Source organism: Exiguobacterium sp. KKBO11 (genome assembly GCF_001644945.1).
Classification (GTDB): Bacteria; Bacillota; Bacilli; order Exiguobacteriales; family Exiguobacteriaceae; genus Exiguobacterium_A; species Exiguobacterium_A abrahamii.
In genome coordinates, this window is record NZ_LUCU01000059.1 from 1 (window position 1) to 45,245 (window position 45,245).

Here is a 45,245-nt window from a genome sequence, read left to right on the forward strand (position 1 = left end):
GCTTCGCTTCTCGGGATCCTCCAGCCCCTAGACCTGGACTCCTCATCAAGGGACGAAAACTTTGTATTATTCTCTGAAGATCGGAGAATAAAAGTTTCCTCAAGAGCTCCCTTGACACGTCGTAGGCAGCGAGTGTCCGCATACGGTGCCAAACCGGCAAAAATAAGCCTAGTGAGGCCTTTTGAGCGCCCCGAGGAGACAAAGACGGAAAAACCAAGTTCGAAAACATCAAAAACGAAAAGAGGTAAACCAATGAAACCAATTCAAGAGATTACAGTCTTAGGATTCATCAATTATTGTTTGAAAGCAGATTATGACTCACTAAAACAGTACTTATGGTGTACTCAAGAAATATCTGAAAACGAAGAAGATTTTTTAGACAAGATTGAAAATATGCTTAATCTAATTGCTGAAGCAAAGTTAGATGGAACGTTTTTCTTTATCGAAGAAAGTGAAATAAATGACTAATTTTAGTTTAAAAATAGTGTAAAATTATACTTTTGGTGTTATAATAGATATAGGAGGTGAGGGAGGGAAAGCTTGTAACACTAAGAGTTTTACCAAATTCGAAGACATAAAAAACGAAAAGAGGAATGTCATTTATGATGCTAGAGTCAGTCGTAGAAGTAGTTAGAATTGTTCAAGAAACTAAGATTCGAAAAGGACGAATTGCTACTCCAATTAGTAGCCCTAACGACGTCGCAAATTTAGCTTCGTTTTATATCGGTGATGAAGATCGCGAAGTTCTACTAGTAATCGGTTTAAGTACTAAGAATAAAATCAATATGGTTAACAGAGCGCATATGGGATCGCTTAGTTCTTCGATTGTTACGCCCAGAGAGGTTTTCAAACCTCTTATTCTTAATAACTGTGCTTCATTTGTAATCTGTCATAACCATCCGAGCGCCGATTTAAGACCTAGTCACGAAGACATCCAGTTAACTAAACGATTTGCTGAAGTTGGGGAATTGATGGGTATCAAATTGCTCGATCATTTGATTGTAAATAATGAGACAGGATTCCTTTCATTAAAATCTGAAGGATTGTTCTAACAACGACGGTGAGGAGTAAAATCCTCACCGCCCTATTATTGCAAAAGACAAGGAGATGGTCAGCCAATGAGTAAATTAACTGTCGATGAATATATGAAGATGCATAATGTAAAGAATCATCATGTGCTAAACGATATATCTAAATTAGGAAGCCCGTTGATTGAACTAAAAACATACGGTGATTTCTATGATTCATATGGGGAATCAAAAACAAAAACGGAACGCCTCTTTTACTTAACGTGTAAAACGGCTAAAGAAATTATTGAAAATGTTGTTAATACCATGAGGTCTGAATTAGAAGAATGGACTTACGATGAAACCTGGTTAGTATATCGCATTGCGAAAGATCGAAAACTTTTGGTTTCTGAAAAAATGATATAAGGAGACTTTCCGAGGCATTGCCTCGGAAAGCTTTATATTAAAAGACGGGAGGCATGGAGATGAAGACTTGTATTTATTGTGGTGGGAAGGTTGAACGGTTTTCGGGTGAAATATATAAGTGTTCGTTCTGTAAGGTTAACCTTGGTCCGAATAGTCCTTATGGTGAAGTAGGCGAAGATGGTTCTCGACCTCAGATAAATGGTTTTACGACAGGAATTATCTTAAGAGATGAAGATTATTTAGCAGATTTAACTGTTGATGAGCTATTAAATAGAATGACATTAAGCATGATTTACTCTATTTTAAAGGAAATGAGACTAATCCGTTCTGATTCATATCTCCTTTTAAAAAATGCAAAAGACTTTTTAAAAGAGAATATTGAACTCTTAACAGCAAAAGAAATACGTGAGTTTCAAGAGTCGATTGATTCTCAGGGAGAAACCTATGAGTTTTGGACAAGAAAAATGTGGATGGTTGAAAATGTTTGTATAAAGAAGTTTGGGTACTGTCCTGCAGCTATTCAAGAGAGGACTTTAGATCAAATGGAACAGACTACGATTAAGTTATCTAAACGATCTATGAAGATTAATAATACTAAAGCAAGTGTAAGTTACGTTTCACGTGAAACCGCTATTAGTTAAATGTATGAATTGGTATTGTTTTCGAGTTGTTTTTGTTAAAATGAATACATGAGGAATTAAAGCTCTTTTCGCTTTAATTTTTTCGAATTTGGTTAGAGTATTCTTGCGGAAACAAGAATACTCTTTTTTTAATGTAATTAAAATCTAATTTTAGTTTTAATTTAAACTAAAATTAAAATTATTTTTAGTTTAAATTAAACTGAATTAGTGATATAATTTACTTGTAAGCGAATGAAGGCTATTGAATAGTTTAAATAAAACTATTGATAGTTTATTTTTAAACCAAATTCGAAAGGGGTCATTTATATGACATACTCACTAATTACAGGATTGGACACTGGAAACACTAGTACTAAGACTAGCTATATTGATTCGAAATCGGGTGATATTGTATCTTTTCCGATTCCTTCAGTAATTGCTCCAGCTCCTCCAAGTGTGATCGAGTTACATACTGAAGCAAGCAACCATAAGATTAATCCAGAAGAAATGTTGCACGTATATATTGAAACAGACTCGTTGGAACAGCATCAAAGAAAGAGTTACTTCTATGTTGGCCAATATGCTATTGATAAAGCAGACATGCAACAACCACAAATTGATACTGACAAACATAATAGCTCACTTCATAAGATTGTGTCGTTAACGTCATTAGCTGTTGCAGCCTTAAAGGATAGTATTGCAAGTCCTGAGAATGAAATCGAAGTTGAAATCAACTATTCTGGTGGGCTTCCTATTGAGGAACATAAAAAAGTGGGTCAGAAACCGTTAGAAGATCTAAAAGGAAAACATAAAATTCAGTTTTTAGATGGTCCTGCTAAAGGGAAGACAGTAGTATTGAATATCACAGGTGGAAAGCTTCGGGTTGAGGGCGCGACTAGTGGTGTTTCCCTATCATTCGATATTCAATCTAATGAGCTTGTTGCTACGAAAGATCAAAATCTCCTGACTTCACCTGAAGCGAATTATATTGTTGCCGATCTTGGAGCTGGTACGTTAGATGAAGCCCTATATGAAAACAGTCAACTCAATAAAGTGGCATCAAGAAACGTTAACCTTGGTACTAACACATATGTTGATCAGTTACTTGAGAAAGTGCTTGAACTACCTGAATTTGAATCAATCATTGAGGCGTTGAAAGCAAACAATCAGGATGGGAAACCATACCGTACTCGTGAAGAGTTCATGAAACAAGTAATTTATCCAGGTGTAAAGCTAGCTGTTGAAGGAAAAACACCTAAGTTCACAGTATCTTGGGGACGCAAACGTAACATCGATTTTACTAAGCAGACATTAGAAGTGATGGAAGCGTACGCTTCAGATGTAATGAAAGAAGTAGATTCTTACTGGAGTGTTAAAGGTGTCAATGCAGAGCACTTCTATTTAGTTGGTGGTGGCGTTCTCTTTGGTTATGAATTCTTTAAAAATGAAGAAGATATCAAGTTACCGGATGCATCAATAATTTGGGAATCACCTTTCATTACGAGTCGTGCTTACTTGATCGCTAACTATTTTGAACAAAAATTAGCAAGTGCTGTGAATTAACTAGGGGAGTGAATCGATATGGCAAGATCAAAAAATCATAAGCCTGGTCTATCACCAGGAGAAGGTTTAACGTACACACCTAGTAACGATGCGACTTATACAGAAGCATTTAATGATTACTTGAAAAAGCGTAATATTAACCGAAATCAGGCAATTGGAGAGCTTATTACAATAGCTCTCCAAACGCTTAAGGATTCATATGATTTACCGGATCCAACAGCAGTACACTATATGAATAATCAAGTTCCGATTTATCCATCACCGACTTTAATAAATCGTTCAAATGAAAATCGCCCAACGTCATCTAAAAGTATCGACGAAAAACAAGAAAATTCCTCAAAGCCACTAAAACAAGAAGTCGCTACTGATGATGTTCCTTTGGAGCAAGCGATTGAGCATAACGAAAACAAACGAAAAGTACTTTCAGATTTTATTAATACGGTCTCGAATGAAGACGGCCCTAAAAATAATGCTAGCAATAATGAGGTACGGATTAAACATTCTGCACCAGAAAAGGATCCAAACAATTCAACTAAGAAAAATAGTACGGATTTAAATAATCTCGCTTTTATGCTAAAAGGTATGGAATGAACGTTTTAAAGTGCCTTTAAAGACTTTTTAGGGCTCATAGAAGCGTCTGTAGCGCATTTCATGCTGACAGACGCTATCTACCGCTACTGCCTTATTCAAGCCGATAACAACGATCCTGTGCGCTTTTTAGCGCAGGATTCGTATGTTCCTGTCTTTCATTTGACAGGCAGTACGGAGCGTAAGAAAGGAGATCAATACTACATGGGCGTTGTTATTTACGCAGCATCAAGATTCACAAATAAAAAGAATACTGTAGCAAACAAAATCGATTCTAATTTGCTGGAGACGATGTTTAAACAGATCGAAGAAATTAAAAAAAGAGAGCAAAAGAAATCATGAAAAAACGCTAAAGGCGTTTTTTTTTTGTCCAAAACGATAGATCATTTGACGTTATTCAATTTTTATTGTGATTGAACTTTACAAAGTCTAGATAAAAATATGTATGAAATAAGTACTTTTAGCCTATTTATAGTTTTTTAATAGTTTATAAAAAAGTTTTAAATAGTTTAATTAAAAACTATAAATAAATCTAAATGTGATTAATCAATAACAGAATTATTAGAATTTACTTTTTTAGTGTAAAAAACTTAATAAATATCTATTTTAAGCCGATATTTATAGTTTATATTTAGTTTAATTATAGTTTAATTATAAATTTTAAAATGTAGGTAAATCGGAAATTAATTCAAAAAAATGAGATATTAGGGCTTTACAAAACCCTAATTTATCCTTAATCTGATAAAGAAGTCATGGATTATCCATGTAAATCCATCTAAAGTCATCAAAAATTAATATATAATATAATTTTATACTTTATAGGTGGTGGATTTTTAATTTGTATTTATTTGCTTTGATAACTTATGTACTGATTGCATTAACAGTCGGTTATCTATTCGTTAGAGGAACATATTGGATGGTCCAACTCATTTTCGGAAGAGTTCTAGCGATTTTGAGTTCAACAGTTGTCGGGATTTTCTTTTTGATCTCAATCATTGTGTTCATTAGTTTTGTTAACAAGAGTTTAGAAGCACCAGTTAGTTTCAACGAATAAAATTATTAAAAGTTAGGTCGTGGAATTATGGGTAATCAGCGTTGGACTATAGAAGGATGGGCTCAAAAATTTGGAGTATCCTTACCAAATGATCGTGAAATCGGGGAGTTGCCATCAGCAAGAACAGGTGGAGAATCGATTAATCTTGATCAGATTTACTTACAAGAAAACGTAGCAAAATTGGCATTAGATCGTTTTGAAAAGAGCATCAGAAAAAACTAAAACCGCAAAACCAAATCGTCCCTTAGAAACCAAGTGACGATACTTTTTTGGACTAAGTTCGGTCCAAAAAAATAGGCAGGATAAGAGACGTGTGCCACGTCTTGGTACAGATGCCAGGCAAAGCCTGTCACTGAGCCAATCTAGCGTGTGCTAGATTGTGTGCTAAAGATGAACCGATTTATAAAATCGTGTGCTGTCATTCATTTGAACGTTTTGATAGGGCGGTTTGGGAGTGTGACAGATGAAGAAAGGAGGTGATGCAGTGAATAAAAGGGTACACATTTATCTTCCTGAAAATGTGGTGGAAGAGATTGATAACTTATCAGAAGAGTTTGGTATTAATCGATCAAACCTGATTGAAAAAGCGTGTCTACAATACATTGAAAACGAAACGAAAGAGTCAGTAAAAGACTCCATCGTAGCAGATTTAACGAAGGCTCTCGATAATGCACTGGATCCTAAAATTGAACGACTAGCCAAATTATTGTCTAAAGGAGCAATCTTCTCAGGGGTAGCCCAAAATCTTCTAATCGAGTATTTAGACGAGGCTACTACATTTGATGTTCTAAGCTCATACACCAAAGCTCGAGTAAAAGCTGTAGATGATCTAAAAAAACCATTTGAGACAGTGATGGGAGGCGGTCTTAAATGAATTCTCCTTTGATAGTGAAGATGCGCTTTAAAACTCCTACAGCAACGAATCAGAAGTTGAATCGTAATTATGCGACGTACATTGCAACTCGACCAGGAACAGTCATGAATAATACAAAAAGCGTATTAGATGAGTTTTCACCTGAAACGGCTGCAGGACATGTCAAATATGCATCTGAAAGACCTGGATCACATGGGCTTTTTGGAAAAAGCCAGGATGAGATTATTTCACTTACTACTATTCAAAACGAATTATCAAAGCATAAGGGGATTGTTTGGCAGTACATAATTTCATTACGGGGGGATGATGCAGCCAATCTTGGATTCGAAAAAAAAGGAGATTGGGAAAGATTCATGCGTGCTACAACCGATCAAGTCTTTAAGGAGATGGGCATCAACAGTAGCAATGGAAAATGGGTAGCAGCTTACCATGAAGAATTAGGACATCCTCATGTGCATCTAATGATGTGGGAGAAAAACCCTCAAAAAGAAGAAGGAAAACTAGATCGTAAAGAAATGAGAAATGTACGAAATATTTTTCTGAAGCATATTGCTAAAGAGGAACGACAACAGCTAAATATTTTAAAAACAATAAGCAGAGACAACATTGGTGAAGTTGCAAAACAGCTTTTAGATAAGAGTGTTCTAAGTCTTGTCGGAAAAGAGAGCGACATTCCAAATGAAATTAAGCTGGATCCTAAACAACTAAAGACAGTGTATGCAGAGTTTAACCAACTTGCAGAGATGATCCCTACTAAAGGGCGTCTTGCATACGGATATATGCCTGAAGAGGTTAAAGCAGAATTGAATAACTTCTCGAAGTGGATTCTAAACCAACCACAGTTTAAATCTGAAATGGCTAATTATCTTGAAGCCGTTCAAAAATTAGCGAAGTTTCATTTGAAAGACGAACAAAAAATCGAGGACTCTACAAATAATGCTCTCAAGGATTTAGAAAAGAGACTATCAAATCAAATTTTAAAATCGGTTGATCTATACCGGAAATCAAATCGTGTAGAGGTAAAGCAAAAAAACGTCCTAGATTTTGAACAGGCACTTTTGAATTCTAAAGCTCCTGTTAAGTCTTTGGAGAAACAAGTAACTGAAGTTACGAAAAGTCTTTTACTAGATAAGGGCTTGAATAAGAACGAAATGGTTAAGGTGTTTGAAGAATTGAAAGAAAACGCCGGGATGGAAATAACGCTTACGGAGTTTCTAGCCACTAATAAAGTAGAGGTAACCAATGTTGAGTCTAAAGTATGTGACTTAGCAATGTACTCACCTTTTCTGAAAGCTAAATTCAATCTCGATGCACCTTCAACAAACTTAAGTAAGAAATTAAGCATAAACAAAATGGAGTGGGAAATGCTAAAACGATCCTTGAATTTAAAAAGCGAACCACCATTTGAAGTTGTACGGAAATTAGAATTACTAGTTGAAAAGAAGGAACTTACTCATGCACTTTCAAATATGATTTTGTCTGAACATGACATGAGAAATACGGTGTTCAAACAATTAATTATTATGAAAGAGGCTAATATAGATCCGATTAAGCAACTATCCGTATTAAAAAATTGCTTAGAGAAAAATAATATACCGTTTGAATCACAATCTAACTGGATTGAACAACAATTTAGTAAAGTAGCGACTCAAAAGTTCATGGCCGGACAAAATGTCTGGACTAAGCTCACAAATGAATCTGGATTAAACATGAAATATCCATTCTCAAACACATATGAGTTTAGCCCAAACAGGGAGAGCGCAATTAAAGTCCTTCGGGAAGTAGAGATGAAGGTTGATAAGAGTAACCTTGAATCATTATCTCCAAGTCACATCAAGTCGCTTCAAAAGCTCATTGATCTGTCAAAAGTGACGTTAGAAAATCCAGACTTGAAGCAACTCCTGGAACGAAAAGGACAGAAAAACCAAACAATCATCAATTTAAATGCTCTTAACGCTAAATGGGAGCTAAAAAACACTGAGCGTATCACTTTAAACAGAGCAGCTACAGTGCTCATATCAAGTGGGATGGACGAACAACAAGTTACTGCAGCATTGAGTAAGTGGAATATTAATACGCAAAGTCAGATTCCAGAGAAAAATATTGAGGCTGTAGTAAAGGCTGTAAACAGCAGAAATTTAGAAATGGAAAGATACGGAGGGAATGTATCGCTTACTAAACAAGAGTACAGATATATGCTCTCAGATTTAAAGTTAGGTGGTCTAAAGGACGTTTATAACTATCCAAAAGAAAATGTACAGATTAGTGTAATTACGGATTTATGGAAAGGTGCATTTAAAGGGCTTCGAAATGATATCAACCAATCGGAGTACGAAGCTCAAAGAAGACTTCGTAGAAGGTTGATGAAAGAGAAGAAAAACGAGAGGAAGAACTCACGGGAAAGGTAAGGTGATCCATGTTAAAAGCAAAAATATTCGTAGTGCTAGCAATAGCAATAGCAGATGTGATGTTTATTCCATCTCTTTTACGTATTCCTGAGTACATTCAGAGCAACCCTGTTGAAACTATTAAAAAATGGGCTTCTTCAGTTGACCTTGTAGAATCCTGGTTCCTAATGCTTGATTCTGAAGTGACATTGAGATTGTTTATGTACGTTCAAGCACCAGTCTTATTGTTTACACTTTCTTTGTTTTTAATGGGACCTATAAAAATAAAAAACGAAAAATTAAAAGGGTTAGGTGGACCTGAAGCAACTGGTAAAGGACAGTTTGGAACTGCTCGTTTCTCTACGGATAAAGAAATGCAGGAATCTAATGGTACATGGGTCATGACGAATGGAACTCGCCCAAAGTCAGGTGGAGTGGTTCTAGGTATGGATACAAAAACCGAAAGAGCATATTACGTTCATGATGCATCACATACATTACTTTTAGGCTCTACCCGGTCGGGTAAGTCTCGTAAGTCGTTAATGCCTGCAATTTATTTAACAGGTAAAGCTGGCGAGAGCATGGTCATAACGGATCCAAAAGGTGAACTGTTTAACACTACAAGTGGATTTCTGAAAAATGAAGGATACAAGGTAACAAAAATTGATTTAAGGGATCCCGGAAAAAAGAGTAATACATGGAACCCTATACAAACAATTGTAGAAGCTCTTAATGATCCTGAATTGTCTAAACAAGATCAAATGGCTTTAGCTACAGAACGTGCTGGAGATTTAGCTTACATGATTGTTTATCAGAAGGAACGAAAAGGGGATCCGATTTGGCCAAATGGTGAACTGTCAGTAATTAAAGCGCTCATCATGTATGTAGCGGTTGAGGAAACTAACCCAGCAAAACAAAACTTGATTTCTGTATTTAGATTGTTACGGGATTATGGTCAACCGGTCGTCGATCCAGAAACTACTGAAGAATACGTTCCACTTAATAATCTACTAATGGAGCTCAATCATGAGCATCCAGCAAGAGATGCTTTCACAGTTGCAGCTTTAGCACCAACTAGACAACGAGGAAGCTTCTTTAGTGGGGCAGCATCCAACCTGTTATTGTTCTCTGACCCTAACATTGCCTCAATGACAGAGAAGAATGATCACCGTCTCGAAGATATAGGAACAACTAAAACCGTTGTTTTCTTAGTAATCCCGGATGAAACAACTTCAAGACATTTATTAGCCAGTCTATACATCGATCAACTTTATTCAAAATTAGTAAAAGAAGCAAATAACTTTGGCGGAACGTTACCTATTCCAGTGAATTTTTTCTTAGATGAATTCGGGAATATGCCTCAAATCTCAGGATTTGATACCAAAATTACTGTTGCAGCTGGTCGGGGGATGAGATTCACTTTAGCTCTTCAAGATTTAAATCAATTGAAAACAACTTATGGTGATGTTGCAAAAACTATTACAGGAAACTGCTTAGTTTGGATCTTCTTAAGAACAACTGATATAGATACGGCAAAAGCCATTTCCGAAAAAACAGGTAAGTATACTATTTCAACTAATAGCGTCTCTAATAATTACAAAAATTTAGAGCCAAGTGGAACGACGAGTACTAGCCTAACAAGTCGCTCATTACTTCTACCTGATGAAATCGAAAGATGGCCAAGTGGAATGACGCTCATATTAAGATCAGGACAATTTCCTTCTAAATTGACTGCTCCTGATATATCAGAGTGGTCAGCAATGAACGAATTTAATAAGCACAAACCAGTAGTCATTGAAAGGAGGAATGCCGAACCTCTACCTAAAGTAATCAAGGTAGTGGAAAAAGAAATGGAAATCAAAACAGAAAGTGTAAAGAAAGAAAAATCAGCATTAGATCAAATTCGAGAACTAGAAGGAGGAACTGAAGTAGATGAACTTCAAGAAGAACAAGCAAATTAATGTAATGGGGAACAAGATTAAAAAGAATTGGAATGCGTTAGTTACTCTATCACTTGCGATGATGGTTTTAGTCCTTACAAGTCCTTTAGCAGAAGCAGCTGCTAAGAAAGGAAAGCAAACCCCAACTTTATTCTCAAACACGAAAACACTTTTAGGTGATGCAGGTGGATGGATTACAGCAATTGCTGGAGCGGTAGCAGGATTTATCATGATCGGACTAGGTCTTAAATATGCTATGACAGATGATCCAGGTTCACGAAACGAAATCAAAAAACAAATGAAAAATGTATTCATCGGTCTAGCGATCTGTTTATCGGCAGTGTCATTAATTGCGATTATCGTAACGTACTATGTAGCGTAAGATGGGTGGATTCCTTTCAAAAGCAATTAACACGCTATTTGAAGACTGGATTGATGGAGCCATTGATTTTATTTTAGTGTTACTTGCTCAAATAGGTGGATCTGGAATAAAGATTTTAGAGATGGATATTGTCGTAGATGCGATCATATACGCTCAAGGAATAGGAATTACGCTTTTATCTGTTGTTGTAGCAAAAGAGATGTTATTCCGTTACATTCTTCAAGAATCTGGTGATGAGGTTGCTGATCCCGCAAAAATACTCATTCGAGTGGTGAAATCGGTAGCTGTAATCATGAGTGTTCCTTGGATAGTAACTACTATCTACAAGTTTGGAACAACTTTAGCTGTAGATGTAGCGAAACTAGAAGGTGGCGGTTTCGGTAGTCCAGCAGGTAAAGGATCACTGAAGGATATGCTGAAGGCATTCTCAGCATTACAATACTTACCGTTATTTATCTTAGTAATGGTAATCTCAATTGTTATTTTGATGTTTATTATTGTCATTCAAGCATCAATTCGTGCAGCTGAGTTAGCTTTTCTAGCTGTTGCTGGTTGTTTCATGGCGGTATCTCTAATGAATCCCAACAGTGAAATGTACTCCTCATGGTGGAGACAACTGCTAGCGATATCGCTAGCACAAGCTTCACAGCTATTGTTAATAAAAATAGGGTTCGAGTCCTTACAGACCATGTTTAAAGGACCAGAAGAAGCCTTATTAGGATTCTGTTTGTTCTTTGGAGTGTTGATAGTAGCAGTTAAAGTACCGACGATTCTCAAAGAACATATCCACTCTACAGGTACAGGGAAAATGGGATCAAGCAGTGGTCAACAATTCAGCATGATGGCAGTTTCAAGAATGGTCATGAAAAAATGAGGTGAATCATGAATTTCGATTTAGAAAAGATGATGAACCAACAAACTGAAACAAAATACATCATTCCCAAAAACATTAAAGCTAGATTTGAAATTTTCGGTATAGGATTGCGAGAAATCATCGCAATCCTCATTGCCGGGATAGTTGGATTGCTTATCATTTCAACAGTAGATCTAATTATTGATGTAAAAGGTTTGGTAAAGGCATTAGTCGTTTTAGTATTTGGTGGTGTTTCATTCTTACTTATTGTCGAAGATCCAAGAGAAGGTGTATCGGTCATAAAGTTTGTTCAATACTATAAAGACTTTCTAAAAAGACCTAGAAAGTATCTATATTCGAAACTCGATAGAGGTGAATAGACATCTTTACATTTAAAAGAAAAGAAGTAACGACTGAAGAAAAAAATAAGCTTGAAATGAACAGCAATAAGCAAAATGCTCAAAATTGGTTCAATATTTCTGATGTGAATGATCAATTGATTTTAAGAAAAGATCAAAAGGTTATTTCACTTATCAGAGTTGGAACAGTAAACATGTCGCTTTTATCTAAAACCGAAAAAGACATGAGGATTCGCCAACTTTTTGAGGTCATGAATGGGATTGACACAAGGTATAAAATCTTTTCAATCGCAAGACCCGTAGACTTGGACGGTTTCATTGAACAACTGAAGGTAAAACAATCACAAGAAGCAATTGGTATGAAGAAAAGACTATTAAGTAATGCCATGTCACATGCAGCCATTATGGCTTCTGGTGGTGAAGCAGTTGAACAACAATTCTATCTTTTACTCGAAGGAGATATTTCGACGAATCCAGAGTATGAGAAGAATTCATTGATTAGAAGAACAAAGGAGATTGCAGCTAATTTAACTTCAGCTGGATTGGGCGGGCATTTATGTACCAATCAAGAAATCCGAGATCTCCTATTTATTTTTTCGAATCCTCAACAGGCAGCTTATGAGAGAGCGCCACAAGATAACGGACCATATTTTACTAACTATGTGGAGGGTAAGTGAAGATGGCAAAAAAGGTAGAGCAAACATCACCATTGATTGAACAAATTTCTCCGATGGTAATTGAATTTAAGCCCAAAAAAGTAGTATGGGGAGATCGCGTAGCGCGCACTTATGTCATCACACAGTATCCTAACCAGGTTTCGGCTGCATGGTTATCTCGAGTATCGAATATGGAGGGCGTGACAGTATCGATTCAGATTGATCCTACAGATCCTTTTGAACTTGTAAGAGAAATTAGACGGTCTAGTGGTGAATTATCTTCTCGATTAATGGATGTTAAAAATCCGTTTGAGCAACAACGAACAAAAGACCAATTAGAGGATGTTCAACAGCTGTTAAAAGAGATTGATAGAGATCAACAAAGTGTTGTGAATTTAACTACACTTCTTCTAGTAGGGGCAGAAAATGATGAATCCTTAGAAGTACGGTGTAGACGAGTTGAAGCAGAGTTAGCAGCAGGTGGACTTAGAGCACGAACGCCGATTCTTAGACAAGAAGATTGCTTAAAGGGACTTACTCCTTGGGAGATGGTACCGAAAAATATCACTGCAATCGGACAACGAAATATGACCGCCAAAACGGCTGCTGCAAGTTATCCCTTTGTATTTTCTGGATTGAACGACGGTAAAGGGATTTTATTAGGTACGGATACAGCTGGAGGCATTGTATTAACAGACTTTTGGGTTCGGCAGTCTGACCGAACGAACAGCAACGTTACGGTTATCGGAAAGCCTGGTGTAGGTAAGTCAACCTTAGTAAAGAAGATATTAGCTAATGAATGGGCTCAAGGATCTAAAGTAATCGTAATCGATCCTGAAAATGAATATGGAGATCTATGTAAGAATCTTGGTGGCCAGTATATTGATGCTGCAGGAGATCCAAAAGGTCGCATTAATCCTTTGCAAGTCAGAGCAGTACCAGCTGATGATGACGAAGAAAGTGATCCACTGTTTGAAACTGAAGTAGATGATGGGAAAGCTAAACGTGGACCTCTAGCGCAACATTTTCAGGTTCTCCGATCATTCTTCAGAATGTACTTAAAAGACATGACGGTTTTAGAAGAAGTTCTACTAGAAAGAGCTCTGGAAGTTCTTTATAAGAGCAAGGGTATCACTTGGACGACCGAACCTACATCTTTATCAAATGAAGAATGGCCGACTCTAGAAGAGCTATACGAACTAATTTTAGAAGCTTCTAAAACGAATACTGAAAATGGACCGTCCAGCGATGAATCAGAAAAAGAGTGGAAAACTTTAGCGATGCGATTGCGATCAAGTGCAATCGGTGCAGATTCATTTTTGTGGAATGGAGCAACGACAATTAAAGCTGAAAGTGACTTCATTGTTCTCAACATAAATAAACTACTTGAAGCAGATGAACGAACTATGAGAGCTCAGTTTTATAACATCTTAGGATGGGTTTGGGACGAAGTGAGCAGAGATAAAGATGAACGAGTATTTATTGCTGTCGATGAAACATACTTGTTAGCTGATCCAGATCATCCGCAGCCACTTCAATTTTTACGCAACACTTCTAAACGTATTCGTAAACGTGAAGGTGGGTTAATGTCCATTTTTCATAACCTAGTAGATATGTTAGATCCTTCAGTTCAAAGATATGGCCAAGCGTTAATTGATAACCCGGTCTATAAATTCATTATGGGTCAAGGGGATAAGGATATTGAAGCGTTACAAAAGCTCATGTCGCTCTCTGAAAGAGAGGTACAGACACTAGCAGATGGTAGACGTGGGGAAGCTCTATTTGTTGCAGGAAGTAAAAGATTGCATTTAAAAATAGACGTCACTCAAGAAGAACTTGAGTTATTCGGGGCTGGAGGTGGACGTTAAATAAGGGGATGACCAAGATGATGAAGTCAAAGGAACAAGACTATAACTGCTGTATCAAGTTTACGTTAGATCAAAAAGTTGAACTTGAAAGTATCGCTAAAGATTACGGCCTATCAATCACTCAAATCATTAAAGTGATCACTTTAAAAAAATTAAAAGAGTATAAAGAAGCACCTAATCAATTTATCTGATCGAAAGGGGGAGCAATATGTACGGAATAATTTCTAGTCCAGGAAATCATCATTTATTTAAATCTGTAGCTAATGAAGAATTGGTTTTTGAGGCTATAGATCAATTTGGCGATACCGAGTTCCTAAATGCGTGTATAAAAGTCTCGAGAGTGACACTAAATTACGTTTTAGTTGACCTTACTTGTGCTTCTGAAGATGCTCTTGTAAAAGGAATAATCAATATTGTATTAAATAAGCCAACCACTCGAATCATTCTAGCAGGATTTGATCTACAGGTAGGAGATAGAACGCTAGTTTCACTTATAAATTCTGGTGTTTATGATATTGTCTCCCTTCAAGATCCTACTGGTGCAGACTATCAAGAAATATATGAAATGAATCAAGACAAATTAACTGCAGCAATCGAAGAAAGAAAGATTTTAGCTGATGCAATCAGATGGAAAAGTAGTATGGAACGCTCAGAAATGCTTATTGAGAATGAAGAACCAGAAGTCGCAAGCGGTTCTAAAGAAATTAAGGTCAAAGAAAAAATTATAGTCAAAGAAGTAGTGAAAACCAAAGTTATTAACGTAGAAGCAGACAGCTGGTTTGTAGTTAACCTTACTCGAAGAGCTGGAGCAAGTCTGATCACTCAATCTTTAGCGAAATATTTAGCTGATTTGGACTTTGATGTACGAGTGACCGAATCTCCTTTTAACAAGCCTACTTTTCTGTACTCTACAGGTGAACATTACGAATTACCAAGTTCCGTAATTGATTTAGAAAGCGATTCGCCCTACCAACCTTATGAGTATAAAAAAATTAAATGGGATCTAAAAACAACATATAAAGAAATTTCTGATGCAGATGTAGATTTTCTGAAGCTACTTATAAAGGTAAGACAAGGTCTTAATTTAATTGATGTTGGTGATAGCTACTTTGAAAGACCACAGATTTTAAAAGATGCTCGAAAACTCATTGTAGTTTTAGAACCTGATATTAATGGACTTTGGGAGTGTACAGAGCGAAAAAGACAAATAAATACCTTGAGTAAAAAAGGCATGGAAATTATCTACGTCATAAACAAATCCCATGATCTGATTTCTAATGAATTTGCAAGCAACAATGGATTCGAAAATCATGTATTTTTACCAGCTTTGGATCCGGAGATTATTTATAAAAGATCGTTAAAAAGCCAACTTCTTCTAAATTCAACCGATGATATAGATGGTGCATTTATCCAAGGCTTAAATAGCCTTTCTAAGCTAATGAATATTCCTGTATATAAAGATGCAAGAGAACCTAGGAGAAGAAGGAAATTCAAAATACCATTCTTGAAAAACTGATTGACCTTATTACCGAGTATAGGAATTTACTTTAGTTAGTTTAATTGGTATCCTATATATAGGAAGAAAAGCGGATAAAAGCATTCAAATGCCTATATCATAGGGAGGAAATGTTTTATGAAAAAGAGTCTATCAGCAGTAATCGCAGCCACAGTATTTTTATCTGGAGTTCCTAGTGTAAGCATTCTTGAGAATGCTCCAGGACAAGTAACAAAAGTGGAAGCAGCAACATTTAAACAGTTTAAAGGTACGTCTACTGCAGATTTAAATGTACGAAGTGGTCCAAGTACCAAATATAAAAAATTGGGTCTCCTTAAAAAGAAGAGTGTAGTTACGGTAAAAGGAAGTAAGAATGGTTGGTATCAGATCACATACAAAGGTAAAAAGGCATATGTTTCAGCTAAGTACATTAAAAAGAATGCATCAGTAAGTACGTTCAAACAGTTTTCGGTTACTACGACTGATGCTCTAAACGTTCGTCAGTCCAGATCTGCAAAAGCTAAAAAATTAGGACAGCTTGCCAAGGGGAGTAAGGTTACAGTAATCGGTTCAAAATCAGGTTGGTACACAATCAAGTACAAAGGCAAAACTGGTTACATTTCTTCAAAGTACACAAAGAAAGTTTCTACATCTCTTAAAGTTCAATATTACGCTTCAGTAATTCCAGCTAAAGCATATGTACGTACTGGCGCATCAGCTAAGTACAAGATTGTAGGGTCACTAAAGAAAGGAACAAAAGTAGGGGTTTATGGTACTAGCAATGGTTTTTCAAAAATTTTGTTCCAAAAGTCATATCGTTTTGTTAAATCGTCAGATATTAAAAAGGCTGTCATTTCTACAAAGCCTACAGTTCCATCAAAGCCCACAGTCCCTACAACTCCTCCAAAAGATACATCAAATAAACCGAGTAATGTATCAGGATACGAGTTGCAGACAGGTAGCTACGCTCTAGCTTTAAAATTTGATGATGTCGATCAAGTGAAAATCTCAAATTCATTTTCTTATGATACGAAAGTGAGAGAAACAAAAGCTATTGCGGATGCTCTAGGTGCTAAATCAAGCGGATCTGTAATTAATTTAGTAAACACTGTAGATGGGTTTGAATCTTTGGATGATGTTAAAATTGCTTACGATTTTGCATACGGATCAAAAAAATTCAAAATGTATTACTCGAGCGGACGTGATTTACGAATCAAAGAGAGTAAGTACATCATGAAGCTCATGTTGAAACCATATTTACCTAATGGCTATGAATCCGTAATAAATAAATACTTTGATGAACAGTACTACGGTGGGGATGGTTATGGTCCTTATAACGTCGATGGTTACACGGTTACTTTCAACGCTGGAAGTATTCGTTTTGAGAAATAAGCATATCGGAGGGTTCTGAATGAAGCTGAAGAAAGTATCGCTTATTTTATTGACTATGTTCCTGCTTACGAGCACATCTATTGCAGAGGCTAGTACAGTCAGTGTAGGCGATAATGAACAAAATGCAGTCAATATTCAAGATGTTGAATTTATTGAAAGCAATGGGATGAAATCGTTTTTTGATTCATCAATTAGCAGGACTAAAGGGAAAGTTCCTATTCATTCATGGAAAGACTTAGAAGGCAAAATGATCACATCAGATAGTGGAAAAGTAGTCAAACTAATCGATGCGGATCATAACGGGGAAGTAATCGTTACCGAAAGTAAACAGCCTACAGTATTTGCTACTTATCGAACAATCGGAGCAGCTGTTCAAAATACGAATTCTGGTTATTCATCTCTAGCGATTCAGGCATGTGGTGATACAGACTGGCTGTCATACGTAAAAAGTATTGGTGTACCTACAGTCTCTAACAGAATAAGTGGCAAGACATATAACTTAAATCCAAGCCTCTCACGAAAATATAGATTATTGATTTATGGAACACCTAAAGATGTCAATGACAGTAGCTATGGAAATGACTACTCAGGTGGTCAGTGGCGATATCTTGGTTATTCTCGCTATGGCGGACTAATGATTAATGAAGACTATCCTGAATATATCGGTATCAGTAAATTTGATGCCGATCTATTCTTGAAGTCCGAAAATTATGCAACACGAGTTAAGTATGCTTATGCAATGAAAGATGTTTTTTACTCTCCAAGAGGAAGTCTCTATAATGAAGCAGTTAAAACCATGGGTTACTTTTCTTGGTTAGGAAAAAAGCTACTCGATTATAAGACTGGGTCTTGGTGGTTAAAGAACGAAGATGAAGCTAGAATTCGCATTCAAAGTCTTCGGAGAGGGTACGAGGCAGGATTAGCAGTTACTCAGTACAGAGATCCAAATTCAGGTGTGTACTGGTATCAAGCTTATATCGTTAAAGCACTAGACTTCCCTGAATGTCCAGAACCCGATATGAAAGCAAATTCTTTAACAGCTTCGCGTTCATCAAACAATGTCAATTTGACATTTAAAGTTCAAAACGCCTCACCAGATAAACAAATCGTAACCTCCAAAGTAGCGGTACCATGGACTGTAAGATGGAACTTTGATGGTATTGATGCAAAAGGAAAAGCTGTTTCAAAGAGTGGGACGCTCTCAACGTCAACATTGCCAAAGTACGGCAAATCATTTCCATATGGAACAGTGTATAGCAAGTCTTACGGGTTTAATCCCAATATAACCACGACATGGGCGGGCGTGTTTAAGTTTACTGCAGAGTTCAATCCTAATGGAAGTAAGGACATGACGGAGGAGAGTTATGCTAACAATAGTGCTAGCACTAGCTTAAGTTGGAGTCCTAAAAGCGTTCCGCCACCTAAACCAGGTACATGTCAAATTGAAGATATAGATCCTCCAGAATATCGATATGACTATGAATTGGATTTATCGGTTGAACGGCTTGAAACCAAAACTACGGACTCTAATGCAGCAACTACAACACCGATTTCCGTTTATAGAGCAAGCTACGCAGCAAATCGTTTAAAAGCAAAAAATGCAATTAATAAAGACTTATCTTCAAAAAAAGCTACAAAAGCAAGTCAGGAATCAAAAAAAGCACAATATCAATTGGAATTAGTTTCTTTGAATAAGAAATTGGCGGATGCCAAAAAAGGTGAAGAAGTAGAAAGTTGTGTAATTGATGGTAACGGTAAAGAACAATGTACTACTAAAACAGTCGTAAACCCTGCTGAAGTCAATGCAGCACAGGCAGCAGTGAATAATAAACAGACACAAATTAACGATATGGAATGCGATATTGGTCAAACCGATCAATGGATCGACCACTACGAAAAAGAGTTAGATGAGGTAAATGCTGATGAATCTAAGTACAGCAGCACTAAACCAAATTTAACGCTTAAGGTAAATAACGAAGTAAAAGGAGAAACACACGTCTCACTGAAAGAAGGAGAGCGAAAAACAGTCAGCTTATCTTGGACAGTAGAAGATGAAGCAACTGTAGTGGCAGAGATCAATGAAGATGGAACATATGAAGAATATGTTGATGGAGTAGAAGATGTTTATGCAAACAATGTCCGAGAAACCACAATTTTTACCCCTTCTAGAGAAGTTGGAATGTGTGGACCGACTTCTGAGGTAAGTGGACCAGTAGTTACTATAAGCGATTCGGTATTAGGAGAAAGAACGTACACAGAGACGCTTAAAGGATCTATAAACAGTGTCTTCCCTAAAAAGTTAAGAGCTGGATATGGGTTTACGTATACAGTCGATACTCAGTACTTTAATGAATACAAACCTTTATTCAACGGCACAGCTAAGAATGCAGCAGTACAGTATGGATACTCAGCAAGTGGATTAGATACTATGCAGTATCTTGAACGCATTACAGACACTGGTCAATTTGCTAGATTCGTTCCTAAAAACGTATATGTCTCTAAAAAATCAGGGGTAGTTTTTGACAACGATAATCCAGCTCAATCTTCAGAAGAATTGATTGACGGTGGTCGGAAATGGTATTCGGACTTCGAACAAAAGGATGGCAAATATCCATTTGAAGTGAATGTAGGTCGTGGAGGAATCAACGACTTAGGGCTTTGCTTAACAAGCGAAACAGAAATTAAGGGAACGGCAATGGATGATTTTGTACGAAGATCAGTTTCCCCTAGTAAGCCGTTTCCTGGAGGAAACGGTTGGGATTGGATAGGCAAAGTAAGTTTATTGAATGGTCTTGAACAATGGATTGTAGGAGGCAAGCAATGAGTAAAATGGGTTGGTTTGGTATAGCTATTACTCTATTTATTATTTGTTTCGCTTTTCAAATCGATACAACAGTACTTAATGCAAGCATGATTGATAATCGTGATGCTGTTAAGCAAGCTTCTGAAGCATCGATTCAACGTTCCATTAATAAGGGGACATTACGTGTCACTGAAAGCGTGGAAATCGATCCAGTCGCTTTCAGTGACGAATATGAAAAATTCTATAAAGAGAATGTCGATTTTAATTATGACGGAAGTACTAGGAATTTTAGAGTCGTAAAAGTAAATACCTCTCCAGCAATGGTTGCAGTTGAAGGAGAGGTAACAAACAAATCAACTTTCAAAAGAACAACTGAAGAAAAAAATGAGGATATTAGCTTGCTATTTAAAAATGTCGTGATTTATGAATCGAAAAGCAAAGTTAAGATTCCAGGAGGTAACGTAGAGTGAAGAAGATGAAAAAACAAACCAAGCGAAAAGTTATAGCAGCTACTCTTTCTTTAGCAGTTGTAGGGTCTATGTATGCTTACAACGCTTACGCAGTCGAAACGGCCGTTAATCCTACTAAAGTAGCTTTAGTGAGAATGGATATTCAACCACATACAAAAATCACTGAAAAAATGATTTTTGAGAGAGAAGTACCAGCAAACGCAATTCCACCCAATGCGTTCATAACGAAAGAACAAATTGTTGGGAAGTACACAACTGAAGGTTTTGGGATTTCAGAGAACAGCTTCTTCTTAAAAAATAATGTCAAAAGTAAAAATGAACTACCAGATGCGGCAATCCTTTCACTTGAAAAAGGTGAAGTAGCATTTCCTTTACTAGTCGATCTAGAAACAAGCTCAGGAAACTCAATAGTACCAGGAACATTCGTTGATTTATATTTTTTAAATATGGAGGGCTCTCAAGGAGAACTTATGACAGATAAGAACGAACAAAGTGTTCTCTTCGGTGGTCTCTTCCCACAAGTAAGAGTGACGAGCGTTAAAGATGGAGAAACGAACGATGCGTTTCGTGAAGAGCAAGATTCGAACGGAGAAACTAAAGAAGTTAAAAGTGCTGCTAGATTGTATACGCTAGCTGTTACTCCAGCTCAATTACAATATCTTAATCGAGCTAAGAAGTTAGGAACGATCATGCCGGTGGCTTCGCAGAACATTGAAGAAGGAGATAATAAAAAACTTCTCTCATCCTTTAATCAGGTGTCTGATCAAACTGTAATTTTAAAATACATTGAAGATAAATCAAAAAATAAAATTAGTGACCATGTAAAACAGCAGCTTAATTTCGGTAGAGAGTTTAGTTCAGTAAAACAATAAGGAGGATTCTAATGCCAACGATAATTTCTTTTAGAAGTGTAAGCCGTGGAGCTGGAGCATCTACCTTAGCAACTACCTTTGCTAAGGAAACAGCAAAATTAAAAGCGAAAGTGTTGTTCATTGAAGCGAACTTAGTGAGTCCGTCACTCGCAACAAATACAGGGTTTACACATCCTACAAAGAACTTTTTGAATCTAGTCAATCAAGGTAGTAATAGCTACAAAATTACTAACTATATTGTCACTAAAGATGATATGGACAAAAAAACATCTAACCAACTTTGGGGAATGGATTTGTTATCTGTACCAAAGTCTCAAGGGAAGTACGATCAAGTAAAGTTGGAAGATCCTAGCTCCTGGATAGAGAAATTTATGAGTACCCTCAAAGAGCTAGCCTATGATTATGTGGTTATTGATATCCCAACTGAACTAGATGAATTTACGTCCTATCCTATCATTACTGGTTCTGATCAAGTCATAAGTGTAGTCGAAGGCAAACCTAAATCATTAATGGAATTCAGAAACGAAAAAATGTGGCTATTAGAGAATAATTTATCGTTTGAGGAAACGTTGGTTATAAACAAACATGAAAAAGATTACCAAGGAGATATAGCAGAATTTATCAATGAAATGCCTTATCTCCCTATTCCATATGATCCATTTAGAGTTAGAGAAGAGTGGTTGCTTAAAATCGGTAGTGATTTAATCGATTTAAAAATTCAATCATTACAAGCGTCTTTAGGTGTTCAAGGAGTAGGCTATGTAGAAAAACCTAAAAGTCCAATCAGAAATCTTTTAAGCTTCGTTAGATAAAAAGGGGTGAATTGAAATTAGCACTAAGATTGATTTAATAAAAAGTAATAATGAAAAGCACGATAACAAAATCGATTTTTATGCAATGTCTTATGCAGACAAGCAAAGTAAAGCAAAGCTTCTAGGTGAAGCCGAGCAAGACTTAATAGATGAATCAGTAGAAAAACTTAGGAAATATCTAATTGAGACAAATAAAGCGTTGTTAGAGTCATCTTTCTTAGATCGAGAAAAACGTGACAAATTAAGTTCTAAGATATCTGAATACATTCAACGAAACAGTATTGCAATTCCTAATATTGAACAACAAGAATTAGTCAGTACAATTCTAGACGAAATCACAGGCTTTGGGATTCTCCAGCCTCTTATCGATCGAGAAGACATCACAGATATTTTTGTGAATGGAACAAAATCCATTCGTTATATTGGACCCGAAGGAGATACTTTATTCGTCGATCCTCTTACAAAAGAAGTAATTAACTTTTCAAGCGAAAGTGAGATTTTAAGGCTAGCTTATCGGTTGGTTAACGTTACTGAATCTACTTTAACAACTGCAAAACCTTATACAGACACTGCATTACCTAGACTTCGGTTAAACATTATGAAATCAGACATATCGGGAATTGGTACATCCATTTCAATTCGAAAAAGCTCTAGCGAGTTGAAAGCTACACGAGAACGCATGTTAGAAACTAATCAAGCTTCATCCGACGAGTTGGACTTATTTAAAGCAGCCGTTCAAGCAAAGTTGAAAATATTGATTGTAGGAGGCACAGGTACAGGGAAAACCGAGTTTATTAAACATTTAGCTCAGCACATACCTAACAACGAAAGAACGCTTGTAGCTGAAGATGATCCAGAGTTGTTTCTTCACGAACTATACCCTGAGAAGCACTTTTACACTTTCGAATGTCGTATGACTGGCAATCCTGAAACAGATATTCCCTATAGCATCGGTTTGAAATTAGGTCTTCGACAACATCCAAGGAGAATTATTGTAGGGGAAAGTCGTGGAGAAGAAGCGATGCAAATGGTTGAGTTTTTTGAGTCAGGTCATAGTGGCTTTACTTCTATCCACGCTGAAAGTAGCGAAGAAGCTCTTCAGCGTCTAAAGAAGATGTGTCTTCGATCAGGTGTTAATTTAAGTGGAGATGACATTCTACAATCTATCGCTGGTGCATTTGATTTAATCATTGTTATGGAAAAATTAGAAGATAACAATCGATATATAACTCAGGTATCAGAAATAGAAGGGTATGACTATCAAAACAATCGAGTGACATTAAATGATTTATTCTTATTTGATTACAAAAAAGAGAACTTTGTATTCAATGAATTAGGTGGGGTTGAACAATTAAACGGTGTTCACGAATTAAAAAATAAATTGTCACATCGACTCAAGCGAAAATTGTCACGGTCTCTAGCAGAACCAAAGCTCATTGAAAAATTAATATGAAGAGGTGACTCATGAAATTATTGTTCACTGTATTTCTGATCCTTCTTATCTACACTTTTATACGTGTAGTTTTTCAACCAAGAAGTTCTATAACTGAACTGATGATTGATGAGGATAATAAAGTACAAAGTAATGAAAAAGTGGGTAGCTTCAAATATTCAAAATTTAGCTTAAATCCGAAAAAGCTAAAACAAGAGGCTCTCGAGTATGAATGGAACTTGAACACAGGGAAGTGGCTATTAATATCGCTAGCATCAGTAATAGCAATAGCTTTATTCTCATACTTTAGTTTTGGAAAAGAAGAAGTGTTATTACTTTTTGGTCTCTTAGGATTCATCGTTCCTAGAATTCTTTTAAATCAAAAAAAGCGAAAACATCGTGTTATCTTGCTTGATCGATTATTAGTTTTTTTAAATGCTTTTACTTCTACACTCTTGGTCACTCATCAACCAGTAAAAGCATTAAAAGAAATCAAAGAATTGCAACATCATACAGTACAAGAAGAAATCGAAAAAGTGATTATCAATCTTTCTTCTGGAATTGGAGTTAAAAAATCTTTTTCAGGACTAGTAGATAAGTATCCCTTTAAGATGCTCAGTTTTTATGTAGATCAACTTGAAATAGCTATTGCTGATGGAGGAGATGGTACCTATAAAATATTGACCTCTGTAGTTAATGATATAGAGTCTGAAAAAACACTCATCGCTAAATTGAGAACAGAGCTAGTTAAAGAAAAAAGAGCCTTTTATCAAAACGCTTTATTTGTTTTATTGATGCCCTTTGCTTTTAATTTCATGCCTAAAATGGCTGAAGTACTCACTGGAACTCTTCCAGGAAAAATTGTTATCACATTTAATTTCCTAGCTGTTATTGGGATTTATCTCATCGTCAGAAAGCTAGCGAGTTTTAACCCGATGGCTGAACGATAAGGAGGGCATGTCTTGGAACTATTCATAACACTAATCTTGTTTATGCTTGTCACTTTCGCTTTGTATTTTATTTTGACTCCGAATAAAGGAGTAACGGCTTCAGATATCCTTCTGGAAGGGGGTGATCAGTTTCAAGAAAACAAAAACGAATTATCGAAGGCAAAACAAAGTAAGCACAAAAAAAATCTAGATCTGCAAAACAAGCTCCTGATATCTGGAATGAATATGACAGTGAAGAAATTTAGACAGACTAAAATTTTATATGCAGTTTTATTTACTACAGCTTCTTTAGTCTTTATGACCATGACTGGATCATTGTTATTTAAAGTTATGGCATGTGTTTCTCCTTTGTTATACCTCTATCCAGACTATCAATTGAAGCAAAAAATTAAAGCTGCTACTTGGAAACGAAAATTAGAATTACCAGGTTACTTAAAAATTGTTGCAACTTTGCTAAAGAACCATACGCCCTCGAAAGCGATCAAAAAATCAGTTGAGTATGCCGGACCTTACTTGAAACCATTCGTTGATGAGCTAGCAATGGATTTAGAAACTAGACCAGGAGACGATGAGGTTTTAAAAAAGTTCGCACAGAATCTTGATATAACCGAAGCGCATACCTTCGTTATTGCTATTAAACAAGCGTCAGAGGTAAACAAAGAGGGCGCAATTTCAATTTTAGATGACCAAATAGAAGTCATGGATAAATTACGTCACGAAAACTATAACTACTTGATATCGACTAAGCCTTTAGCCTTCGCAAAATGGAACTTCATTGTAGTTATGCTGATTCTACTTTATCCGTTCGTCATCGTATATGTAACGTTCACAGAAACAATGCAATCAATGTAAAACAGAATGGGGAGAAAAAAATGAATTTAATGATTATCTTAACAGTAGTTTTACTAACAGTAGTGCTAGCAAAAGTGTTAGCGCCAAAATGGGCGACATCAGAGGTTTCACAGAACTCTGCAGATAACGGTATGTGGACTGTAGGAGTAATCTTCGTCGGGATCATGGCCGTCGGCTTGATTTACGCAGCACTTCAAACAGCATACACAAATTACGGCACACGATTGAAAGATACTTCAACTAAGGTAGATCCAACCACTTGGGGCAAATGATTTAAAAACATAAAAACAGAATGGAGAGAGAAAAATGAACTTAATGATCATCTTAACAGTAGTCTTACTAACGGTAGTGCTAGCAAAAGCGTTAGCGCCAAAATGGGCGACATCAGAGGTTTCACAGAACTCTGCAGATAACGGTATGTGGACTGTAGGAGTAATCTTCGTCGGGATCATGGCCGTCGGCTTGATTTACGCAGCACTTCAAACAGCATACACAAATTACGGCACACGATTGAAAGATACTTCAACTAAGGTAGATCCAACCACTTGGGGCAAATGATTTAAAAACATAAAAACAGAATGGAGAGAGAAAAATGAACTTAATGATCATCTTAACAGTAGTCTTACTAACGGTAGTGCTAGCAAAAGCATTAGCGCCGAAATGGGCAACATCGGAAGTTTCACAAAACTCTGCAGATAACGGTATGTGGACTGTAGGAGTAATCTTCGTCGGGATCATGGCCGTCGGCTTGATTTATGCAGCACTTCAAACAGCGTACACGAATTACGGCACACGATTGAAAGATACTTCGGTCAAAGTGGATCCATCAACATGGGGTAAATGATTTTTTAGGAGAGCAGAGAGAAGGTATTGTACCTCCTCTCTTGCTTTTAAGAGTAAGAGGAGGGACTATACGTGCAGAATACTGCTGCAACAGCAATTTTCATCACACTTCTACTTGTTCTCACTTTGCTAATTCCAGAGGGGTTAATGATGAGTAATGAAAAGACAAACCTTCAAAATTTAGCAAATGATGCAGTAGAGTTAGCCGAAAGACAAGGTGGTTTCGATTACGAGTATGAAGGTGTAAGACATTCAATAGTTGGTCAAATAGAAAGCCGAATGAAGAGCGAGAACTTAGAAGGTTATAAAATCTCGTATACAAAAGGACCTGTACAACATAATGACCCACTTTCATTCGAAATCGAGGGAACATATCGTTATCAAATCTTCAATTTACTTGGCATTACGAATATGGACTTCCCTTTACATGCTAAAAAGAATGGAGTAAGTGAGGTGTTGTTTAGATGATAAGGTCTCCACTTCAACATATGGATCTAGATAAATTGTTAAGCATTCTCACAATAGATAGATTAATACTTATCGGTGCGATATTGCTTTTCCTTAGTTACATTGCTGCAAATTTGTACACAGATATTAAGTATCGAAGAACATCGAATCTCAAACACGCAGTATCACTTGTAGCAGGGTTGTGTTTTTTCAATTACATGCATGAAGGAAGTTTCATCATTTTAATCGTGATGTTAATTAGCCTGATTTTTGGATTGATTTTAGAAAAAATGAAAAGCTCAAGTCCAGGGGATACCAAAATGTTTGTTGTAATGAGTGTATGGATCGCTTCATTTGCTCCTGAGAATCTTATTCAGCAATCTTTGATGTTTTGTATCGTAACGTATGCCTTTCAATTACTGTTTGCTTGGGTATCTTGGATTAAGAAAAAAGGCTTTAAAAATGCCCTTAGAGAGCAAAAAGAGCAAGTAATTATGTTACTGACACCAGGAGCTCCATTAGGAAAGGAAATCATATTCGAGAATTGGCCAGGTGCTGTTAATATGTGTTTAGGAGCAATCTTAACACTATTAGCAGGAGGACTATTGATATGAAAAAGGTTTGGACTACAGAACACTTAAGAAAAGAAGAACGCAGATGGTTTAAAGCAGTATGGATCTTTGCTATAGGATCAGTCTTATCAATTCTATTAATGATTTCTACATTGTTTTTATCTGAATCACTAACAGTTGTAACGTTCAGAATATCTGACATAGTTTTTTACGCCGTACTAGCTTATGTAACAATTTTTACTCTTTTATATTTGAAAGTTTATAGAAAAGTAGATTTTAAGAAAGAAGGAAAAGATTTAAGAGAACATCTACAAATAAAAAAGCTTTCTTTTACCAAATTGAACGATGGAAGTTATGAAATGCATCACAAGTTGTATTTAAAAAAAGAAATGAAAAAGATGCGTCGAGAGGGTCTTTCTACAGATGAAATAACAAAAAAATGGAAGGAACAACTCGTGGAAGATTTTAAACGACTCGAGTCGTTTATAAAAGAAAAAGAAGCAAAAGGTGAATCAGTAGTTATACACACCTATACACATATCAGAATGTACAAAACTTGGATCAAAATAGCCCGAGATGTAGGATTGTTTTTTGAAGTGATTGAAGACAACAATCAGAAACCAGTAGGATTTAAATGGCGTGAGTGGAAAAAAGGTGTCTATCGTACAAGTGGCAAGAAAGCGAAAAAAGACTCTATTCCAAAAGCAAATGAGTGGAATAAGTATGTCCTGACCTCTAAAGACCAATAAAGACGCATTTTTAACTACCAATTATTGGTTCGTATTGCATCTTTATATCACTTTGTGACATTATGAAGTTAGAAAAGTCTTCTTCTTCATAACCTGTACACGAAGAAAATCTTTAGAAAGAACAGGGATGCTATATGCCATTTAAAACATTTGCGGTACGCAATGAAGTGATCCTACCCATCCATTACCTTAGAGGTTTAAGCAAGTTAAGAGAACAGGAAATGGGATGGAATGAAATTTTTGATAACGGTCTTGGAGTGGTTAAAGAAATCAAGGAACGAAATCATAAAATAATTGCCCCACCAACAACCGGTGTACGAAAAGAGCGAATGGGACATGATTTTAAAGATGGCGTTTTTGATGAAATGAAAGTATATGCAAAGCACTTCGGCTTAAAACAAGCAGAATTGATTGAGCTATTTGCTTGGATATACTTCTCCACTCAATTTACTGAGCAGGAAAAAGAATTTTTCCGACTAAATGAATGGATCTTTTATGTCGAGAGTGATTCTGACACTGAATAGTAAATCTTCACTTCTAATCCTGCAGCTTAATAATAATTAGCTGAGGAGACGACTTTATGATGCTAAAAATTAAACTGGCTTCTTTTGCACTTAAGCATTGGAAGGAGCTAGCGGGCGCAGTAGGTGTAATCTTAGCGATTATTCTTACTGTGCCTTTTCTTGTCTTTACAGGTTTTATGCCTGGAGGAGAGGAGGACAAAGTTAAAGAATATGCGAACGTAGCGAGTGAATTCGGTATAGATTGGCAAGAGCTTATCGCTTTTGATATGGTGCGTTTTGACAATGATTTAGATCAGGGTGATCCAGAAGAAGCAGCATTGTATTTTATAGAGTTGAGTGTAGAAAAGCTAAAGATAGAGAATGTTAAATGTGAAAAGAAAAATAAGAAAGGCGAGTGTATTAAAGGCGGAGGAACGATAGAAAAAGTAGTCTCGAAAAAAAGCTACAAAGGTAAGAAGCAAATTTTGTCTTTCATAAAAAGTAGTGGTAGTAGCACAAAAAACATAGCAGAATCGTTAAGGGAAATTGGGGCAAAATCAAACTATAGAGTGTCTATGTCTTCACACGGGATAGACGAAGCTATGGACCTTGCGAAGTTTACTAAAGTGATGAAAAGAGACGTTAAACGTATTCTTGATAGTGGGATGCTCATGGAGATGTATCCTGATCTTCAATCAGTATCAGGAGGAATTGGTCTTTGTATTGGTGACGTGGCTCCTGGAGGAAGTGCTAAAGGCGTTACAGACAACGTGAAAGGATACAAGTCTCTTATTGAAAAATATGCAAAGAAATATGGCGTAGAACAATACACAGGATGGCTTATGGCTATGATGCAACAAGAAAGTTCAGGAATGGGAACGGATCCAATGCAAGCTTCAGAAGGACCATATAATACGCGATATCCTAAAGGACCTAATGGTATTCAAAATGCTGAATACTCAATCCAGGCAGGTGTACAGGAGTGGAAAGCATCGATACAAAAGGCTGGAGGCGATATGATGATCGCTGTTCAAACCTATAACTTCGGTGGCGCTTTTTTACCCTGGATCAAGTCACATGGAAACAAATATACACTAGAAAAAGCACAAGAGTTTTCTAAGTATTGGTGTTCGTCGCACCCCTCTCAATTAGGATGTGGTGATGGGGTACACGGAACTCCTCAACATGCCATGATGGTGTTGAAGTATTATAACAACCCTGGTAAAGCATCATGCGATTCGATGGGTGGAGATTTCATTGCGGGTAAGGGTGATTTCATTTCTCCTATGCCAAAAGATACCTACACTAAAGGGACCTGGCATCAATTTAGATCGCCAGCTTGGCACGCAGGTGTTGATTTGAACGTTCATTCTTGGGCAGATGAAGGGAAGATTGGAATCTATTCGATTGCTGCAGGCAAAGTAACTAGGGCGGAATACTCATCGTCTTACGGAAATGTTGTGTATATCAAGCACAAGGTGAAAGGTAAAAGCTTTGAGTCGGTATACGCTCATCTAGCTTACACACCGTTAGTTAAAACAGGAATGAGTGTCAAGCAAGGTCAAAAGATCGGAATGGTAGGGAATACGCCTGGAGTTCCATGGTCCACTTTCCCACATTTGCACTTTGAAGTACATTCTCCAGCGTGGACTGTCGATAAAAAGAATGCAATTAATCCAGAACTAGTAGTAAAGGGGCTGTTTTGATGGGGTACAAACGATTTATTTTGATTTTAATCGGTACGTTTATAGTTACGACCACCTTGATCATTACAGCTGCAGTAAAAATTGGTGAAATCAGACATGAAAAACAGGAAGTTGAGACTTCAAAAAGTGAGTCTCAAGAGCCTCTTTCTACATTTTTACATGAACTTCCTGAAGTGAACGTAAAGAGTAGAGCTGAAGAGTTCGGTAAATCGGTCGTAGATGGATATTCTTTGTTTAGCTACTTCTCACCTGAAGCCTTTGGGGTAAAGGGTGCACCTGAAGTAATTGAAGGTCCAAATGGAGAAAGCCCAGAAGAGATGGATCAATTAATTATGGATAAGGTGAAACCTTATGGTTTCGTGAAGGAGTATAAGATAAAACAAATGAAGGATGTTGAGAGTAATACTGAAGCTTTATTTGAATTCACTACGGCTAAAGAAAAAATATATGAGATAAAGCTTTTATATAACGATAAAGGCTTAATAATCACTAAAATAGTTAAGGATTAAGCAATAAACAATCGTGTTTTATAGTTATTTATGATATAATTAAACTATAAAACAAGGGGGAGATATACATGAAAAAACTCCAAAATGCCGATAAAATGCTTGAACTATTACCAGGGTTTTTAGCTTCTTCTGCAGCTGAAGGATTGCCTATCGAAGAAGATCTAGTAAAGAAAATCAAAGAGATGTTGTCATTAGGGTTAGATCCTACTGAAGAAATTGATGCTTACTATGATGAAAAATTAAAAGAACTATCTTCTAACACGTAAGGGGAGGGAACAAATTGACTACAGATCCTTATTCTCAAGATGGTGTATTGAAGAATAAATTTGGTGAGAAAGATCCAAAAAAATTGGAGATTTTAGAGAAGAGATCTACGATTCGTGGCTGGATTAAATTACAAAACGAATTGATAGCTACTCCGAATTTAAAGCTAGATACTGCTTTAATAAAAAAGATTCATAAAAACTTATTTGAGGATGTCTATGATTGGGCCGGTCAATATAGAACGGTAAACATCGTTAAAGGAAAAACGATGTTTGCAAATGCTCTGTATGTACCAGCTGCACTAGAAGATTTAGTTACAAAGTTAAATAGGGACATTACCTCGAAGTCCATTACATCTAATAATGTAAGTGAAAAGTTAGCTTATTATTATGGTGAACTGAATATGATCCATCCATTCCGAGAAGGGAACGGACGTACACAGAAAATATTTATTGAAAAAGTAGCAGATAAGCTTGGTTATACTCTCCAGTTGGAGAAGATAGATTCTAAAAAATTACTCGAGGTAACGATTGAGTCGGTAAATGGCACTGGACGCCCTTTAAAAAAAGCCTTTGAAGAGGTAATTGTAACCAAGCACTTTAAAAGTCAATCTGAGCAACCACATATAAATAGTAAAAGTGTTACTTCAATAAATGTAAGCAAAAACAACTATGATTTAGAGAGATGAACTAAACAAGGGCTGAGTCAGAACTTCTTACGAAGTAAATGACTCAGCCCTATTTTTATTGAAAAAATAAACTATTGTTTTTAGTTATCTGAAAAAGGTTATTATAAGAACATACATTCTTATTTTGGAGGGGTGCGAAGTGTATAAAGATCGAGGCAATTTAAAATGGATCCCGTTTCTTATGCCGGAGCATAAAGCATTGTTGTACGAATATTACAAAGAGAAGCAAAAGATTCCAATGCCAGAATTGGATGAACAGATGTTATCAATTTATGATGAATTTTTAACAGAAGCCCTCTTTAAAGGAAGTCAGGTCAAAGCTTATTATTTCGAAAGCAAGGATGGTGAAATAAAAACATTTAAGGGTTATGTGCAAAAAATAGACGAGTATAAAAAAAGAATAGAATTAGTATCTATCAAAGGAGAAAAGAAATTAATTCCATTTGGTTCAATTACGAATCTTGAATAAAAATTAGCGTGAAGGGTTTAAAGTTTATTGAATATGTAAACAATCATAGTAGAAAGACTTAATAAAATATATGATTTAAAACCTATACAATAATAGGTTAAACTAAAAATAGGACCTAGTGGTGGTCACTAGATCCTATAAGAGAAATTGCTAGATTGTTCGACGCTTTTAAGAAAATTTCCTTGAAAGACTTTGTTTTAATAACCTTTGCTGTTGGAGCAGCAAAGGTTATTTTTTGATTTGCTTTTTCTTATCGCTTTTGTACTTCGTATTAGTTTTTTTCGAAGAAATGCGTTTAGAAACAATGGTATAGATTGTAGGGCAAATGACAATACTCCAAAAAGAAGTAAGCATTACTTCAATTGTGTTCAATTGATGATACACCGTCGTTTCTCGCCTTTATTAACAACCTGCATACTAGCTTCTCCTATTAATAATATATCCACTAGTTAGATGTAATAATCACGTTCATTTCATATTTCATGATACTAAATAACTTATGATGTAATCATTTGAGTTAATGCAGGAATAAAAGGAGAGAGAATTGTCATGTGATTAGCGGCACTTGTTATAAATTTTTGGTATGACTGAGTGAAAGCAGAAGTATTTTGCGTGCTTTCCATATTGTTTACTAATAATCTCAACTCACGCAACTCATCTTGATTATCAACATTTTCGCTAAGAATTTTTTTTATTTCATCGAATACTTCATGATTTGAGGCGTTTACTACATTGATTGACTGATCTGTCGAATGATTATTAACTCGAGTATTGGCGCCATTAAGGTTATACACGATTGATTGAGCAGGTCGTTGTAGTGCTTCTCTTTCTTCATATTCAGCCCTTGTTAAGAAGAAGCATTTTTTTTGAAAAACTTCTCCATCAACAATATCAGAAGTAATATCCCGAATAAAAAATACATTTTTCGTTACTTTACCTTCTAACCAATCTCCTATTTGAATATCTACTTCCGGTACAAAACCGATGAATTTTAGATTACTTCCCTTTTCTGTATTCTTCAATCCTCTAACAATACCTAAATTTTTTTTATTCCGTGTCAGCTCATAGTCTTCTCCATAAGAGCCTAAAAATGATTTGATATTTAACATTATGTAGTGTCCTCCTCCAATCGATTAAGTATGTACCCTGTAATTATAGTTTAAAATTACCAATAAATGAATTATATAAAACGGTCGTTTAATATAAAAAACTAACACGCCGATAAATTTAGTATAATAAGCAGGAAAGTGTTATATTTTCTCGTATATTAATCAATATCTATTTATCAATGGGATTTAACGTTTTATATAAAAAAACCCCTCGCTACGAGATCATTGTTTGCTCGAGCAAACAAAAAACAGGAGGTGCCTTGATGGCGAACATCGGATATGTCAGAGTATCGACCATCGAACAAAATTTAGAACTGCAGCTTGATGCAGTTAAAGCAGCTGGTTGTGAAAAGATTTTTGAAGAAAAGAAGAGCTCAGTAAAAGATCGCCCAGAGTTTGAAGCTTGTATAAATTATTTACGTCCTGGAGATACTTTAGTCGTTTGGAAATTAGATCGCTTAGGTCGTCAAACTAAAAAGTTACTCGAGTTATCAGAATGGTTAGAAGAAAACGGTATAGGACTAAAGATAATTACTTTGGGTGTTGATACCAATACACCAGCTGGTAAGCTGTATTTCACGATTATGGCAGGTCTTGCAGAAATGGAGAGGGAATTAACCATTGAGCGAACTAAAGCAGGATTAGCTGCAGCAAGAAGTAGAGGGAGAGTCGGTGGTAGAAAGCCGATTGAGCAATCAGTCATTGATAAGGCTAACATGATGTTTGAAGCTGGAATGACTGTAAAAGATATTTGTGATGTCTTGCCACTGAAACCCCCTACGTTCTATAAGTACCGCCAAAAAAAAGCTGAGGAAGTATGAGGTGTAATGATGCCTGGAGAAGTAATTGCAGTCATAAGTAACAAGGGCGGGGTATTAAAAACTTCCATGACAACAAACCTTGCCGGTCAACTTTCATTAATTGATAAGAAAGTCTTAATTGTTGATATGGACATACAATCAGATGTAGCCGTAACATTTGGTCAAAATCCGGACCTGTTAGAAGAAGATGTGGAATTTTCTTTATATGATGCACTCATTAAAGGTGCAGATCCTAAAAAAGCATTAGTCAGTGTTGATAAGAATATCGATCTTTTAGTTACGAATGATGATATGCTCTCGTTTGAGTTCGATGTATTGTTGGATGCAAGACAATTTCCTACACAAAAGCGATTTTCATTACTTAAAGAAGTGATTGAAAAAATTAAGATGGATTATGATTATGTATTAATTGATACACCAACAAGTTTTGGGCTAATACAAGGGAATATTTTAGTGGCGTGCCAGGATATGATTATTCCATTCCAACCCGAAAAATATGCTATGCGATCACTACAGAAAACCTTGAAGATAGTAAACGATTTTAAGAGTCAAATGAATCCTGAGTTGCGTGTGCGAGCAATCGTCCCTACATTGGTCAATCAACGAACACTCTTACATAGAGGGATTATGGAACTTTTACAAGATTATGCGATGAACTCGAAGATAAAGGTGACTAGAACGTTTATACCGACAACCATTGAATTTGCTTCAAGTGTTGGTTTTGATCAGCGGCCTCTGTCATTAGCAGCTCCTACTTCTAAAGGTGCTAAAATTTATAATGAATTGTTAAAAGAATTAAAGCTTGGATAAGGAGACTATAAAATGAGTAATAAAGAAAGAAAGCTAATGGGTTTTGATGAAGTTGCTAAGGATCCATTTGATAACGCTAGCAATAACAATAGTGAAAATGTGAATAATAGCGCTCTTAAAGAAATTTTGAACGCTAAGAGGAGTAATACTGTGTATACAGGTTTTTATATAGAAGAAGATTTATCGAAAGTTTTAAATAGTCTTCAGCAAAAAGGGCAACGAGGAGTGAAATCTGCTACTGTGAATCTTGCATTAAGAGAACTATTTAAAAAAGAGGGATATCTATGAGTTATGAAGGACTGTTTGGAAAGGAATTATACTCTGAAAGGACATTTCCTACAAATTATGATGTTTTGAAGTATGATAAAATACCAAAAAAGTTAAGAGTTCAAATTTTTCAACAGATGCTTACGATTCATATGGATGGAGATCTACAATTAAAAGAGGACGAGTATACTAAGGAAGATATTTTTTACAATATAATGCTCGTTTTAAAACAAAGACGAGGAGTCCTCTCATATAAAGATTTACTTCCTGATAAAGCTCGTAATGAATTAGAGTACAGAAATCATGTTAAGATAACTGCTCCTTATCTGGTAGGTGAGGAATTAGAATTTTATACTCTTCTAATTTTTGCTGATTCTAGCGACTACTTATTGATTTTAGATCTAATAGAATTATTATCTTATTGGATGAACGATATACTTTTAGATTGGTCTTCAGAAATGGTCGATGGCATGATTAATGAGTTATTCCGTATTAATGGGGTGGGTTATGAATTAATAAATAATATGATTATTCATAAGGGGAATGAAATCATTCATAAAGATGTTGTTCGTCCAACTCTCTATTTTTTATCAGATCCAACCTATTCTGGTGCTAACAGTGAAATGCTACAAGCTTTTAAAGATTTTAAACAAAATAATTTTAAAGGTGCTATTCACAATGCAAATAATGCTTTTGAAAGTACAATGAAAATAATTATTGAAAAAAATAAGTGGCAGTTAGTTACTCCCAACCCTCGTCAATCAGTACCTACATTACCAAAAGCAACAGCATCTGTATTAATCCACACTATAGATAAGAACGTAGCTCTTGAAAGTTTCGAATTATCAACTCTTAAAGGGTTAAAAGATACATTGCAAGCATTAGCAACTCTCAGAAATAGTCATACAGGTCATGGGCAGGGATCAGAGATAAAAGAGACCTATATAAGACACTGTGAGTTCGCTTTGCATACTGCAGCAACAAATATACTGTTTTTGATCAGAACATATGGATAAAAGGAAGAAAGGCTTATATCCTTTCTTCCTTTTTATTTTAAAACAAAGCTAGCACTAATGCTATTGCTAATAGTAAAGGATTTTATTTTTTGTTGTTTATTTTGTAGGTATTTGTGATATAATTAATCATAGTAAGAGGGGTGATTGTATGAAACGCTATAATTTTTATGTATCAAAATCTGTTAATAGAGCTTTCCAGGCGAAGAAGTTTGGACGACAAGGTAGTAAGCAACTTCGAGAAGTGTTGGATAAAGGATTAGATAAAGCTGAACTAATCAAATACATTCGTGACAATAAAATGAGTGACAAAAACGACGTAGAAAAAGAAATTAAGTTGTTAACTTTAACTGAATTTCAGAGTAAAGAAATTGATGATCTTTGTGACAGCTTAAAACAGATGGGTTTGAATGCTAATAGATCTACAATCATCGAATATCTTCTTACCGTCTTAGAACCTAAAGGGCAAAAAGAATTAAAAAAACGTATGTATTATGTACCGAAAGACATATTGGAGTTACTGGATGTTGCCATAAAAAAACAAACTACAACGGTAAATTCTAATGGAACCTTTGTACGGAGAAAAGACGAGATCATACGGTTTATAGATGAAGGTCTTTATAAGCCGTTAGAGAGCTTAAGAGAATACGAGCTATACAACCGTTGGTCAGATGAAAAGCATCAATTACAGCTTGTTTTAGACTTAGATACCGATGAATATATTGGCGAACAATCCATTCGATTGTTTGGGAATGATGAATCAAAGAATCGGATTAAAATTTTATGTGATGTATTTAGGCAGTACGTTAAATACACCGAAGAAGACACTATGAGTAAAATTAGAGAGGTGAAATTACTAATGCATAAAGCAATTGAACGCTCTGTTGATCTTGTAGGATGGAATGAATCAAAAGAAATTGTTAATGAAGTTATGGAAGTATATGAATTAGAAGGGGGTCAAACTATGTATCCGACTGGCAAAGAAGAATTAGTTTATCCAGGGCATGAATCAGAAGTAGAGTACACAACTAAAAAAACTAGCGAAAAATAACCTTGTCCTATATAGCTTTTCCGAGTATTGTTAATGTAATGCGAATAATTATGGAATATTTTTTACAAAGAAAATTAAAAATGAAATGCTTGATAATATATAAAAACTAAAATCGAATAAAGGAAAAGGACCTGAATCATAGATTCAAGTCCTCAGAGAACATGCATACCCACTCAATTGTCTTTGGCCGGACGGGAGATGAATTTGCTGTTCTAATTAACATACTTATGACCTCATATTAGCATGCTTAAACATGTCTGACAAGGTTATAAGTATAAAAAGCGTGACCTCCAATATACGGGTGTGCATGTTCTCTGTTGCTTTTACTAAAAATCAACGGGAGCAGCATACCCTTTTTGTGTGCTCTTCTTACTAGTTGGAGGAGAAGTCTGATGAACTCGAGTCTTTCTAAAAGTCCTGTAAGACAGCATTCGTATTTAGAACAAAAAGTTTTAGAAACTATTTTTGGTCGTGGAATTGGATTATATGATAACTATGCCAATAATGTACCGAGATCAATCAAACAAAAGTGTGATTTTGAGTTGAAGACTCAGGGAAGTATCCGGGTTGCTTACAGTAAAGAAAGTATTTCTGACCTCTCTTTAGGAGGTCAAGATATTGCCCGAAGTATCCAGGGTATTTTGCATTACCATAACAATAGTCATACTGGAGTAACCCATTTCACTCCAAATACATATTATAAGGCCGTAAAGCCATCTGACATTGCCGATGAAAACTTAAGACGAGTTAGAACATATGGTTTCGATATCGATCAAAAAACTTCAGTACAACAGATCCTGTTTGCTTTCGAAGTAGCAGGAATCCCATGTAAGCCGACATTGATTTTAAAAACTCCAAAGGGAGTGCAATTTTTTGTTGTGTTCGCAGATAATGAAGCGTGGTACGGTTCAGCTGCTGCTATTCAATATGCAAAAGCTATTGGAGAAGCATTACGTTCTTCTTTGTATGAACAAGGCTTACAAATTGATTTGAACAACTCACTTTTTGGATGGTCTCGCTTTCCAAGAGAAGAAACAATTATGTACTTTGAAAAGGAAAACGTTTGGTCTAAAAGTGAAGCTACTGAATGGTTTCAAGAATTAGGTCTAAAGCGGGGTAATAGTTTAGTCAATGGATCATGGTTAACTAGCAAGGCAGGACGTGCTCTTTGGAATATGGACGAAAAAGGAACTCGAAACATGGTAGCTTTTGAGCTAAGTGTCATGGCTAAAAGAGACGGATATGAGCTTGAAGATACTCTTATGATGCTGAAAGAGCGAAATGTAGTAGCTACCTATCCTATGGGCAACAGACGACTTGAGAAAGCCGTAAAAAGTGCATATAAGAAAGATTACTTTGTAAGACCAGATGTAGTTGAAATGATTTGTGGTGTTCGTCCAAAGTTACGTGGTTACTATAAGCACAAAAAGTCTAAAGAAGAACGTGCCTATGAAAAAATAGAAGAGCTTGTAGAACGCACTATTGATCACCTTGAAAAAAGGTTGCCCGTTGGGGAGGGGGGCAGTCTGTCCATTAGTGCCTCACAACTTGCAGAAGAAATGAATCATGAAAAAGCACAAGTCAAAAGTTTGACTCGTGCTTTTAAGAAAGTTTCAAAATCTAAATTCATTATTCGTAAAAAAAGAGATTTAAAAGGTAATGTAATGAAAGGTAGATACGCTGGATTCGTTATTTATCGGACCCAGGACTTCATGCTGGAGATCTCCAAACAGAAGCAGAAGATTCAATTACCTGGAGATACATATAATGCATTATGTGCATTGGAAAAGACAAAAAAATACGCCTCAAAATTAATGTGTCAATTGCCAAAACACTTAGGTACCGTATCCGGCTCTCCACTTCTAGCTCTTATTTATAATACAGGTCTATTACCAGGTCCTGGTTTATGGTGGCTTACCGAGTGATCTTTCTTCAGGGTATGGTATTTGAAATATATTAACTCTCAACAAAGGATTTAAATTTAAAATTTAATCTCTTGGAATACTCCAGCGTATATTTTGCCAACCAAAATTAGACCATTTGCGCTCAATTTAGTTTTTTCAAATTGTATGTCTCCTATCATTTGTTGGCTATCTTCCATCATACCTAGTGATAGAAGTACTGGAATAAGGTGGGCTTTTAGCATTTCGTCTAATGAATTACTGTTAACATAGGTAACCCCTCTGCTTAATAACATATGATATTCCATTAGTAACTCTAATAAAGTTGGATATCTAGTTTTAAATCCAAATTCTTTTGCCTGGTTATCACCTATATCTACAGATCGGCTGGTTAAAGCGTACAAAATTTCTTCATACGTAAATGAACCTAATTTTGTTTGTCTTGACTCTGTTGAAGGGCGTGAAGTTACTTTAATCATGATTTCGTTTTTAGATTCTATTTTTTCTAGTTCTCGTTGCAGTCTTTTGATTTCTTGTAACAAGTGGTGCTTTTCTGCTCTAACCCATCCGTTTAGGCCTAAATGATCTTCAGCAGCTATGAGGCTTTCCACTACTCGTATTTTAAATTGTTGTTCATTATCGATATTAAGAACAGTATGTTTTGAAAGAACTAATCTTTTAAAATTGTAAAATTCATTCTTATATTTAGTTTCATGAATGTCTGGAATAGATATAAAACCAGATCTATCTTTTTGATTTAACATTTGATCAGATAGTTGAAATACAAAAATCGGCTTATTTAATTTACTAGCTATAAGATATTCGAAATCTATTTGACTCCTATTTGAAAATATTTGAGGTCCATACTTTCCACCAATGATTAATATAAAAATATCGGATTCTTCAATAGTTTCTGTTATGAGAGTCGAGTGCTGAATAGTAGGCGAAAAATCTTGTAAGAATTTAATATCTGTTGGGATATGTTTTGCGTCTAAAATAACCTGCTTTACAAATTCGTGTTCCTCGCTCAAATCGTGATAAGTAGATGATATATATACTTGCATCTTTTTCTCCAAAGTAAAGCTCCTCCTTATTACTAGTATGTATATAGTATCATTAATATCTTTAGGGCTCATAGAAGGTCCTGTAGCGCATATACATGCGACAGGACCTAACTACCGCTGACAGCCTACTCCGGCCGATAACGACGTTTCCTAAGCGCCCCTGGGCGCTAGGATCCGTACGTTCCTGTCCATCGTTTAACGGCTGCCACGGAGCGTAGGTCAAATTCAAAAGCATTATGCTAGCACTAGCGTTAACGCTAGCATTAAAAGAGGAAGTCCGGCCAACGCCGGACGAGAGCATTTTTCCGATTTGCCCCTCGGAGCGTACACTTCACTGACCAGGGCTGGAGATGGAGGACCCGAGCCTCTGCTTCGCTTCTCGGGATCCTCCAGCCCCTAGACCTGGACTCCTCATCAAGGGACGAAAACTTTGTATTATTCTCTGAAGATCGGAGAATAAAAGTTTCCTCAAGAGCTCCCTTGACACGTCGTAGGCAGCGAGTGTCCGCATACGGTGTCAAATCGGCAAAAATAAGCCTAGTGAGGCTTTTAGCGCCCCGAGGAGACAAAGACGGAAAAAACCAAGTTCGAAAACATCAAAAACGAAAAGAGGAAAAGCATGAACCCTAAAAAGCTATCAAAAGATTTACAAAATGAAATCGAAGAAATCTACAACATGACGTTTACTTACGAAAATTTATCTCAGATTCATGTTCGAGAAGTAGACAGAAGTAAGGAGTGTGGAAGTATAAAACTAATGTACTTTAACCTCAAAAATGAGACAGTTTCTACACTAGACTATCAGTACGACGAAGAAGAAGAGACATTTGAAAGAAGACTAATAGTAAGTTATTTAGAAGGAGATTGGTCCACCTTGATAGATCAAAAGTTAAAGGGGATAGATCCTGAAGACCTTTTAGATGACCTTAAGTCTGTATTTGATTTAATGACACTTACCCCATACTAAAACCACTTAACTAATTGGAGGAAAACAAAATGATGCATGCTACTGTTATTGTAGGAATGAATACTAAAAAAAATAGTAAATCGATTCAAAGAAAGCAATATTTCACACTACCACACCAAAAAGAAATGTTTTTCAATGCCCTGGAAAGCTATGATATTAACGATCAGATGGATCCGGTAAATTTAGAAATAAAAATAGAAGATGTGATGATTGAAAAGTGGTCCAATGTGACTGTAGACTATCGCGAATTAGAAAAGCTAAGTAAAGATGTGTACTGCTCTTCTTCGCTAAATGAAATCACTGAACATTTTGAGATGTTTCTAGAAGGCATTTAAATTTTAAAAATGTTAATGCTAGCGATAGCAATAATGCTAGCATTAACCTAAAACTTAAGGAGGGCATTATATGAGTGATTCAATTAATTTTAAGGTTTTTGTGGGGTTAGATATAGATATTAAAATGAGCAAGCTTCAAAGTCATATTCATCCAAAATCAAATAAACTTCAGATTTTGCAAGGGCTCCAGGAGATTATTAAGAAAGAGTTAGCAGCTGAAGTAAACTGTAATGTAAACACTCCAGGTCCAACTATAATGCGTTTCTATGATACTCATAATGAATTAGAGCATTTCACTGATATTCTAGAATCGCCTAGCTCGACAATAGGCAATTTAAATAATGTAAATCCTGAATTATATCCGGTTCTAAAGCACTTATCAGAGTGTGACGCCATGATAGAAATTGAAGATCCAGAGGATCCATATATGGTGACATTAAGTGAACAGGAGAATGAACATGAATAATACAACTTTGATGCACATCATAAACAAATTATGTACAGAAACGAATAATAGTAGAGAACGTCGGATAAGCGTTTCCGTACAATTAGGTGTCCTTAGAAAGGCATTTGGTTTAAAGAACGATGATCACTTAAAAACTAAAAGTGATCATCGTCTTCAACCAGTTTTGACTCAAGAGGAAATTAAAAATGAGGCACTTTGGTATAGTGAAATTTTTCAGCTGCAGCAGAAAAATGATCAACACGAAAAGTTAAGGGAAACGTTTATAGGTCTTTTAGCAACAATTGATGCAATTGAGATCTTCGATAAGGATTTAGCACTTAATATTAAAAGTGAATTAAACACAATTCTCCGTACTGGAGCAACAGTCAAGTAAGCCAAAAGAAGAAAGGAGAAAGTAGCTTTTGCTACATTTCTCTTTTTCTTCGAAAGGAAGTAATACTACGTATTACTATTGAATTGATTTTTCGCACGCATCGAGCGTGCGTTTTATTTTAGGCTATTCGTTTTTCTGAATGATGTTTTATAAACAAAAGCATAGGCCCCCTGTTCTTGTCACGTTAGTTCACTATGATTTTGTGGCAAGGGTGAAAAATAAACCCTTCATTCCATGATTTATAAGAACCAGGAAACTCCTCGACCTCATGCGTCGTCAAAAATTCTGATAGCTACGCTAGATTTTTGACTCCTCTGATCCCCGGAGTCTCACTGAACCTAATAAATATTCCAATCAGTTACGCTAAAGCGTATTTTTTTTTGCACTTTTCCTTGCCAAAAAATCATAACGTTCACTCAACAGACTTCGAACAGGGGAGATGGTCCTCGAATTTACAAAAGGAGTGAATCATATGTATTCGTCGTTTGAACATCTAAGAAGTGAAATTTCGCAAAAGCTCATCTATGAATATGGAGGAACTGGTTATCATGTCGATAGAAAAGGCAAAAAAATCTCAGTGAATTTTTTAGGTAATGATTATCTGTTTCATGTGACAGATTTTATTCTTGAATCAGATAGTAAGGTGAATGTCATTGATGACATTTTTAATTGGGAGTTGGAGCGAGTAACAACACATCAATATGAATCGGTATCAATTGATAATGTTCAAGAACTCCTTATTAATATTTGGACAAAAGAGAAGAAAGGAAGAACTGATTTACTAGCTTAATTGCTAGTAAATCAGTTCTAAGGAGAACCTATAATGAAACTACTAGAAATAAGATATGACGACGGAAAAGAAGAAGTAATTGAGTTACGAAATGAAGAAGATTTTCTTGAGTTTGTAACTCAACTTTGTTGGGAGAAGTTTCAATGGACACCTTTATTAGAAATTTGCGAAGGTATTATTTTTGTTCATTCCGAAACTTGGGAAGATGATTTTTTCTCTCAAGAGGGTGTTCAAGAATGGCTACAAAATAATATCGATATTGAAAATGATTCTGATGAAGTATTTTTTTTGAAAATAAAAAAACTGTTGAAAATTAGAATTTTTTAATTAAATATAATGCCTCTGTAGAATACATTATTCCAAAGAGGCATTATATTTAAAGATTAGATAATAGATAATATGACACGCCCGTTCTCATTTAAACGATAAATAAAAGAGTTTGTATCTATAGTTGATTCTACAATTTGATCTACTAAATTGAACTCTTGTAGAAACGGAACAACATTAGGAATCAAGAAATTTACCAACTTGTTGCTTGATCTGTCACTACTATTAATTCCTTTGAATAAAGCTTCATGAACAAATGGATTCTTAAGTAGTTTGTACATAGTAGTAGTCTCGGTTTGGAAACCAAATGAACCTAATTCTCTTACGGAAAATCTAATTATTTTAGCTTCTTTTGCTATCATTGGGCTTTTGTTGGTAACACTACCAACAACCTGTATTTGTTTTAAAGATGTATTTTCCGCTTTTAAACTTGTTAACTCATTTTCTAAAGAAATGATTTGATTTTCTAACTCTAAGTTCTCTAAGTTGTTAGAAGGAATTGATTCACTTCTAACCCATCCACCAATTTGAGGGTCGCTTTCAAAATTTTTTAAAGAACCCATAACAGCAGCATCAATTTGATAAATACTATCTAAATACTTAATAACACTACCAGTTTTAGTTTGTTCTACAAATGTAGCATGTTTTTCTGGATTATCGACTTCACGAAAATCTTTCATTGGACGATTGGATTGAGAATATTTATCTCTAATCATTTTGTCAGTTAAAATCAATGTGAAAATCGGCATTTGTTTCTCTAAAGCATATTCATATTCCAAATGAGTGTAGCTTTTTTGAGTAGCCGGATCTAAAGAACCGTAGCGTCCTCCTAGAATAAGCATAAAAACGTCTGACTCATCAATCCACTGTCTAATTACATTCATCTGGTCTTGATTATTTGCTTTAAAAAGCTCCATTCCAGCAGGTATATGGTTTGAATCTAAAACAGCCGTTACCGCTTGTTGTCGTTCTTCAATCAAATCTGTATAAGTAGATGATATAAACACTTGAAATTTCTTTTTCAACTAGTCTTCCTCCTAAATGTTCATACTTTAAATAGTAACATTTATTGACTGCAAATATTTAATCATTTGGGCTCATAGAAGGTCCTGTAGCGCATATACATGCTGACAGGACCTAACTACCGCTGACAGCCTACGTCGGTCGATAACGACGTTTCCTAAGCGCCCCTGGGCGCTAGGATCCGTACGTTCCTGTCCATCGTTTAACGGCTGCCACGGAGCGTAGGTCAAATTCAAAAGTATTATGCTAGCACTAGCGTTAATGCTAGCATTAAAAAGGAAGTCCGGCCAACGCCGGACGAGAGCATTTTTCCGATTTGCACCTCGGAGCGTACACTTCACTGACCAGGGCTGGAGATGTAGGACCCGAGCCTCCGCTTCGCTTCTCGGGATCCTCCAGCCCCTAGACCTGGACTCCTCATCAAGGGACGAAAACTTTGTATTATTCTCTGAAGATCGGAGAATAAAAGTTTCCTCAAGAGCTCCCTTGACACGTCGTAGGCAGCGAGTGTCCGCATACGGTG

General features: G+C 36.0%; 53 protein-coding genes. 50 read left to right on the forward strand and 3 right to left on the reverse strand.

The genetic code is table 11. From position 1 onward, the window contains the following. From AYO36_RS17090 to AYO36_RS16260, 38 genes are all read left to right on the forward strand, one after another. On the forward strand, positions 1-468 hold a 468-nt coding region (locus AYO36_RS17090), incomplete at its 5' end, for a hypothetical protein (RefSeq protein WP_231884736.1). A gap of 134 nt (positions 469-602) precedes the next feature. After that, positions 603-1,052 carry a JAB domain-containing protein gene (locus tag AYO36_RS16090; RefSeq protein WP_064300989.1) on the forward strand — a complete coding sequence of 150 codons (450 nt, stop codon included), beginning with the start codon at positions 603-605 and terminating at the stop codon, positions 1,050-1,052. A 66-nt stretch (positions 1,053-1,118) separates the two neighbouring features. Next, complete coding sequence (locus AYO36_RS16095; RefSeq protein ID WP_064300990.1) at positions 1,119-1,433, forward strand: hypothetical protein; 315 nt, start codon at positions 1,119-1,121, stop codon at positions 1,431-1,433. 59 nt (positions 1,434-1,492) lie between these two features. Continuing rightward, positions 1,493-2,074 (forward strand): hypothetical protein, encoded by a 582-nt coding sequence (locus AYO36_RS16100; RefSeq protein ID WP_064300991.1) that lies wholly within the window; start codon positions 1,493-1,495, stop codon positions 2,072-2,074. Between the two features lie 306 nt (positions 2,075-2,380). After that, positions 2,381-3,616 (forward strand): ParM/StbA family protein, encoded by a 1,236-nt coding sequence (locus AYO36_RS16105; protein ID WP_064300992.1) that lies wholly within the window; start codon positions 2,381-2,383, stop codon positions 3,614-3,616. Positions 3,617-3,634: 18 nt separating this feature from the next. Continuing rightward, positions 3,635-4,207 carry a hypothetical protein gene (locus AYO36_RS16110; protein ID WP_064300993.1) on the forward strand — a complete coding sequence of 191 codons (573 nt, stop codon included), beginning with the start codon at positions 3,635-3,637 and terminating at the stop codon, positions 4,205-4,207. 60 nt (positions 4,208-4,267) lie between these two features. Next, positions 4,268-4,546, forward strand: a complete 279-nt coding sequence (locus AYO36_RS16855) for a hypothetical protein (protein ID WP_156501876.1) — start codon at positions 4,268-4,270, stop codon at positions 4,544-4,546. 739 nt (positions 4,547-5,285) lie between these two features. Continuing rightward, positions 5,286-5,480, forward strand: a complete 195-nt coding sequence (locus AYO36_RS16115) for a hypothetical protein (RefSeq protein ID WP_064300994.1) — start codon at positions 5,286-5,288, stop codon at positions 5,478-5,480. A gap of 241 nt (positions 5,481-5,721) precedes the next feature. Then, positions 5,722-6,132, forward strand: coding sequence for a ribbon-helix-helix domain-containing protein (locus AYO36_RS16120; RefSeq protein ID WP_064300995.1), 411 nt, complete (start codon positions 5,722-5,724; stop codon positions 6,130-6,132). Next, positions 6,129-8,540: a MobP3 family relaxase gene (mobP3, locus tag AYO36_RS16125; RefSeq protein WP_064300996.1), complete on the forward strand. Its 2,412-nt coding sequence runs from the start codon at positions 6,129-6,131 to the stop codon at positions 8,538-8,540. Before AYO36_RS16120 ends, mobP3 begins: the two co-directional genes overlap by 4 nt. An 8-nt stretch (positions 8,541-8,548) precedes the next feature. Beyond that, a complete protein-coding gene (locus tag AYO36_RS16130; protein WP_064300997.1) occupies positions 8,549-10,480 on the forward strand; it encodes a VirD4-like conjugal transfer protein, CD1115 family in 1,932 nt (643 codons plus the stop codon). Then, positions 10,452-10,841: a pilin gene (locus tag AYO36_RS16135; RefSeq protein ID WP_064300998.1), complete on the forward strand. Its 390-nt coding sequence runs from the start codon at positions 10,452-10,454 to the stop codon at positions 10,839-10,841. The genes AYO36_RS16130 and AYO36_RS16135 overlap by 29 nt, the downstream gene beginning before the upstream one ends. Position 10,842: 1 nt before the next feature. Beyond that, on the forward strand, positions 10,843-11,715 hold the full coding sequence (locus AYO36_RS16140; protein WP_064300999.1) for a conjugal transfer protein TrbL family protein: 873 nt from the start codon (positions 10,843-10,845) through the stop codon (positions 11,713-11,715). An 8-nt stretch (positions 11,716-11,723) separates the two neighbouring features. Continuing rightward, positions 11,724-12,074 (forward strand): hypothetical protein, encoded by a 351-nt coding sequence (locus AYO36_RS16145; protein WP_064301000.1) that lies wholly within the window; start codon positions 11,724-11,726, stop codon positions 12,072-12,074. A gap of 56 nt (positions 12,075-12,130) precedes the next feature. Beyond that, positions 12,131-12,730: a hypothetical protein gene (locus AYO36_RS16150; RefSeq protein WP_064301001.1), complete on the forward strand. Its 600-nt coding sequence runs from the start codon at positions 12,131-12,133 to the stop codon at positions 12,728-12,730. A gap of 2 nt (positions 12,731-12,732) precedes the next feature. Next, entirely contained in the window at positions 12,733-14,577 is a 1,845-nt protein-coding gene (locus AYO36_RS16155) for a VirB4 family type IV secretion system protein (RefSeq protein WP_064301002.1), read from the forward strand. 17 nt (positions 14,578-14,594) lie between these two features. After that, positions 14,595-14,768, forward strand: coding sequence for a hypothetical protein (locus tag AYO36_RS16860; protein ID WP_156501877.1), 174 nt, complete (start codon positions 14,595-14,597; stop codon positions 14,766-14,768). A 17-nt stretch (positions 14,769-14,785) separates the two neighbouring features. Beyond that, on the forward strand, positions 14,786-16,093 hold the full coding sequence (locus AYO36_RS16160; protein ID WP_064301003.1) for a hypothetical protein: 1,308 nt from the start codon (positions 14,786-14,788) through the stop codon (positions 16,091-16,093). A 117-nt stretch (positions 16,094-16,210) separates the two neighbouring features. Further along, complete coding sequence (locus tag AYO36_RS16165; RefSeq protein WP_064301004.1) at positions 16,211-17,464, forward strand: SH3 domain-containing protein; 1,254 nt, start codon at positions 16,211-16,213, stop codon at positions 17,462-17,464. Positions 17,465-17,483: 19 nt separating this feature from the next. Further along, a complete protein-coding gene (locus AYO36_RS16170) occupies positions 17,484-20,288 on the forward strand; it encodes a hypothetical protein (protein WP_064301005.1) in 2,805 nt (934 codons plus the stop codon). Then, positions 20,285-20,737 carry a hypothetical protein gene (locus tag AYO36_RS16175; protein ID WP_064301006.1) on the forward strand — a complete coding sequence of 151 codons (453 nt, stop codon included), beginning with the start codon at positions 20,285-20,287 and terminating at the stop codon, positions 20,735-20,737. Before AYO36_RS16170 ends, AYO36_RS16175 begins: the two co-directional genes overlap by 4 nt. Before the next feature lie 5 nt (positions 20,738-20,742). Further along, a complete protein-coding gene (gene cpaB, locus AYO36_RS16180) occupies positions 20,743-21,609 on the forward strand; it encodes a Flp pilus assembly protein CpaB (protein ID WP_064301036.1) in 867 nt (288 codons plus the stop codon). Positions 21,610-21,620: 11 nt separating this feature from the next. After that, positions 21,621-22,421: an AAA family ATPase gene (locus tag AYO36_RS16185; protein ID WP_064301007.1), complete on the forward strand. Its 801-nt coding sequence runs from the start codon at positions 21,621-21,623 to the stop codon at positions 22,419-22,421. 85 nt (positions 22,422-22,506) lie between these two features. After that, complete coding sequence (locus AYO36_RS16190) at positions 22,507-23,874, forward strand: TadA family conjugal transfer-associated ATPase (RefSeq protein WP_064301008.1); 1,368 nt, start codon at positions 22,507-22,509, stop codon at positions 23,872-23,874. 11 nt (positions 23,875-23,885) lie between these two features. Further along, on the forward strand, positions 23,886-24,803 hold the full coding sequence (locus AYO36_RS16195; protein ID WP_064301009.1) for a type II secretion system F family protein: 918 nt from the start codon (positions 23,886-23,888) through the stop codon (positions 24,801-24,803). 12 nt (positions 24,804-24,815) lie between these two features. Beyond that, positions 24,816-25,655 carry a hypothetical protein gene (locus AYO36_RS16200; RefSeq protein WP_064301010.1) on the forward strand — a complete coding sequence of 280 codons (840 nt, stop codon included), beginning with the start codon at positions 24,816-24,818 and terminating at the stop codon, positions 25,653-25,655. Positions 25,656-25,675: 20 nt separating this feature from the next. Next, on the forward strand, positions 25,676-25,927 hold the full coding sequence (locus AYO36_RS16205) for a hypothetical protein (RefSeq protein WP_064301011.1): 252 nt from the start codon (positions 25,676-25,678) through the stop codon (positions 25,925-25,927). A gap of 34 nt (positions 25,928-25,961) precedes the next feature. Continuing rightward, positions 25,962-26,213: a hypothetical protein gene (locus AYO36_RS16210; protein WP_064301012.1), complete on the forward strand. Its 252-nt coding sequence runs from the start codon at positions 25,962-25,964 to the stop codon at positions 26,211-26,213. Positions 26,214-26,247: 34 nt separating this feature from the next. Continuing rightward, positions 26,248-26,499, forward strand: a complete 252-nt coding sequence (locus tag AYO36_RS16215) for a hypothetical protein (RefSeq protein WP_064301013.1) — start codon at positions 26,248-26,250, stop codon at positions 26,497-26,499. Between the two features lie 71 nt (positions 26,500-26,570). Next, complete coding sequence (locus tag AYO36_RS16220; RefSeq protein ID WP_064301014.1) at positions 26,571-26,966, forward strand: DUF4320 family protein; 396 nt, start codon at positions 26,571-26,573, stop codon at positions 26,964-26,966. A 20-nt stretch (positions 26,967-26,986) separates the two neighbouring features. Continuing rightward, entirely contained in the window at positions 26,987-27,559 is a 573-nt protein-coding gene (locus AYO36_RS16225) for a hypothetical protein (protein WP_156501878.1), read from the forward strand. Next, on the forward strand, positions 27,556-28,266 hold the full coding sequence (locus tag AYO36_RS16230) for a hypothetical protein (protein WP_064301016.1): 711 nt from the start codon (positions 27,556-27,558) through the stop codon (positions 28,264-28,266). Before AYO36_RS16225 ends, AYO36_RS16230 begins: the two co-directional genes overlap by 4 nt. A 134-nt stretch (positions 28,267-28,400) precedes the next feature. Next, entirely contained in the window at positions 28,401-28,790 is a 390-nt protein-coding gene (locus AYO36_RS16235) for a hypothetical protein (protein WP_064301017.1), read from the forward strand. Between the two features lie 56 nt (positions 28,791-28,846). Beyond that, positions 28,847-30,475, forward strand: coding sequence for a lysozyme family protein (locus AYO36_RS16240; protein WP_064301018.1), 1,629 nt, complete (start codon positions 28,847-28,849; stop codon positions 30,473-30,475). After that, a complete protein-coding gene (locus tag AYO36_RS16245) occupies positions 30,475-30,984 on the forward strand; it encodes a hypothetical protein (RefSeq protein ID WP_064301019.1) in 510 nt (169 codons plus the stop codon). Before AYO36_RS16240 ends, AYO36_RS16245 begins: the two co-directional genes overlap by 1 nt. Positions 30,985-31,052: 68 nt before the next feature. Then, entirely contained in the window at positions 31,053-31,250 is a 198-nt protein-coding gene (locus AYO36_RS16250; RefSeq protein ID WP_064301020.1) for a hypothetical protein, read from the forward strand. Positions 31,251-31,264: 14 nt separating this feature from the next. After that, a complete protein-coding gene (locus AYO36_RS16255; protein WP_064301021.1) occupies positions 31,265-31,936 on the forward strand; it encodes a Fic/DOC family protein in 672 nt (223 codons plus the stop codon). Positions 31,937-32,075: 139 nt separating this feature from the next. After that, entirely contained in the window at positions 32,076-32,405 is a 330-nt protein-coding gene (locus AYO36_RS16260) for a YolD-like family protein (RefSeq protein ID WP_082874269.1), read from the forward strand. 497 nt (positions 32,406-32,902) lie between these two features. On the opposite strand, the gene AYO36_RS16265 is transcribed toward AYO36_RS16260, so the two are convergent. After that, positions 32,903-33,514 (reverse strand): hypothetical protein, encoded by a 612-nt coding sequence (locus tag AYO36_RS16265; protein WP_064301022.1) that lies wholly within the window; start codon positions 33,512-33,514, stop codon positions 32,903-32,905. A 263-nt stretch (positions 33,515-33,777) separates the two neighbouring features. Here AYO36_RS16265 and AYO36_RS16270 point away from each other — a divergent pair, with 263 nt between their 5' ends. The 6 genes from AYO36_RS16270 to AYO36_RS16295 all read left to right on the forward strand — a co-directional run bounded on the left by AYO36_RS16270 (position 33,778) and on the right by AYO36_RS16295 (position 39,401). Then, positions 33,778-34,335 (forward strand): recombinase family protein, encoded by a 558-nt coding sequence (locus AYO36_RS16270; protein WP_064301023.1) that lies wholly within the window; start codon positions 33,778-33,780, stop codon positions 34,333-34,335. A gap of 9 nt (positions 34,336-34,344) precedes the next feature. Next, positions 34,345-35,145: a ParA family protein gene (locus AYO36_RS16275; RefSeq protein ID WP_064301038.1), complete on the forward strand. Its 801-nt coding sequence runs from the start codon at positions 34,345-34,347 to the stop codon at positions 35,143-35,145. A gap of 12 nt (positions 35,146-35,157) precedes the next feature. After that, complete coding sequence (locus AYO36_RS16280; RefSeq protein ID WP_064301024.1) at positions 35,158-35,433, forward strand: hypothetical protein; 276 nt, start codon at positions 35,158-35,160, stop codon at positions 35,431-35,433. After that, positions 35,430-36,428: an abortive infection family protein gene (locus tag AYO36_RS16285; RefSeq protein ID WP_064301025.1), complete on the forward strand. Its 999-nt coding sequence runs from the start codon at positions 35,430-35,432 to the stop codon at positions 36,426-36,428. The genes AYO36_RS16280 and AYO36_RS16285 overlap by 4 nt, the downstream gene beginning before the upstream one ends. 148 nt (positions 36,429-36,576) lie before the next feature. Then, on the forward strand, positions 36,577-37,476 hold the full coding sequence (locus AYO36_RS16290) for a hypothetical protein (RefSeq protein ID WP_064301026.1): 900 nt from the start codon (positions 36,577-36,579) through the stop codon (positions 37,474-37,476). 392 nt (positions 37,477-37,868) lie between these two features. Beyond that, positions 37,869-39,401: a primase C-terminal domain-containing protein gene (locus tag AYO36_RS16295; RefSeq protein WP_064301027.1), complete on the forward strand. Its 1,533-nt coding sequence runs from the start codon at positions 37,869-37,871 to the stop codon at positions 39,399-39,401. Positions 39,402-39,457: 56 nt separating this feature from the next. Here AYO36_RS16295 and AYO36_RS16300 read toward each other — a convergent pair whose 3' ends face one another. Beyond that, entirely contained in the window at positions 39,458-40,453 is a 996-nt protein-coding gene (locus AYO36_RS16300) for a DUF4062 domain-containing protein (RefSeq protein WP_064301028.1), read from the reverse strand. Positions 40,454-41,060: 607 nt separating this feature from the next. Here AYO36_RS16300 and AYO36_RS16305 point away from each other — a divergent pair. The 6 genes from AYO36_RS16305 (at position 41,061) to AYO36_RS16330 (ending at position 43,699) form a co-directional block, all read left to right on the forward strand. Beyond that, positions 41,061-41,408: a hypothetical protein gene (locus AYO36_RS16305; RefSeq protein WP_064301029.1), complete on the forward strand. Its 348-nt coding sequence runs from the start codon at positions 41,061-41,063 to the stop codon at positions 41,406-41,408. A 29-nt stretch (positions 41,409-41,437) separates the two neighbouring features. Beyond that, positions 41,438-41,743, forward strand: coding sequence for a hypothetical protein (locus AYO36_RS16310; protein ID WP_064301030.1), 306 nt, complete (start codon positions 41,438-41,440; stop codon positions 41,741-41,743). 70 nt (positions 41,744-41,813) lie between these two features. Next, positions 41,814-42,209 (forward strand): hypothetical protein, encoded by a 396-nt coding sequence (locus tag AYO36_RS16315; protein WP_064301031.1) that lies wholly within the window; start codon positions 41,814-41,816, stop codon positions 42,207-42,209. Continuing rightward, on the forward strand, positions 42,202-42,582 hold the full coding sequence (locus tag AYO36_RS16320; protein WP_064301032.1) for a hypothetical protein: 381 nt from the start codon (positions 42,202-42,204) through the stop codon (positions 42,580-42,582). Before AYO36_RS16315 ends, AYO36_RS16320 begins: the two co-directional genes overlap by 8 nt. A 472-nt stretch (positions 42,583-43,054) precedes the next feature. Further along, positions 43,055-43,372, forward strand: a complete 318-nt coding sequence (locus AYO36_RS16325; protein WP_064301033.1) for a hypothetical protein — start codon at positions 43,055-43,057, stop codon at positions 43,370-43,372. A gap of 33 nt (positions 43,373-43,405) precedes the next feature. Next, positions 43,406-43,699: a hypothetical protein gene (locus tag AYO36_RS16330; protein ID WP_064301034.1), complete on the forward strand. Its 294-nt coding sequence runs from the start codon at positions 43,406-43,408 to the stop codon at positions 43,697-43,699. Between the two features lie 56 nt (positions 43,700-43,755). Here the strand turns inward: AYO36_RS16330 and AYO36_RS16335 are convergent, their stop codons facing one another. Next, positions 43,756-44,724 (reverse strand): DUF4062 domain-containing protein, encoded by a 969-nt coding sequence (locus AYO36_RS16335; RefSeq protein ID WP_064301035.1) that lies wholly within the window; start codon positions 44,722-44,724, stop codon positions 43,756-43,758. Between the last annotated feature and the right edge of the window lie 521 nt (positions 44,725-45,245).

Bases quoted from the DNA above. Each gene is read 5' to 3' on its own strand.
- AYO36_RS16090 (WP_064300989.1), top strand. From the start codon at position 603: ATGATGCTAGAGTCAGTCGTAGAAGTAGTTAGAATTGTTCAAGAAACT.
- AYO36_RS16095 (WP_064300990.1), top strand. From the start codon at position 1,119: ATGAGTAAATTAACTGTCGATGAATATATGAAGATGCATAATGTAAAG.
- AYO36_RS16100 (WP_064300991.1), top strand. From the start codon at position 1,493: ATGAAGACTTGTATTTATTGTGGTGGGAAGGTTGAACGGTTTTCGGGT.
- AYO36_RS16105 (WP_064300992.1), top strand. From the start codon at position 2,381: ATGACATACTCACTAATTACAGGATTGGACACTGGAAACACTAGTACT.
- AYO36_RS16110 (WP_064300993.1), top strand. From the start codon at position 3,635: ATGGCAAGATCAAAAAATCATAAGCCTGGTCTATCACCAGGAGAAGGT.
- AYO36_RS16855 (WP_156501876.1), top strand. From the start codon at position 4,268: ATGCTGACAGACGCTATCTACCGCTACTGCCTTATTCAAGCCGATAAC.
- AYO36_RS16115 (WP_064300994.1), top strand. From the start codon at position 5,286: ATGGGTAATCAGCGTTGGACTATAGAAGGATGGGCTCAAAAATTTGGA.
- AYO36_RS16120 (WP_064300995.1), top strand. From the start codon at position 5,722: ATGAAGAAAGGAGGTGATGCAGTGAATAAAAGGGTACACATTTATCTT.
- mobP3 (WP_064300996.1), top strand. From the start codon at position 6,129: ATGAATTCTCCTTTGATAGTGAAGATGCGCTTTAAAACTCCTACAGCA.
- AYO36_RS16130 (WP_064300997.1), top strand. From the start codon at position 8,549: ATGTTAAAAGCAAAAATATTCGTAGTGCTAGCAATAGCAATAGCAGAT.
- AYO36_RS16135 (WP_064300998.1), top strand. From the start codon at position 10,452: ATGAACTTCAAGAAGAACAAGCAAATTAATGTAATGGGGAACAAGATT.
- AYO36_RS16140 (WP_064300999.1), top strand. From the start codon at position 10,843: ATGGGTGGATTCCTTTCAAAAGCAATTAACACGCTATTTGAAGACTGG.
- AYO36_RS16145 (WP_064301000.1), top strand. From the start codon at position 11,724: ATGAATTTCGATTTAGAAAAGATGATGAACCAACAAACTGAAACAAAA.
- AYO36_RS16150 (WP_064301001.1), top strand. From the start codon at position 12,131: ATGAACAGCAATAAGCAAAATGCTCAAAATTGGTTCAATATTTCTGAT.
- AYO36_RS16155 (WP_064301002.1), top strand. From the start codon at position 12,733: ATGGCAAAAAAGGTAGAGCAAACATCACCATTGATTGAACAAATTTCT.
- AYO36_RS16860 (WP_156501877.1), top strand. From the start codon at position 14,595: ATGATGAAGTCAAAGGAACAAGACTATAACTGCTGTATCAAGTTTACG.
- AYO36_RS16160 (WP_064301003.1), top strand. From the start codon at position 14,786: ATGTACGGAATAATTTCTAGTCCAGGAAATCATCATTTATTTAAATCT.
- AYO36_RS16165 (WP_064301004.1), top strand. From the start codon at position 16,211: ATGAAAAAGAGTCTATCAGCAGTAATCGCAGCCACAGTATTTTTATCT.
- AYO36_RS16170 (WP_064301005.1), top strand. From the start codon at position 17,484: ATGAAGCTGAAGAAAGTATCGCTTATTTTATTGACTATGTTCCTGCTT.
- AYO36_RS16175 (WP_064301006.1), top strand. From the start codon at position 20,285: ATGAGTAAAATGGGTTGGTTTGGTATAGCTATTACTCTATTTATTATT.
- cpaB (WP_064301036.1), top strand. From the start codon at position 20,743: ATGAAAAAACAAACCAAGCGAAAAGTTATAGCAGCTACTCTTTCTTTA.
- AYO36_RS16185 (WP_064301007.1), top strand. From the start codon at position 21,621: ATGCCAACGATAATTTCTTTTAGAAGTGTAAGCCGTGGAGCTGGAGCA.
- AYO36_RS16190 (WP_064301008.1), top strand. From the start codon at position 22,507: ATGTCTTATGCAGACAAGCAAAGTAAAGCAAAGCTTCTAGGTGAAGCC.
- AYO36_RS16195 (WP_064301009.1), top strand. From the start codon at position 23,886: ATGAAATTATTGTTCACTGTATTTCTGATCCTTCTTATCTACACTTTT.
- AYO36_RS16205 (WP_064301011.1), top strand. From the start codon at position 25,676: ATGAATTTAATGATTATCTTAACAGTAGTTTTACTAACAGTAGTGCTA.
- AYO36_RS16210 (WP_064301012.1), top strand. From the start codon at position 25,962: ATGAACTTAATGATCATCTTAACAGTAGTCTTACTAACGGTAGTGCTA.
- AYO36_RS16215 (WP_064301013.1), top strand. From the start codon at position 26,248: ATGAACTTAATGATCATCTTAACAGTAGTCTTACTAACGGTAGTGCTA.
- AYO36_RS16225 (WP_156501878.1), top strand. From the start codon at position 26,987: ATGGATCTAGATAAATTGTTAAGCATTCTCACAATAGATAGATTAATA.
- AYO36_RS16230 (WP_064301016.1), top strand. From the start codon at position 27,556: ATGAAAAAGGTTTGGACTACAGAACACTTAAGAAAAGAAGAACGCAGA.
- AYO36_RS16235 (WP_064301017.1), top strand. From the start codon at position 28,401: ATGCCATTTAAAACATTTGCGGTACGCAATGAAGTGATCCTACCCATC.
- AYO36_RS16240 (WP_064301018.1), top strand. From the start codon at position 28,847: ATGATGCTAAAAATTAAACTGGCTTCTTTTGCACTTAAGCATTGGAAG.
- AYO36_RS16245 (WP_064301019.1), top strand. From the start codon at position 30,475: ATGGGGTACAAACGATTTATTTTGATTTTAATCGGTACGTTTATAGTT.
- AYO36_RS16250 (WP_064301020.1), top strand. From the start codon at position 31,053: ATGAAAAAACTCCAAAATGCCGATAAAATGCTTGAACTATTACCAGGG.
- AYO36_RS16265 (WP_064301022.1), bottom strand. From the start codon at position 33,514: ATGTTAAATATCAAATCATTTTTAGGCTCTTATGGAGAAGACTATGAG.
- AYO36_RS16270 (WP_064301023.1), top strand. From the start codon at position 33,778: ATGGCGAACATCGGATATGTCAGAGTATCGACCATCGAACAAAATTTA.
- AYO36_RS16275 (WP_064301038.1), top strand. From the start codon at position 34,345: ATGCCTGGAGAAGTAATTGCAGTCATAAGTAACAAGGGCGGGGTATTA.
- AYO36_RS16280 (WP_064301024.1), top strand. From the start codon at position 35,158: ATGAGTAATAAAGAAAGAAAGCTAATGGGTTTTGATGAAGTTGCTAAG.
- AYO36_RS16285 (WP_064301025.1), top strand. From the start codon at position 35,430: ATGAGTTATGAAGGACTGTTTGGAAAGGAATTATACTCTGAAAGGACA.
- AYO36_RS16290 (WP_064301026.1), top strand. From the start codon at position 36,577: ATGAAACGCTATAATTTTTATGTATCAAAATCTGTTAATAGAGCTTTC.
- AYO36_RS16295 (WP_064301027.1), top strand. From the start codon at position 37,869: ATGAACTCGAGTCTTTCTAAAAGTCCTGTAAGACAGCATTCGTATTTA.
- AYO36_RS16305 (WP_064301029.1), top strand. From the start codon at position 41,061: ATGAACCCTAAAAAGCTATCAAAAGATTTACAAAATGAAATCGAAGAA.
- AYO36_RS16310 (WP_064301030.1), top strand. From the start codon at position 41,438: ATGATGCATGCTACTGTTATTGTAGGAATGAATACTAAAAAAAATAGT.
- AYO36_RS16315 (WP_064301031.1), top strand. From the start codon at position 41,814: ATGAGTGATTCAATTAATTTTAAGGTTTTTGTGGGGTTAGATATAGAT.
- AYO36_RS16320 (WP_064301032.1), top strand. From the start codon at position 42,202: ATGAATAATACAACTTTGATGCACATCATAAACAAATTATGTACAGAA.
- AYO36_RS16325 (WP_064301033.1), top strand. From the start codon at position 43,055: ATGTATTCGTCGTTTGAACATCTAAGAAGTGAAATTTCGCAAAAGCTC.
- AYO36_RS16330 (WP_064301034.1), top strand. From the start codon at position 43,406: ATGAAACTACTAGAAATAAGATATGACGACGGAAAAGAAGAAGTAATT.